Genomic DNA, 55248 nt, shown 5'->3' with positions numbered 1-55248 from the left:
CCGGTGGCCCGTCGCCGAGCGAAGGAGTCCACGCGATGCCACGCGTGTTCGTACAGGGAAGTCCAGCCGACCACTACCCGCGGTACGCCCCGGAGGCCGCGCGGGGTGCGGTGCGCCGCGTCACCGAGGTCGGTGAGGAGGTGCTGCACAAGCCGTGCCGGGAGGTCACGGAGTTCGGTCCCGACCTCGCCGCGCTCATCGACGACATGTTCCGCACCATGTATGTCGCCGACGGGGCGGGACTGGCGGCCAATCAGGTCGGGGTGGATCTGCGGCTGTTCGTGTACGACTGCCTCGATGACGACGGAGTCCGACATGTCGGGCACGTCGTCAATCCGGTGCTCGAAACGCCCACGACCGGGCGACGGCTGCTGGACGAGGGTGAGGGGTGCCTGTCGGTGCCGGGTGCCGTGATGGCCGTACCGCGGCCGGACCGGACCGTCGTGCGCGGGCAGGACAGGGACGGCAACGCCGTCGTCGTCGAGGGCACCGGGTACTTCGCGCGGTGCCTGGCCCACGAGACCGACCACACCGACGGGTACGTCTATCTGGACCGGCTCTCGAAACGGGACAAGAAGGACGCGCTGCGGCAGATGGCGGACCAGCGGGACGCGGTGTACGCCCGCCGGGCCGCCAACGCCGCGGCTTTCAGCGCCTAGTCACGCCTTCGGGGCCACCTTGCTCAGACCGTTGATGATGCGGTCCATCGCGTCGCCGCCCGTCGGGTCGGTGAGGTTCGCCAGCAGCTTCAGGGTGAACTTCATCAGCAGCGGGTGGGTCAGACCGCGCTGGGTGGCGATCTGCATGACCTTCGGGTTGCCGATGAGCTTCACGAAGGCGCGGCCGAGCGTGTAGTAGCCGCCGTAGGTGTCCTTGAGGACGCGCGGGTAGCGCTGGAGGGCGATCTCGCGCTGGGCGGGCGTCGCGCGCGCGTGGGCCTGCACGATGACGTCGGCGGCGATCTGGCCGGACTCCATGGCGTAGGCGATGCCCTCGCCGTTGAAGGGGTTCACCAGGCCGCCGGCGTCGCCGACGAGCAGCAGCCCGCGCGTGTAGTGCGGCTGGCGGTTGAAGGCCATGGGCAGGGCGGCGCCACGGATCGGGCCGGTCATGTTCTCCGGGGTGTAGCCCCAGTCCTCCGGCATGGAGGCGCACCACGCCTTGAGGATCTCGCGCCAGTCCAGCTCCTTGAAGGAGGCGGACGTGTTCAGCACGCCGAGGCCCACGTTCGACGTGCCGTCGCCCATGCCGAAGATCCAGCCGTAACCCGGCAGCAGGCGGTCCTGGGGGCCGCGGCGGTCCCACAGTTCCAGCCAGGACTCCAGGTAGTCGTCGTCGTGGCGGGGGCTGTGGAAGTACGTCCGGACCGCGACGCCCATCGGGCGGTCCTCGCGGCGGTGCAGGCCCATCGCCAGGGAGAGGCGGGTGGAGTTGCCGTCGGCGGCGACGACGAGCGGCGCGTGGAAGGTGACCTCGCGCTTCTCCTCGCCGAGCTTGGCGGTGACGCCGGTGATGCGGCCGGTGCGGTCGTCGACGACCGGGCCGCTGACGTTGCAGCGCTCGTACAGCCGGGCGCCGGCCTTCTGGGCGTTGCGGGCGAGCTGCTCGTCGAAGTCGTCGCGCTTACGGACCAGGCCGTAGTTCGGGTAGGCGGCGAGATCCGGCCAGTCGAGCTGGAGCCGGGAGCCGCCGCCGATGATGCGCAGGCCCTTGTTGCGCAGCCAGCCGGCCTCCTCCGAGATGTCGATGCCCATGGCGACGAGCTGCTTGACCGCGCGCGGGGTGAGGCCGTCACCGCACACCTTCTCGCGCGGGAACTCGGTCTTCTCCAGGAGCAGGACGTCGAGACCGGCCTTGGCGAGGTGGTACGCGGTCGTGGAGCCGGCTGGCCCCGCGCCCACGACGATCACATCGGCGGTGTGGTCGGAGAGGGGCTCGGTCACGGCGGGATCTCCCCAAGGTTCGAAATCTGCGTGCCGACCGGCACTGGACATGGGCAGTCTATTCAGCGGACTTCATCGCCTGGCTGAAGGGCTGCTCTGTGAACCGACCTCTCCCCGCGGTACGGCTGCGCGTTCCCACGCACGAGGACGCGGTCGCCTGGCACCGGATCTTCGCAGACCCGGAGGTGATGCGGTTCCACGGCGGCAGGCCGGCGGGGCTGTCGGTCTACGAGGAACTCACCGCGCGCCAGCGGCTGCACGACGCCGAGCACGGCTTCTGCCTGTGGACCGTGCTGGACGAGTCAGGGGAGGTCATCGGCTTCACCGGCGCGCAGCCGTGGCGGCGGGACTGGGGCCCGGTCGGCGAGATCGAGATCGGCTGGCGGCTCGGGCGGGCGCACTGGGGCAGGGGGTACGTGACGGCGGCGGCGCGGGAGACGCTCAGCCGCGTGCGGGAGGCCGGGGTGCCGGGGGTGGTGGCGCTGGTCCTCCGGGGCAACGAGCGGTCGATCGCGGTGACCCGGCGGCTCGGCATGGAGCCGGCGGAGACCTACGCGCACCCCACGCTGGACGAGCCGGTCCTGAGCTTCCGACTCCGCTTTCAGCACTCTCAGTAGTCATCTGTCACAGAAAGACATCGGCGCCTTCCGGGTGGGACGGGCGAGAGTTACCCTTCCAGTACCGCTGGGGGTGACATCTGTGCGTATAACACCCAAAACACCCGAAGTGCGCGTCCCGCGTCTGGTCGGTCTGATGGCCGTGGACGCGCGCGAAACGGCCAGGGCGCGGGGTCTGTTCCTCAACGCGCCGGACCGCCCGGAGTTCCACCGCACCGTCGTCGACTACGTCGTGCGCCAGTATCCGCAGCCCGGTGCCGAGGTGCCGCCGGACTCGATGGTGTACGTGTGGTTCGACTTCGGTGAGGGCGAGGGCGGCGGAGGCGTGCGTGAACCACGCGTTCCGCGACCCCCGACGGGCGGACTGCAACGGGAGCTGGAGCAGCCCGGCGACCCGTACGCGGTGGCCGGATTCAGCTCTTCCTGAAGCTTTCCTCGAAGCCCCGGCCCGCCCGGGGCCCGCCGCCCGCTACTCCTTGAAGCCCCGGTGCAGCGCGACCACCCCGCCGGTGAGGTTGCGCCACGCCACCTTGGCCCAGCCCGCCTTGCGCAGCCGTTCGGCGAGCGCGGGCTGGTCGGGCCAGGCCCGGATGGACTCGGCGAGGTAGACGTACGCGTCCGGGCTGGAGGACACCGCGCGCGCGACCGGCGGCAGGGCCCGCATCAGGTACTCGGTGTAGACGGTCCGGAACGGCGCCCACGTCGGGTGGGAGAACTCGCAGATCACCACGCGTCCGCCGGGCCGGGTGACCCGGTACATCTCGCGCAGCGCCGCGTCCGTGTCCTGCACATTGCGCAGCCCGAAGGAGATCGTCACCGCGTCGAAGGTGTCGTCCTTGAAGGGCAGCCGCGTCGCGTCACCCGCCGTGAACGGCAGCCAGGTGTGCTTCTTCTTGCCGACCTGGAGCATGCCGAGGGAGAAGTCGCAGGGAACGACGTACGCGCCCGTCCGCGCGAAGGGCAGCGAGGAGGTGGCCGTCCCGGCGGCGAGGTCCAGGACCTTCTGCGCGGGGCGCGCGTCGACCGCCTTCGCCACCTCCTTGCGCCAGCGCCGGTCCTGGCCGAGCGACAGCACGTCGTTCGTCAGGTCGTACCGTTCCGCCACGTCGTCGAACATCGAGGCGACTTCGTGCGGCTGCTTGTTCAGGGAAGCGCGGGTCACCCGCCCATTCTTGCAGCCCGCCCTCCCGGCAGGAGCGTCGGCTTCTTGCGTGCCGCGACGTCCTCCACCCACCCGCAGGCCGGCACGAAGAAGGCGATCAGCACCCAGCCCACGCCGAACAGGAACCACTGGCTGTCCAGCGGGAGGTACGCCTCGAAGGCCGGCACGTTCCAGAGCCGGTCGATCAGCGGGACGGCCAGCACCAGCGCGATCTGGTGCCACAGGTAGATCGTCACCGCGCGGGCGTTGAAGACGGTGACCGCGCGGTCCAGGCGCCGGAACCGGGTCAGCCGGGCGAAGTCGATCCGGAAGCGCGCCTTCGCCCACATCAGCGGCAGCACGAACCCGGCCGACCAGAAGGCCTGCGCGAGGGGGTTCTCGTCCAGGTCGTACGTCCCGGAGTCCGCCTGGTGCGTGAAGGCGTACCAGGCGCCGTAGCCGAGGGCCGCGAGGGACAGGACGGCCACCGAGGCCGGCTTCGCCCGCTGGAGCACGCCGTCGCGGTGGGCGAAGCCGAGCAGCCAGCAGCCCAGGTACGTCGACAGGTCCCACAGGGCGCTGCCCAGCCGGCCGTCCGGGTCCGCCCAGAGGAAGTTCAGCACCAGGACCGGCGCGAGGGACAGCAGCAGCACCGGGACCGGGGCGAGCCGGAAGACCCGCAGCAGCAGCGGGGAGAGCAGCACGAACCAGAGGTAGGTGCGCAGGTACCAGAGGATCTCCCAGGCCTGCTCGCCCCACGCGTCGCCCGGCGGGTCGCCGAGCGGGACGACCCAGTAGACGATCTGGCGGCCCGGCATCCAGCCGTGGAGCAGCATCGCGAGCACCACGAAGAGGCCCCAGAACCAGAACGGGGGCAGGAGCCGTCTGAGCCTGCTCCTCAGGACCATAGGGGCCGGGCGTTCCAGGGACTTCGCCATCAGGGTGCCGGCCAGGGCGAACATGACGCCCATGGAGGGGAACACCAGGCCGCACCAGGCCCACCCGAAGGTGTGGTACGTCACCACCCTGACCAGCGCCAGGGCCCTGAGCGTGTCGAAGTAGCGGTCGCGTCCGGCCGGCTCCGCGCGGGACGGTCCCGCGTCGGGAGCGGCCGCGGTCCTGCTGTGCGCTCCCATCTCAGCCCGCCCCCGCCGGTGTCCCGACCTCGCCCGTCCGCTTCAGCTTCTGCCAGCGCAGGCGGCCGCCCGTGAGCGCCGTGACGCAGGAGTGGATGAGGACGAGGTACATCATCTGGCGGTAGGCCAGTTGCTGCAGGGGCATCATCAGGAGGTAGCGGTACTTCTCCCGGTCCAGGCGGAAGGCGTAGGCCGCGCAGAGGAGTTGGACGCCCAGTACCGCCAGCCAGGCCAGCAGCGCCGCCCGGAGATCGACGAAGATCATGGAGTAGACGGTGAAGACGTCGATGAGCGGGGCGAAGAGCGGGGTCACCACCTGGAAGATCACCACCAGCGGCATGCCGACGCGGCCGAAGCGGCCCGACGGTCCCCGGTCCGTCAGGGACTTGCGGTGCTTCCACAGGGCCTGCATGGTGCCGTACGACCAGCGGTAGCGCTGGGACCAGAGCTGCCCCAGGGAGCCGGGCGCCTCCGTCCAGGCCCTGGCGTGCTCCTGGTAGACGACCCGCCAGCCCGCGCGGTGCATGGCGATGGTGATGTCGGTGTCCTCGGCGAGGGTGTCCTCGCTCATGCCGCCGACCGCCAGCACGGCGTCCCGGCGGAACGCGCCGATCGCGCCCGGGATGGTGGGCATGCAGCGCAGCAGGTCGTACATGCGCCGGTCGAGGTTGAAGCCCATCACGTACTCGATGTGCTGCCAGGCCCCGATCACCGTGGTGCGGTTGCCGACCTTGGCGTTGCCGGCGACCGCGCCGACGGACGGATCGGCGAACGGCTGCACGAGCTGCCGTACGGTGTCCGGTTCGAAGACCGTGTCGCCGTCCATCATCACGACGATGTCGTACGACGCGTTGCGCACGCCGTTGTTCAGGGCGGCCGGCTTGCCGGCGTTCTCCTGGCGGATCACCCGGACGTTCGCCATGCCGAGCGACTCGGCAGCGTCGCGCGCGATCCGCGAGGTGCCGTCGGTCGAGCCGTCGTCCACCACGATGATCTCGATCGGGTGGGTGCTGCGCGCCAGTGACTGAAGGGTGTGGGCGATGCACTCCTTCTCGTTGTACGCCGGGACGATCACGCTCACCGGCCCGGTGACCGGAGGGCCCCAGCCGAACCGGCGTCCGTTGCGCTGCCGGTGGTGGCGGCGGGCGAGGACCAGCATCATCCCGAACCGGCCCAGCACGGCCACACCGACGATCACCAGCCCCACCGACAGCGCGGGCACGGTCCACTCCGCGACGGCCACGGCCGCGACCAGGGCCTTGCCCTCGTACAGGGTCAGGCCGGTGGCCTTGTGGTGGGCGGCCTGGAGGCCGGGACCGGTCGGCGTGCCACCGCCCGCCGTCTGCCGTTGCGCCGCGCGCTGCCGCTCCATGACCCCGCTGATGGTGGTGAAGGTGTAGCCCTTCGCCTTCATCTTCTCGATGTACTCCGGCAGCGCCGCGATCGTCTGCGAGCGTTCGCCGCCCGCGTCGTGGAAGAGCACCGAGGCACCCTGCGTGCCCTTCGGGGTGGCCCACCGCACGATGTCGGAGACGCCCGGCCGCTTCCAGTCGTCGCTGTCGGTGTCGACGAAGACGCTGGTGTACCCGTCCTTGCCGAGCCTTTCGTAGACGGGCCAGCTGTAGTCGTCGATGGCGTCCGTCTCGGAGGAGTACGGCGCCCGGAACAGGGTCGTGGTGATGCCGGCCGCGCCGGCGAGGGCGAGCTGCGTCTGCTCCATCTCGCGGTCGACACGGGACGCGGACTGGTACGACAGGTCGACGTGCGTGAAGGTGTGGATGCCGACCTCGTTGCCCTGCTCCACCATCGTCCGCACGATGCCCGGGTAGCGGGACACCATCGAGCCGACCAGGAAGAACGTGCCGGGGACGTCGTACTTCCGCAGGATCTTGAGGACCTGGGGCGTCCAGGTCGGGTTCGGGCCGTCGTCGAAGGTGAGGGCGATGGTCTTGGCGGGGACGGAGACCGTGGTGGCCCGGCCGCCCCGGAAGGTGAGGATTGGGCCGCCGTCGAGGATCGCGTCCGGGACCTCGCTGGAGTCGGCCCCGCTGCGCACGCGCTGGTCGCCGCCGACCTCGGCGCGCAGATACCCGTCGAGCAGCATCACGCAGGTCAGCGCGAGCAGGAGCAGCAGGGCGAGGATGACGCGGGGCCGTTGCAGCGCCGCGGCCCTGCCTGCCGCGCGCTCGATGCGGGTGGGCGCGCGCCTGCGGCCCCGGGACGTCGGAGTGTTCATGACTGCCGCTGCGCTCCGGTCAGTTGGCGCCCGCGCCCGCGGAGGCGGAGACGGACGGGGTCGTGGACGCGGTGGGGGAAGCCGTCGGCTGGAGGGTGTTCGGCGGGTCCGCCTGGCGGCCGGTGCCGCCCTCCGGCCGTAGCAGGCCGGGCGCCCGGCCGCCGTCGGCGCCGGTGCCGAAGGGCAGCAGGGACGAGGGGTTCAGGGAGGTGCCCCAGCCCGTGAACGCGGCGGCGAGCACGCCCGCGTAGGCGAGGCAGACGGCGCCGAGGAACAGGCCGAGCCGGCGCAGCACCTTCGACCGGCGTCCGGTGGTGTCAACGAACACGGGCCCCTCGGTGGGCCCGTTGCCATGTTTGCGGCGACGACCGCGCCCGGCGGCGCGAGTTTCGATGGCGGGTTCGGATTGCATTCCTCGGATATTAGAGAGCCTTTGTGTGGCCTTTTCTCGGGAATTCTTGTGAGCCACCCGAGATTCTTGCGAGTTGCCCATGAAGGCGCCTTGAACCTGTTGCCGAGCTGAGAGAACGGACGGAGACCACACCCCGGTGTGAGAGATTTCCCCTCATGAGGAGTCCACTGAGGCCGATGGCCGGGGCCGGCTGCGCGGTCGCGCTCGCGGTGACGGGTTGTTCCGCGCAGGCCACGGGCGCGCCGCACGCCGCTGTCTCCAGCGCCGCCCCCGCGACCAGCACCGCCTACGCCCCCTACGTCAGCGCCACCGAGGCCGCGGCCACCGACTCCGCCGGGTCCCCGGCGGCGTACAACCTCGCCTTCGTGATCTCCGGTGGCAGTGGCTGTACGCCGAAGTGGAACGGCACCGAGGCGATTGCCGACTCCGCTGTGACAGCACGGATATCCGCGCTGAGGAAAAAGGGCACCGGCGTCCGCGTTTCGTTCGGCGGCGCCTCAGGAAAGGAGTTGGCCGCCGCCTGCGACAGTGTTTCGGAACTCGCCGCCGCCTATGCCGAGGCACTGGACGCGGCGGGCTCCAGTGAGGCCGACTTCGACATCGAGGGCGACGAGCTGACCGACTCCGCTTCCGTCGCACTGCGTTCGCGGGCGATCGCGCGGTTGCAGGAGGAACGCCCGGATCTGGAGGTCTCCTTCACGCTTCCGGTGATGCCGTCGGGGCTCGACGCGGACGGCCTCGCGCTGCTGGAGTCCGCGAACACGTACGACGTCCAGGTCTCCACGGTCAATCTCATGACCATGAACTACGGCGAGTCGTACGGCGGCGACATGGGCGACTACGCCCTGACCTCCGCGACGGCCGCGCACGCCCAGCTGAAGAAGGTGTTCGGGCTGTCGGACGCGCAGGCCTGGCGGGGCATGGCGCTGACCTCGATGATCGGCGTCAACGACGTCTCCGGCGAGACGTTCACGCTCTCCGACGCGGGCCAGGTGCGGACCTTCGCGGAGCGGAACGGCGTCGCCTGGGTGTCGATGTGGTCGACGTTCCGGGACCGCGAGTGCGAGGCCGGGCGGTCAGGACGGGACGACGCGGCCACGGACTGCAGCGGGGTCGCCCAGCGGTCAGGGGCGTTCGCGGAGGCGTTCACGGGGTGATCGCCCCTGTCCGACGCCCTGCCCGGCGCCGCTAGCGCCGTCTGTGGACGAGGCGCCCGGCGCACACCGTCGCGATGCACGCCCCCGCCCCGTCGAAGACGGCCAGGTCGGCCCGGCCGGTCTGCCGGATCGCCGGCGTTCCGGCCGTACCCGGAAACACCACGACGTCGTTGCGCTCGGCCGCCGCCCGGAGTTCCGGTGAGTCGACGTACCGCTCCGGGATCGCCACCGCTCCCAGCTTCAGTACGGCGTGGATGCGTTCGCGCGGGCTGGGGGCGGCCGGAACGGGGCCGTCGTGGATGCGGGCCGGGCCGAGGGAGCCCGGCCAGTGGCGTACCCGGGCCTGCGGAAACCGCTCGCGCAACTCGTCGTACGGACCCACAGCGCCGATCCGGTCCCCGCCGACCACCACAGCGCCGTTCTCGATCGGCTCGGAGTCCCAGGTGACGAAGACCCGGTCCGCCGCGTGAATCGTCTCCACAGCGGCGTCAGTTCGACGCGAGCAGCTTCAGCTCGGGGTGGGCCGTGCCGCCCTCGATGGCCGTGGAGGAGATGTGGGAGACCACGCGGTCGTCCACGGGGTCGTTCGCCGGGTCGTCGTGGACGACCAGGTGCTCGTACGTCGTCGCGCGCTGCGCCGGGACGCGGCCCGCCTTGCGGATCAGGTCGATGATCTCCAGGCGGTTGGAGCGGTGCTTGGCTCCGGCCGAGGAGACCACGTTCTCCTCCAGCATGATCGAGCCGAGGTCGTCCGCGCCGTAGTGCAGGGAGAGCTGGCCGACCTCCTTGCCGGTGGTGAGCCACGAGCCCTGGATGTGCTGGACGTTGTCCAGGAAGAGGCGGGCGATGGCGATCATCCGCAGGTACTCGAAGAGGGTCGCCTGGGTACGGCCCTTCAGGTGGTTGTTCTCGGGCTGGTAGGTGTACGGGATGAACGCGCGGAAGCCACCCGTACGGTCCTGTACGTCCCGGATCATCCGCAGGTGCTCGATCCGCTCGGCGTTGGTCTCGCCGGTGCCCATCAGCATGGTGGAGGTGGACTCGACGCCCAGCCGGTGCGCGGTCTCCATGATCTCCAGCCAGCGCTCACCGCTCTCCTTGAGGGGCGCGATGGCCTTGCGGGGGCGCTCGGGGAGCAGTTCCGCGCCGGCACCGGCGAAGGAGTCCAGGCCGGCCTCGTGGATCCGGGTGATGGCCTCTTCCACAGAGACTCCGCTGATCCGGGCCATGTGCTCGACCTCGGACGCGCCCAGGGAGTGGATGACCAGCTGCGGGAAGGCTTCCTTGATGGCCCGGAAGTGCTTCTCGTAGTACTCGACGCCGTAGTCCGGGTGGTGACCGCCCTGGAACATGATCTGGGTGCCGCCGAGCTCGACGGTCTCGGCGCAGCGGCGCAGGATGTCGTCCAGATCCCGCGTCCAGCCCTTCTCCTTGTCCTTGGGGGCCGCGTAGAAGGCGCAGAACTTGCACGCCGTGACACACACGTTCGTGTAGTTGATGTTCCGCTCGATGATGTACGTGGCGATGTGCTCGATGCCCGCGTACTTGCGGCGGCGCACGGCGTCGGCGGCGGCGCCCAGGGCGTGCAGGGGGGCGTCGCGGTAGAGGACGAGCGCCTCTTCCGGGGTGATCCGCCCACCGGCAGCGGCACGGTCGAGGACAGACGTGAGGTCGGCCTTCTCGGTCACCAGGGCGTCCCTTTCGTGAAGGGGTGTGGACGGACCGAACCAGCGTACGCCAGCCGTTTCGGGCGAAAGACCTCAGGCCGCGTACGCGCCGATCAGCAGTCCGGTGAGGGCACCGGCGAGGAGGAACGGACCGAACGGCACCGCCGTCTTCCGGCCCGCCTGCCGGGCCAGCACGAGCGCGCCGCCGTAGAGCGCGCCGAGCAGGAACCCGGCGAAGGTGCCGAGCAGCACGGTGGGCCAGCCGTACCAGCCGAGTACGGCGCCCGCGCCCACGGCCAGCTTCACGTCGCCGAAGCCCATGCCGCCCGGGTTGACGCGGTACAGCACGTAGTAGCCGGCGCCCAGCGCGAGGGCGCCGTACAGGGCGGTGCGCCAGTGGCCGGCGTGTTCGGGGAGCAGGGCGGCGAGACCGAGCAGGGCGAGGGCGGTGGCGGCCAGCGGGAGGGTCAGCGGATCGGGCAGCCGCCGCACCCGGAAGTCGACGGCGGCGAGCAGCACGCCGACGGGCGCGAGCAGCAGCCACACCCCCAACTCGGGCCGGGTGCCGGTGGCGGCGGCGAGCGCGGCGCAGACGAGGGCGGTGGCGGTGGCGAGGAGGGGCGCGGAGGGGGCGTACGGCTCGTACGACGTGACGGGCACCCGCCCCTCGGCTCCCCCGCGTTGGCCCAGGCGCGCGCACTCCCCGCACCGGACCCCGCCCAGCCACCCCCGGACCGGGTGGTGGCCGCCGGGGCAGCGGTCGCGCCAGGGCTCGCCGGACGGTACGGCGAAACGGTAGGCGGCGCGGGGCAGCAGCGCCCCCGCCAGCGCGCCCCACAGCAGGGCGCCGAGCGCCAGCGCTCCCGTCGTCACCCCGCCCACGCTTCCCCCCTCGGTCGGCCTGTCCCGGGTTCCTACCCCGTTCAGGGCTGGAGCAGTTCCACCTTCACGTCGGCCGGGAAGCCGGTCGTCGGGCCGACGCGGCGGGCGAACTCGGCGACGGCCTCCAGCTGGGGTGTGCCGAAGCTGAAGTCGAGGGTGGTGAAGTACTGCTCCAGGGTGGCCTCGTCGAACTCCTCCCAGCGGGCGGCCTGTTCGGCGACCTTGTGCACCTCTTCCAGGGAGAGGTTGCGGGAGGCGAGGAAGGCCTCGTGGACCTTGCGCGTGATGAACGGCTCGCGTTCCAGGTAGTCCCGGCGGGCCGCCCACACCGCGAAGACGAACGGCAGGCCGGTCCACTCCTTCCACAGCGCGCCGAGGTCGTGCACCTGGAGACCGAAGCGGGGCCCGTCGAGGAGGTTGGCGCGCAGGGCGGCGTCGCCGATGAGGACGGCGGCCTCCGCCTCCTGCATCATCAGGCTGAGGTCCGGCGGGCAGGTGTAGTAGTCGGGCTGGACGCCGTACCGCTCGGCGAGCAGCAGCTGGGCGAGCCGGACCGAGGTGCGCGAGGTCGAACCGAGGGCGACCCGGGCGCCGTCGAGCCGGTCCAGCGGGACCTGCGAGACGATCACGCAGGACATCACCGGACCGTCGCAGCCGACGGCGATGTCAGGGAAGGCGACGAGGTCGTCGGCGTTGCGCAGGAACTCGACCAGGGTGATGGGACCGATGTCGAGGTCGCCGCGCACGAGCCGCTCGCTGAGCTTCTCCGGGGTGTCCTTGGTGAGCTCGAAGTCGAGGAGCGTGCCGGTTCTCGCGAGCCCCCAGTAGAGGGGCAGGCAGTTCAGGAACTGGATGTGGCCGACGCGCGGCCGGGTGCGAGAATTGTCCACATCGCGAGACTAGACCCCGTGGGGTACGGTGCTGGGACCGACCCCACCCCCGAACGGCCTAGCGGACGTTCAAACATCTGGGTGACGTGATCTTGATCCCTATTGCTTTCGGCTGCCCGGATGCTAGGCTTGCCGCAAGTTGCAGTTTGGTTTCCCTTGCAGTACAGAGCCTGCGGAGCATGTAACCGCAGGCTCTCGTCGTTTTCAGACGAATGCAGTCGTGCAGCACCGTTTCGCACTTGCAGGTTCTGGAGGCAGGGCAACCCTTTTGAGCCCAAGGAGGGCTTATGGCTACCGGAACCGTCAAGTGGTTCAACGCCGAAAAGGGCTTTGGCTTCATCGCCCAGGAGGGCGGCGGCCCCGACGTCTTCGTTCACTACTCCGCGATCAACGCCTCCGGCTTCCGCTCCCTCGAGGAGAACCAGCAGGTGAGCTTCGACGTGACGCAGGGCCCGAAGGGTCCGCAGGCGGAGAACGTCACTCCCGTCTGATCACTGCCTGATCGCAGAACCTGAGTGCAGTACCCAAGGAGCCCCGCGCCACCGGCGACGGGGCTCCTGCCTTTCCCCGTTCATTTCGTATTCACGAACGCTCACATGTGCTGCATGATCAGCACAAACTTGGTCCCGGCCGCGAGCGCCTCGTACGCGTGGGGCACGTCTCCCCGGTACGACATGTAGTCCCCCGTGCCGAGTTCCACGGCCCCGCCGCGCGGACCGGCTTTCACGGCCCCGTCGCTGACCACGATGTGCTCGACGGTCCCCGGAATGTGGGGCTCTGAATCCCGTACGGTCCCGGGCTCCAGCCACACGTAATAAATGTCCCGGCGCGCCCCCGGCGGGCTCGCCGACAGCAGCGCGGCCACATAGCTGGACCGCTCCGAGCCGACCGTGGGCCCCTCGCCGGCCCGGATGACCTGGACGCCGGGTGCCGGTGACTCCACCAGCGCGCTGAACGGCACGCCGAGCGCGACCGCGAGCGCCCAGATGGTCTCCATACTCGGGTTCCCGCTCGCGGCCTCCAGCTGGGACAACGTGGACTTGGCGATTCCGGCACGTTTGGCCAGCTCGGACAGGGACAGACCGGCACGGCCGCGCTCCCGCTTCAGGGACGCGGCGATCCACTCCAGGGGGAGCCGGGCGGGCACCTCGGACATGTGCGTTCGCTCCATCGGTACGATCGTTCGCCTTGACGGACAGGGCGCTCACTGTCCATCGTAGAGAACATGCGTTCGCCACAACGAACACCACCCGATCGGGGCACCGACCGCTCCCTCCTCCGCGACAGCTCGCTCGTCTGGCTGGCCAGCGGCGTCGTCGGCGTCTCCTTCGGTGCCGTCTCCGTCGCCGGCGGGCTGCCGGTGTGGGTCCCGGCGCTCATGTCCCTGGTGGTGTACGCGGGATCGGCCCAGTTCAGCGCGGTGGGCGTGCTGCTCGCCGGGGGCGGTCCGGTGGCCGCCGTGGCCACCGGGCTGCTGCTCAACACCCGGACGGCGGCCTTCAGCCTGGCCGTGGCCGAGATCCTCGGCACCGGCCGCGCGACCCGCTTCCTGGGCGCCCACCTGGTCACCGACGAGACGGTCGCCTTCGCCCTCGCTCAGTCCGACCCGGTACGGCAGCGGCGGGCGTTCTGGATATCCGGGCTCGGTCTGTTCGCCGTGTGGAACACCGGCGTCCTGGCCGGCGCGCTCGCGGGCAGCGCCCTCGGCGACACCGCCCGCTACGGACTGGACGCCGCGTTCCCCGCCGTCCTGGTCGCCCTGGTCCTGCCCGCCCTCCGCGCCGACGCGGCGGTACGGCGGTGCGCCCTGCTCGGCGCCACCCTGGCCCTGGCGGCCACGCCCGCCGTCCCGGCCGGGGTCCCGGTCCTGCTGGCCCTGGCGGGACTGTTTCTGCACCGCCGCCCGACCGATCGGGGAGCCGCCGCATGAACACCACGCTCATCGTGATCCTCGCCCTGGCCGTCGGCACGTACGCCTTCCGGCTGGTCGGCCCGGTCCTGCACGGCCGGGTCACGGTCCCGCCCCGAGTCCAGGAGCTGGCCTCGGCGGGCGCGGTGGTCCTCCTGGTCGCCCTGCTGGCCACGGGCGCGCTGACCGAGTCCGGCGGCTTCGCGGGCTGGGCCCGCCCCGTCGGGGTGATGGTGGGCGCCGCACTGGCCTGGCGCCGGGCACCGTTCGCCGTGGTGGTGCTGGGGGCGGCCACGACTACGGCGGTGTTGCGGATGGTGGGGGTGGCTTAGGCGGCGTGCCGCCAGACCGTCAGGTCGCCGGTGAGGAAGGCGATGTCGGGCATCGCGGTGGACTTCGTCTGGATCACGTACAGCCCGATGTTGCCCTCGTCGTCCTTCATGCAGAACTCGGTGCCGGCCGCCGCGCTGCTCAGCGTCCAACTGTGCTTCGTCGCGTGCTTGAGGAGGAGCCGGCACTCGTCGAGGGTGGTGCCGGGTCGGCCGTAGATCTGAAGGAACACCACGCTGTCACTCTTCAGTTCGCAGCTGATCGTCTGACAGTCGAAGCGGATGTCTCCTTTGCGGTTCCTCCGCTGGGGTTCCCGGTCCTTGAGGCTCAGCGAGGTCTTCGCGTCCAGCCAGAGCTGGGCGAACCCTTCTGGCCGCGGGTCTCGCGGAGAGGCCGAGGACGCAACGTCACCGGCCCCCGGGGCGGACGCGCCTGAGGAGCGGGACGAGGAATCCGACGAGGAGCCCGGTGCGGACGCCGACGAGGAGGACTGTGGGGCAGAAGCCATGGCGGACGTCCGGGAACCGGCCGTGTTCCGCCCGCTCGTCCGGCCCTTCGCGTCCATCACCGACCACGCCAGCAGCGCCACCAACAGCGCGCCGCCCGCCACACCCGCGACCGAGATCAGCGCGGCGCGCCGGCGGCGGGCCTTGCGCTGTTCCGGCGTCGGCTGCGGCCAGCCGACCGGCGCGATGAGCGGCTGCTGCGGATAGGGCGAGGTGGGCGCGGGCACCGGCGGCTGCGCGTACGCCGGGGTCGGCTCGGGGACGGGTGCCGGAACCGCCACCTCCGGTCCGGTGACCTCCCGCCACACGGCCGGCCCCCCGCCCGCGTCGGCCTCCGCGCCCAGCCGCTGCCGGCACCACTCCACGACCTCCGCCGGAGTGGCCCGCTCCGCCGGGTCGGCGGCCAGGCACCGGGCGAGCAGCGGACGCAACGGCTCGGGCAGCAGGTCCAGGTCGGGTTCCGAATGCACGATCCGGTACAGCACGTTCACGGCCGGACCGTCCCCGTACAGCGGCCTGCCCAGCGCCGCGAACGCGGCCGTCTGCCCGAGCGCGAAGACATCGGTCGCCGCCGCCACCTCGCCCCCGGACGCCTGCTCCGGAGCCATGAACGAGGGCGTGCCGATCGTGCCGCCTGTCGCCGTGTACGAGGTCCCGTCGGCGGCCAGCGCGATACCGAAGTCGATCACCCGGGGCCCGTCGGCGGCCAGCAGCACGTTCGACGGCTTCAAATCCCGGTGCACGATGCCCTCGGCGTGAATGGCCTGGAGCGCCTCCGCCACCCCTGCCATCAGCCACAGCACGGCCGCCACCGGCAATGGCCCCCGCCGGGCCACGGCCTCCGCCAGGGACGGCCCCGGCACGTACAGCGTGGCCAGCCACGGCGGTACGCCGTCGGCGTCGGCGTCGATCAGTTCGGCGGTGTACGCCCCCCGCACCCGTCGAGCCGCCTTGATCTCCCTGCCGAACCGCCGCCGGAAATCCGGGTCGTCCGCCAGCTCCGGCCGTACGACCTTGAGCGCGACGGGCCGGCCGCCCTGCGTGTGGGACAGGTAGACCCGGCCCATTCCGCCCGCGCCCAGCCGCGCGGCGAGCCGGTACCCCGCCACCACCGGTGGGTCGTCCGCCTGGAGTGGCTGGAACACCTCCGTCGACTGGTTCATCGGCCTGTACCCCCCAGTTGATGCGTTGGCCAACGGCAGCAGCCTAAGCGGAGTGTCGGTGCGGGCCGCTACGGTCCCTCCCCATGACCGACACCCGCGCCTTCTACGACACCATCGCCGAGGACTACGCCGACCACTTCCGCGATCCCCTGGCCGAGAGGCCCCTGGAGCGAGCCCTCCTCAGCGCGTACGCCGAACAGGTCGGCCCCCACGGCACGGTGGCCGACCTCGGCTGCGGCCCCGGCGACGTCACCGCCCACCTGGCCGGCCTGGGCCTGTCCGCCTTCGGCCTTGACCTCTCGGACGCCATGATCGCCATCGCCCGCCGCCGGCACCCCGCGCTGCGGTTCGAACAGGGCTCCATGCGGAAGCTGTCTGTCGCCGACGGTTCGCTGGCCGGGGTGGTGTCCTGGTACTCCAGCATCCACACACCTGTGGACGAACTCCCGGATCTGTTCACCGAGTTCCACCGGGTACTGGCTCCTGGCGGCCGCCTCCTGCTCGCCTTCCAGGTGGGTGACGTACCGCTCCGCCTCGAACGTCCCTTCGGTCACGACGTGGCCCTGGACTACCACCGGCGCCACCCCGAGCAGATGGCGGAGCTGCTCTCCGACGCCGGCTTCACCCTCCGCTCCACCACCGTGCGCGGACCCGAGGTGACCCGGGGCGAATCACCCGTCCCGCAGGCGTTCCTTCTCGCCCAGAAGGAAGGCTGACCATGCGGAAGGGGTGACGGTGAGGTGGGCGGCGAGGGGTTGCTTCGAGTCGCGGATGTGGATGGCGGTGGGGTGGGCGGCCACTTCCAGGCACTGGCCGCCTTCGCCGTCGCTGTAACTGGACTTGCGCCAGGTGTAAGCGAGTTCGACGCACTCGCCGCCCTCACCGCCGCTGTAGCTGGACTTAAACCAGGCAAGTTCCTTGGCGTTCATCGCTCTCCCAGCAGTTTCTCGATCAGGGCCAGGGACTCCGTGGGGGTCAGTGCCATCGCGCGCATGATCCCATAGCGGTCGGCGATCTTACGTACCTCCTCCGGGTCGGCGATCAGTCGCGGGTATCCCTGCACCTCCACGTAAGCGACCTGGGCTCGCTTGCTGGGCGTCAGCAGGTTGAATGGGCCGTCCATGTTGGGGTGTTCGGTCTGTGTGGAGGGCATCACCTGGATCTCCACGTTGCGCATGCTGCCGATCCGCAGCAACCTGCGCAGTTGGTCCTTGTGCACCTTCGTACCGCCGATGGGCCGGTGCAGCACCACCTCTTCCAGGACGTAGCTGCACATCGGCAGTGGCCACTGCTCCAGGACCTGCTGACGTGCCAACCGGTCGGCGACACGCTTCTCGATGGTGGTCTCGTCAAGAAGGGGACGGCGTCGGGAGAACACGGCACGCGCATAGTCCTCGGTCTGCAACAGCCCCGGCACACCCTGGTTGGCGTAGAAGTGCAGCTCAACGGAGACCGCCTCCAAGTCGGCGTAGCTCCGGTACCACTCAGGATGCCGCGTCCGCGCCTTGGTCATCGCCTCCTCCACCTCGGGGATGACCGCGATGAACATGCCGTTGGACCCGAGGATCTCGTCGGCCCGCCGCAGGAACTCCGGCCGCGGCGTGCGTACCCCTCGCTCCATGGCGGAGATCTGGTCGGGGCCGTACCCCACCAACTGGCCGAACTCCCGCTGGTTCAGCCCCGCCCGCTCCCGCATCAACTTGAGCTGCTTGCCCAGTACGGCGAACACCGCAGCCGAGCCGTTCTCCTCCGCCGGCGTCTCCGGCCTCCGCTCGCTCTCCTCCGTCACGCCACCCTCCGACTGACCCGTACTCACACAAGCCGCACCCGTACGACTACGTACAGTCGCCGGGTCTCCCCTGGTCAGCGTAGGGAGAACTGACCACGCTCGGTGATGTGAACGTAGAAATCTCCACCCCCACAACCGAACTCGTCCAACGGCTCAGCGCAACGCCCCGAGGCGCCCGGCTGGCCCGTCGGCTCACCGGTACCGCACTCGCCACCTGGGGATACCCGCACGACGGCGACCTCAGCCACACCGCCCAGCTCATCGTGGCGGAACTCGCCGCCAACGCCGTCACGCACGGTCGCGTACCGGGCCGGGACTTCGAACTGCGGCTCGTATTGCTCCCCGCCGAGGACACCTTGCGTATCGAGGTGAGCGACGCCCGGGGCGACCGCAACCTGCGGTTCCTGGACGGGCGGTTGGAGGACGAGAACGGCCGGGGTCTCGTCGTCGTACAGGTGCTGGCCAAGCTGTGGGGCGTGTCCGAGCGGGACGTCGGCAAGACGGTCTGGGTGGAGTTGGCGCTCAGCGGAGGGCGGCGACCGTGTCCGCGAAGGCCCGGGCCGGCGGGCTGAGGGCGTCCCAGCGGCGGACGGCCCAGCCGACGGGGAGGGGACGGAGGCCGGGCAGCGGGATCAGGCGAAGTGGGCCGTCGCCGGGGACCGGCAGGCCCGGTACGGCGGGTACGACCGCCCGTCCGATGCCCAGTTCGGCGAGCAGCAGGGCCGTGTCCCAGTCGGCCACGTTCGGCTCGTAGGCGAACCGCACGCCCCGCTCGGCGCACGCCGCTTCCAGGTGGGCGGCGGACGTGGAGTTCGGCGGGAGCCGGATGACCCGGGCGTCGGACAGCTCCGCAGGGTCCAGGTGCGGGCGGTCGGCCAGCGGGTCGTCCGCCCGGACCGCGAGGAGCCAGGGCAGTTCCACGACCGTCCGCTGCTCGATGCCCCGGACCGGTGGGCCGATGGTGATCCAGGCGAGGTCCAGCGTGCCGTCGGCGAGCGCGTCGAAGCTGCCCCGGCCCGAACTGACGGTGCGGAACTCCAGGTTCACCTTGGGGTGCCGGCGGCGGAACGTGACGACCGCGTCGGACATGAAGTGCCGGACGGTCGTCGCGCCGGTGGCCACGCGGACGTACCCGCTGTGGCCGTCGACCAGGTCGCGGAGCCGGCGTACGGCGACGTCCAGGGCGTTGACGCCCTCGGCCGCGGCGGCTTCCAGTATCCGGCCGGCCTGGGTCGGGACGACTCCGCGCGGCTGGCGTTCCAGCAGGGCCACGCCGGTCTCCCGCTCGAGCCGCTTGACGTGCTGGCTGACGGCGGACTGGGTGCGGCCGAGGTCACGGGCTACCGAGCTGAGGCTGCCCGCACGGCACACGGCGATGAACACGCGGAGGTCTTCCAGGGTCACAACCCCCAAGCTAACACTGGGGTTTTATGAGGAAACCCAAGGATTGACTGGGCTCGGCACGGCGCGCGAGGATCGTGAGCGGGCCGCGACCGACCCAGGCGGCAACCCGCTCCCCGCCCCACCGAGTCCGGAGAAGGCGGGACCAGCGAGGAGCGGGTGCCGACCGTCACGGCGCTGTGCAGCTGCGTGCGGCTTCCCCGGGACGCGACGGACCCCTCACACCCTGATTGGCGGATTTGCACCAAGGGGCGCGGACAAAGGGGCAGGTCAAGCGGCTGTTCGGTCGGCGGGGGTGGCCCAAATCCGCCAATCACCGATCCCTTGTGACCTGAGGGGCTCATGGGACCTCCGGCGCCGGGCTTCCGGCCCCACGAACACCAATCGCCCCCCACCACTCAGCCCCCCACCCCACCGCAAGCCGCTTGACCCACCCGGCGTGCTGGCGAGGCGCGGGCCGCAGAAGCACGACACTGGCCGGGAAGCGAGCGGCCCAACGGTCACCTGCCAACCCCGGTCCCCTCCCCTCCCCCCTCCCTTCCCTCAGCGCTCGTACAACCCCTCCACCTCGCCCGCGAAGTCCCGCAGGATCTGCTCGCGTCGCAGTTTCATGGAAGGGGTCAGGTGGCCTGCCGACTCGGTGAAGTCGACCGGGAGGACGGCGAAGCGGCGGATGGACTCGGGGCGGGAGACCATGCGGTTCGCCTCGTCGATCGCCCGCTGGAGGACGGCCCTCAACTCCTCGTCGTCGACCAGGAGTTCCGGCGGCACCGGGTGCTTGCCGATCATCTGGCGCCAGTGGGTGATGCCGTCGCGGTCGAGGGTGATCAGGGCCGCGACGTAGGGGCGGGCGTCGCCCACCAGCATCACCTGGGAGATCAGCGGGTGCTGGCGCAGCCAGTTCTCCAGCGGGGCCGGGGCCACCGACTTGCCGCCCGCGGTGATCAGGAGTTCCTTCTTGCGGCCGGTGATGGTCAGGTAGCCCTCGTCGTCCAGTTCGCCGAGGTCGCCCGTCGGCAGCCAGCCGTCGCGGGTCGCGGGGACCACTCCGCCCGCCTGGGGGTCCCAGTAGCCGCGCAGCACGTGGTCGCCGCCGATGAGGATCTCGCCGTCCGCCGCGATCCTCACCCGCGCGCCGGGCAGCGGCCAGCCGACCGTGCCCAGGCGGGGTTTCAGGGGCGGGGTGACCGTGGAGGCGCCGGTGGTCTCCGTGAGGCCGTAGCCCTCGAAGATCTCGATGCCGGCACCGGCGTAGAACGCGGCGAGGCGCCGGCCGAGCGGGGAGCCGCCGCAGATGGCGTACCGGACGCGGCCGCCCATGGCGGCGCGGATGCGGCGGTAGACGAGGGGGTCGTAGAAGGCCCGCTGTGTCTTCAGGGCGCGCCCCGGACCGTTGCCCGCGCCGGTCTGGCGGGCCTCCAGCGCCTCGCCGTAGCGCTGGGCCACGGCCGCCGCCCGGTCGAAGACCGACGCCCGGCCGCCGGCCTCCGCCTTGGCGCGCGCGGAGTTGTACACCTTCTCCAGCATGTACGGAATGGTCAGCAGACAGGTCGGTTTGAAGGCGTCGAGGTCCGGGAGGAGGTCCTGCGGGGCCAGGCTGGGGGCGTGGCCGAGGCGGACACGGGCGCGGACGCAGGCGATGGCCACCATGCGGCCGAAGACGTGGGACATGGGGAGGAAGAGCAGGACCGACGGGTCCTCGCCCTTCGCCTTGAAGACGGGGTAGAGGAGTTCGATCGCGTTGTCGACCTCGGCGAAGAAGTTGCCGTGCGAGAGGGCGCAGCCCTTGGGCCGGCCGGTGGTGCCCGAGGTGTAGATGAGGGTGGCGAGCGTGTCGGGGCCGAGCATGCCCCGGCGTACGCCGGTCTCGCCGTCCGGCACCGGTGCGCCCGCGTCGGCGAGCCGGGCGACGTGGTCCTTCTCCATCACCCACAGGTGGCGCAGGTCGGGCAGGTGCGCGAGTTCGGGGCCGATGGCGGCGGCCTGGGCGGCGGTCTCGGTGACCAGGGCGACCGCGCCGGAGTCGTGGAGGATCCAGCGGGTCTGGAAGACGGAGGAGGTGGGGTAGATCGGGACCGTGACCAGGCCGGCCGCCCAGGCGGCGAAGTCGAGCAGGGTCCAGTCGTACGTCGTGCGGGACATGACGGCGATGCGGTCGCCGGGCACCAGCCCTTCGGCGATCAGCCCCTTGGCCACGGCCTGCACCTCGGCGGCGAAGCGGGCGGCCGTCACGTCCCGCCAACTGCCGTCGGAGAGCTTGCGGCTGAGGACGACCTGGTCGGGGGCGGCCTCCGCGTTCTCGTACGGGAGGTCGGCGAGGGAGCCGTGGGTGACCGGGGGCGCGAACGGGGGGACGGCCACTTCCCGTACGGCTCCGTCGAGCCGGCGTATCTCGGGTTCGACGAGGACCGGGCGGCCGTCGTAGTCGGTGGCGGAGACCGGGGTGCCGGAGGAGGCGGGCGGGGTCGGGTACGGCGTGGACACGGGCGGCTCCTCTGGCGTGCGTGCACCTGCGGTGAGCCTCTCACGGAAAGGGGTTACCGCTGGTTAGGCAGGTGATCGTACGACTCCGCTGTGAGGGGGTTGTGCGGGTTCGGGAATGGTCCGGGGCCGGGGATGTGCAGCCTCGGGGGTTATGTGACGGGTGTTCACCTTCGCCCGGCGCCGGCTCTCCCGCGCCCGGCGGCCCGGCCTCAGGGGCGTTCCAGGATCGCCGTCACCCCCTGGCCGCCCGCCGCGCAGACCGAGATCAGCCCCTTGCCCGGGCCCTCCCGCTCCGCCAGCTGCTTGGCCAGGGTCGCCACGATACGGGCGCCCGTCGCCGCGAAGGGGTGGCCCGTGGCCAGGGAGGAGCCGGTGGGGTTCAGGCGGGCGCGGTCCAGGGGCGGCAGGCCCCGCTTCTTCCAGGCCGCGAGCGTCGCCAGCACCTGGGAGGCGAAGGCCTCGTGGATCTCGACCAGGTCGAAGTCGGCCAGGTCCAGGCCGGTGCGCTCCAGCAGGCGGGGGACCGCGTACGCCGGTGCCATCAGCAGGCCGTCCTCGCCGTCCCTCACGTCACCGTGGACGAAGTCGACGGCCGCCGTCTCGTACGCGGTCAGGTACGCGAGCGGCTCCAGGCCGCGCGCCTCGGCCCATTCCTCGCTCGCCAGCAGGACGAGGGCCGCGCCGTCGGTGAGGGGAGTGGAATTGCCGGCCGTCATGGTGGGGTCGGGGTGGTCCGTGCCGAACACCGGTTTCAGGGCGGCGAGTTTCTCCGGGGTGGAGTCGGGGCGGAGGTTCTGGTCCCGTTCCAGCCCCCGGAAGGGGATGACCAGGTCCGTGAAGAAGCCCCGCTCGTAGGCGGCGGCGAGGCGCCGGTGACTGGTGGCCGCCAGTTCGTCCTGGGCCTGGCGGGAGATGCCCCAGGCGCGGGCGGTGACCGCCGCGTGCTCGCCCATCGACAGGCCGGTGCGCGGCTCGGCGTTGCGCGGGACGTCCGGGACCAGGTGCGCGGGGCGGATGCGGGCCAGCGCCTTCAGGCGGGCGGACGCGGACTTCGCCCGGCGGGCCTCCAGGAGGATGCGGCGGAGGTCGTCGTTGACGCCGAGGGGCGCGTCGCTCGCCGTGTCGGCGCCGCCCGCCACCGCCGACTCGGTCTGGCCGAGGGCGATCTTGTTGGCGGCGGCGATGACGGCCTGGAGTCCGGTGCCGCAGGCCTGCTGGATGTCGTAGGCGGGGGTGCGCGGGTCCAGCTCGGAGCCGAGCACGGTCTCGCGGGCCAGGTTGAAGTCCCGGCTGTGCTTGAGGACCGCGCCGGCGACGAACTCGCCGACCGCGCCGGGGCCGTGGAGGCCGTAGCGGTCGGTGAGGCCGTTCAGGGCGGCGGTCAGCATCTCCTGGTTGCTCGCGGTGGCGTAGGGGCCGTCGGAGCGGGCGAACGGGACGCGGGTGCCGCCGAGCACCGCGACCCGGCGTGCGCGGGGTGGCTCCAGGGGGCTCATGTCGATCTGCTCCTCACCCGTGGCGGTGGCTCACCCGGCAGTGGCCCACCACGGCTTACCTTCGGTAACCTTACTCCAGAGTAAGCAATTTCCAGCTCTTCGGAACCGAGTCGCGCGGGAGTCGCACATGGCCGACCGCTACCTCAGCTTCACCGGCACGGCCCCCGGCCGTTTCCTCACCCGGCGCCTGGGCCTGCCCCAGCCGGCCGAGCTGATCCGGTGGTCACCGGGGCGGCCCGCGCTGCCCGGCCCGCTGCTGCACCTGACCGCCGGGAAGTCCGCCCTCGACCTCGCGCCCGTCCTGGGCCGTACCGGCCTCGCCCCCGGGGACCGCGAGCCCGCCGCCGTCGTCCTGGACGCCACCGGAGTCGGGGACGTCGACACGCTGGCCGAGGTGCACGCGGCCCTCCACCCCGTCGTACGGTCCGTCGCCCCGAGCGGCCGGGTGCTGGTGCTGGGCACCCCGCTCGACCCCGCCGACCACCACCGGTCGGCCGCCCAGCAGGCCCTGGAGGGCCTCACCCGCTCGCTCGGCAAGGAGATCGGGCGGGGCAGGACCGTCAACCTGGTCCGGCTGACGGACGCCGAAGCCGCCGAGTCCACCCTGCGGTTCCTGCTCTCCCCCCGGTCCGCCTACGTCAGCGGCCAGGTGATCGAGGTCGGCGGCGGAGAGGTCACCGCCCCGGCCGACTGGGAGCGGCCGCTCGCCGGGCGGACCGCGCTGGTCACCGGGGGCGCGCGCGGCATCGGCGAGTCCGTCGCCGGGACGCTGGCGCGGGACGGCGCCCGGGTCGTCGTACTCGACGTGCCCGCCGCCGAGGCCGACGCCCGCCGGGTCGCCGAACGGCTCGGCGGCACCGCCCTCGCCCTCGACATCACCGCCGCCGACGCGGGCGAGCGCATCGTCGCCGCCCTCCCCGACGGGCTGGACGTCCTCGTTCACAACGCGGGCATCACCCGGGACCGGCGGCTGGCCAACATGCCGGCGGACCGGTGGCAGGCGGTGCTGGAGGTCAACCTGGGCAGCGTGCTGCGCACCACCGACGCGCTGCTCGCCCGGGGCGCCCTGCGCACCGGCGGCCGGATCGTGGCCACCGCCTCCATCGCCGGGCTCGCGGGCAACGCGGGCCAGACCAACTACGGTGCGAGCAAGGCGGGGATCGCCGGCCTCGTACGGTCCCTCGGGCCGCGCGCGCTCGCCGAGCACGGGGTGACCGTCAACGCGGTGGCGCCCGGGTTCATCGAGACGAGGATGACCGCCGCGATCCCGCTGTTCATCCGGGAGGCGGGCCGCCGCATGAACTCCCTGGCGCAGGGCGGGCTGCCCGTCGACGTCGCCGAGACCACCGCCTGGCTCGCCCACCCGGCCTCCGGCACGGTCAACGGCCAGGTCGTCCGCGTCTGCGGCCAGAGCCTGCTGGGGGCGTGATGACCGCCGTCACCCTGACCGCGCCCCCCGCGCTGGCCCCGCTGCTGGCCCGGGGCGCCCTGCGCTCGCCCTTCAAGCGCCCCGCCCCCGACGCGGCCTTCCCGCGCACCCGCCTCGTGCTGCCCGGCGTGCGCGTGGACCTGGCCAGGCTGACCGCGTACGAACGGGTCTGCGGCTTCCCGACCGGCGAGCCCCACCTGCCGGTCACCTACCCGCACGTCCTCGGCTTCCCGCTGGCCATGCGGCTGATGAGCGGACGGGACTTCCCGCTGCCGCTGCTGGGGCTGGTGCACACGTCGATCGAGATCGTGCAGAGCGCCGCGCCGACGGCCGACGGGGAGTACGAACTCGGTGTGTGGGTCGCCGGGTTGGCCGCGCACCGGCGGGGGACGGAGGCGACGGTGGTGACGGAGCTGCGGTCGGGCGGGAGCGTGGTGTGGGAGTCCCGCAGCACGTATCTGGCCCGGCACCGCACCGACGCGGTCACCTCACCCGCGCCACGAGCGCACGCGGACGCGGTGCTGCCCGTCGTCGCCGAGTGGAACCTCGCCGGGGACGTGGGGCGGCGGTACGGTGCCGCTTCCGGCGACCGCAACCCCATCCACCTGTACCCCCTCACCGCCCGCCTCTTCGGCTTCCCCCGCGCCATCGCCCACGGCATGTGGACCCTGGCCCGCTGCCTGGCCGCCCACGGCACGGGCGGCTCCGCCGTGGTGCGGGCGCGGTTCCGGGATCCGGTGTTGCTGCCGGGGACGGTGGTGTACGGGGCCGACGGGAGCGGGCGGTTCGAGCTGCGGGGTGCCGGGGGCGGGCGGGTGCATGTGGAGGGGGACGTGCGGGGGAAGTGAGGACCGTCGCCGGGTGCGGGCCCGCGGGGGTCGCTCGCGCCGTTCCCCGCGCCCCTAGGCCGGATCGGTCGGCGGCGTCCAGACCTGACCTCGCATCAGGTTGCCCAGGCCCGCCCACGCGAAGTTCATCAGCGTGGCCGCTGCCTGGCGGGCCGTCGTCCCCGGGGTGGCGTTGGCCCAGGCGGCCAGGGACTCGGCGGCGCCGACCAGTGCCTCGGCGAGGCCGGCCACCTCGTGTTCGGGGAGGTCGGGGTCGCGGTGAGCCTCGCGGGCCGCGTCCGCGACCAGGCGGGTCACGAACGCGACGATCTCCGCGCGCATCGCGGCGACCTCGGCCGCGAAGGGCTCCCCGTGCGTACGGGCCTGGAGGTGCAGCACCGACCAGCCGTCGGGGTGCTCGGCGGTGTGCGCGAAGAACGCCCGCAAGCCGCCCCAGAGTTGCCGGTCGGCGGGCAGCCCCGGCCGGACACCCGCGCGCACGGCCTCCGTGAGCGCGGCGGCCTCGCGGCGGATGCAGGCGGTGAAGAGGTCTTCCTTCGAGTTCAGGTACAGGTAGACCAACGGCTTGGACACGCCCGCGAGTTCGGCGATCTCGTCCATCGAGGCGGCCATGTACCCGCGCTGTCCGAAGATCCGTACGGCAGCGTCGAGCATCTGCTGCTCCCGCACCGCCCTCGGCATCCGTTTGGTCTTGACGGCACCCATGCGGGCAAGCCTAGTGGGGCCGACGGCGGGACTAGCTGGACGCGGCGGCCTCGCCCTGTGTCCGCGACGCGTCGTCGGCGACGTCCTCCTGGCTGCGGTTGGCGTCCAGGTTGGCCTTCATCCGGTCGACCTTCTGAACGATCTGCACCGAGGCCCGGTCCCGCTCCTTGCGCAGCACCACCCAGCTGATCGGCGCGGAGAGGACCAGGGCGAGCAGCAGGACCCACAGTCCGTTGGACTCGCCGAAGCCGCGCGGGAAGATGCCCGAGTAGACGGCTCCCCAGACGATCAAGAGGCAGCCCGCGAAGATACCGAGGCGCATCAGCGTGTAGCGGAGCATCTCAATCCACTCGTCCGATTCCAAAAGGGGTCATCGTCCAGTGAAGCACGAGCGGTGGGCGATCACGCAGGGGGGTCGGTGTCAGCGGAGCGGGAGCAGCATGATGATGTCGTCGCGGTCGTCGCCGGGCGCGACCCGGATGGCGTCCGGGACGCGGCCGACCTCCTTGTAGCCGCAGGAGCCGTAGAACCGCTCCAGGCCCAGCCCGCCCCGGCAGGTCAGCCGGATCGCCTCGATGCCCTCCATCGCGCGGGCCGCGTCCGCGGCGGCGGCCAGCAGGTCGCGGCCGTAGCCCCGGCCCTGGTGGCGGGGGTGGACCATCACCGTGTACAGCCACAGCCAGTGGGTCATCAGCCGGTGGGTGTTGCGGGTGAGGAAGGCGGCCGCGGCGACCTCGCCGGCCTCGTCGTGGCCGACGAGCAGCCGGGTGCGGCCCTCGGCCATCTGCACGAAGTGCCGTACCAGCTCCGGGCGTATCTCCTCGCGGGTCACCGGTGGTACGAAGCCGACGGCGCCGCCCGCGTCGGAGACGTCCGTCCACAGGTCGAGGATGCCGTCGCGGAGGGCGGGGGTGATGGCGGGGTCCAGGGTGAAGGTAAGAGGCACGCCGGAAGTTTACTTATTACCCAAGGGCGCGTGCAGCCACCTTCAGGTCGGCCACCAGGCCCTGGTACGCCTGCTCACGGTCGTCCGCGCGCAGCACGGCCGACGGGTGCACGGTCGGCACCAGCCGCTCCGGCCGGCCGTGGATCTCCTCCTCCAGTACGGTCCCGCGGACCTGGCTCACCCGGAACGAGGACCCCAGCAGCGCCTTCCCGGCCGTCGCGCCCAGGATCACGATCAGCTCCGGCTCCACCAGCGCCAGCTCCGCCGCGAGCCAGGGGCCGCAGGCCGTCATCTCGCGCAGGCTCGGCGCCTTGTGGATACGGCGCTTGCGGGGTTCGGCCTGCGTGAACTTGAAGTGCTTGACCGCGTTGGTGACGTAGGCCTCGGAAGGGTCGATACCGGCCTCCGCCAGGGCCCGGTCGAGCAGCTTGCCGGCCGGGCCGACGAACGGCCTCCCCTGCCGGTCCTCCTGATCGCCGGGCTGCTCCCCCACGAGCATCACGCGGGCGTCGGTGTTTCCGGCGCCGAAGACGGTCCGGGTGGCGGCGCGGTGCAGGGGGCAGCCGCGGCACCCTGCGGCGGCTTGGCGGAGGGCTTGCAGGTCGGCGCCGTCCGGCACGAACGGCTCCGCGGTGTACGCGTCCTCGGGGGCCTTCGTTGCTGGCATGCCCGGCGGGTACCCCTCGTTCCGGCGGGGAATCGAGGGGTCGTTCAGGCCGTCGCCCGGGTGCGGGTGCGTGGGGGTTCTCGCGCGGTTCCCCGCGCCCCTGGTTGGCTCAGCCGGCCCTCGCCGGAAAGTCAGACCCGCATCGGCTGGGGGGACTCCCGGCGCGCCGGGTCGGGACCGTCGTACTCGCGGATGATCTCGTACCGCGTGTTGCGTTCCACCGGGCGGAAGCCCGCGTCGCGGATCAGTTCCAGCAGGTCCTCGCGGGTCAGCTTGTTCGGCGTGCCGAAGTTGTCCGCGTCGTGGGTGATCTTGTACTCCACCACCGACCCGTCCATGTCGTCGGCGCCGTGCTGGAGGGCGAGCTGGGCGGTCTGCACGCCGTGCATGACCCAGAAGACCTTGACGTGCGGGACGTTGTCGAACAGCAGCCGCGACACCGCGAAGGTCTTCAGCGCCTCCGCGCCGGTCGCCATCTGGGTGCGCGCCTGGAGGGTGTTGCGCACCTTGCCGTCCTTCATGTCCACGAAGTCGTGCTGGTAGCGCAGCGGGATGAAGACCTGGAAGCCGCCGGTCTCGTCCTGGAGCTCGCGCAGGCGCAGGACGTGGTCGACGCGGTGCCGGGGCTCCTCGATGTGGCCGTACAGCATGGTGCACGGGGTCTTCAGACCCTTCTCGTGCGCCAGGCGGTGGATGCGGGACCAGTCCTCCCAGTGGGTGCGGTGGTCCACGATGTGCTGCCGGACCTCCCAGTCGAAGATCTCGGCGCCACCGCCGGTCAGCGACTCCAGGCCCGCGTCGATCAGCTCGTCGAGGATCTCGGACGCCGACAGACCGCTGATGGTCTCGAAGTGGTGGATCTCGGTCGCCGTGAAGGCCTTGAGGGAGACGTTGGGCAGGGCCTTCTTCAGCTCGCGCAGGGAGCGCGGGTAGTACCGCCACGGCAGGTTCGGGTGCAGGCCGTTGACGATGTGCAGCTCGGTGAGGTTCTCCGACTCCATCGCCTTGGCGAGCTTGACGGCCTCCTCGATGCGCATCGTGTACGCGTCCTTCTCGCCCGGCTTGCGCTGGAACGAGCAGTAGGCGCAGGAGGCCGTGCACACGTTCGTCATGTTCAGGTGCCGGTTGACGTTGAAGTGGACGACGTCACCGTTCTTGCGGGTGCGCACCTCGTGGGCGAGTCCGCCGAGCCAGGCCAGGTCGTCCGACTCGTAGAGCGCGATGCCGTCCTCGCGGGTCAGCCGCTCACCGGAGCGGACCTTCTCCTCCAGCTCGCGCTTGAGGCCGACGTCCATACCCACACCTTTCTACGACAACTCGACCAACGGTATCCCTAGACCTCTTCCGGAAGTTCTCCGACCCGGTTCTCCCACTTGGTGGACAGCACGATCGTGGTACGGGTGCGGGAGACGCCCTTCGTGCCGCTGAGCCGGCGGATGGTCTTCTCCAGGCCGTCCACGTCCGTCGAGCGGACCTTGAGCATGAAGGAGTCGTCACCGGCGATGAACCAGCAGTCCTCGATCTCCGGCAGGTCCCGCAGCCGCTGGGCGACGTCCTCGTGGTCGGCGGCGTCGGAGAGCGAGATGCCGATCAGGGCGGTGACGCCCAGGCCGAGGGAGGCCGCGTTCACGGTCGCGCGGTAGCCGGTGATGACACCGGCCGCCTCCAGCCGGTTGATGCGGTCGGTGACGCTGGGGCCCGACAGGCCGACAAGGCGCCCCAGCTCCGCGTAGGAGGCCCGGCCGTTCTCCCTCAGGGCCTGGATGAGCTGCCTGTCCACCGCGTCCATGCGATCGAAGCCTTCCGGTGAAAGTTCCTGGAGTGATGAGGGGTACTGCTGCTTGCCTTACGTGCCGGACGCGCCGCCGCCCAGCTCGCCCCGCCAGCGCCGGTACAGGCCGTGTGCGACACCCGCCGCGTCCAGCACGCGCCCGGCGACGAAGTCCACCAGGTCCTGGATGTGGGTGGCGCCCGCGTAGAAGGCGGGCGAGGCCGGGACGACCGTGGCGCCGGCGTCGTCCAGCGCGACGAGGTGGCGCAGCGTCTGCCCGTTCAAAGGGGTCTCCCGTACGGCCACGACCAGCGTCCGGCGCTCCTTCAGTGTGACGCTCGCCGCGCGCTGGAGCAGGTCCTTGGACAGCCCCAGCGCCACACCGGCCACCGAGGCGGTGGAGGCGGGCACGATGAGCATGCCCTTCGCCGGGTACGACCCCGAGGACGGGCCGGCGGCGAGATCGCCCGCGCTCCAGTACCGCACGCCGCTGACGTCCACGTCGAAGGTGCCGGGCTTGCCGTCGGCGCCACGCGCCAGCCATTCCCGCAGGTCGTCCTGCCAGTGGGCGTCCCGGAACGAGATGCCCGTCTCGTCCAGCAGCGTCAGCCGTGAGGCCCGGCTGACCACGAGGTCCACCGCTTCCCCGGCCTCCAGCAGCGCCCGCAGCACGGCAGCCGCGTACGGCGTCCCGGAAGCTCCGGACACCCCCACGATCCAAGGCACACGCTGCGTTTCTCCTGCGTTCACACCTTGAGCGTACCGGCGCGCCCGACCGCCCTCAGGCCGGGTGGTGCCGGGCTGCTCACACGGTCAGACCGCGTACGAGGAGATCGAGCAGCGCGCACACGAACAGGGCGATGCCGATGAAGCCGTTGACCGAGAAGAACGCCCTGTTCAGGCGGGACAGGTCGTGGGGCCGGACGATGGAGTGTTCGTAGAGGAAGGCACCCGCGACGATCAGCAGGCCCAGCCAGAAGAACGCGCCGGCGTGGGTGTCCAGGCCGTACCAGACGAAGAGCGCCGTGGTGATCGTGTGGCACACCCGCGCGCCCCGGATCGCGGCCGGGACGCCGAAGCGGGCCGGGACCGACAGCACGCCGATCTCGCGGTCGGTCTCGACGTCCTGGCAGGCGTAGATCAGGTCGAAGCCGCCGATCCAGACGCCGACGGCGAGGCCGAGGATCACCGCCGTCCAGGACCACTCGCCGCTGATCGCGAGCCAGCCGCCGATGGGGCCCATGGACTGGGCGAGGCCCAGGATGGCCTGGGGGAAGTTGGTGAACCGCTTGCCGTAGGGGTAGACCACCATCGGGATGACCGCCACCGGCGCGAGCGCCAGGCAGAGCGGGTTCAGCAGGGCCGCCGCGCCCAGGAAGACCACCAGGGCGATCAGGGCGCCCGTCCAGGCGTGCCGCACCGACATCGCGCCGGTGACGAGCTCGCGGTGGGCCGTGCGCGGGTTCCGGGCGTCGATCTCGCGGTCGATGATCCGGTTGACCGCCATGGCGAAGGTGCGCAGGCCGACCATGCAGACGGTGACCAGGAGCAGGCGGCCCCAGTGGATGTTCCGGTCCCACTCGTACATCGCCGTGAGGGAGGCGATGTAGGCGAAGGGGAGCGCGAAGACCGAGTGCTCGATCATCACCAGGCGCAGGAACGCCTTGGTGCGGCCGGGCTGGGGGATGGCGGCAGAGGCCGACGTCACAGTCCGTACTCCTTCCAGCGACGGTCCACCAGGGCCGCCGTATCCGGGTCCGACAGGACCATGTCGGGCCAGCCGCCGTCGCGGGTGTAGCCCTCCTCGGGCCACTTCCTCGTCGCGTCGATGCCCGCCTTGCCGCCCCAGAACTGCTGGTAGGAGGCGTGGTCCAGGTGGTCGACGGGGCCCTCCACGACCGTGAGGTCGCGGGCGTAGTCGGTGTTGCCGAGGGCCCGCCAGGCGACCTCGTGCAGGTCGTGCACGTCACAGTCGGCGTCCACGACCACGATCAGCTTGGTGAGGGACATCATGTGTGCCCCCCAGATCGCGTGCATCACCTTCTGCGCGTGCTTCGGGTACTTCTTGTCGATCGAGACGATCGCGCAGTTGTGGAAGCCGCCGGCCTCGGGCAGGTGGTAGTCCACGATGTCCGGGACGATGATCTTGAGCAGGGGCAGGAAGAAGCGTTCCGTGGCGCGGCCGAGCGGGCCGTCCTCCGTCGGGGGGCGGCCGACGACGATCGACTGGAGCAGGGGGCGCCTGCGCATCGTCACGCAGTCGATCCTCAGGGCCGGGAAGGGTTCCTGCGGGGTGTAGAAGCCGGTGTGGTCGCCGAAGGGGCCCTCGGGCAGCATCTCGCCGGGCTCCAGCCAGCCCTCCAGGACCACCTCGGCGTTCGCCGGGACCTGGAGCGGGACCGTCTTGCAGTCGACCATCTCGATCCGCTTGCCCGCGAGGAAGCCGGCGAAGAGGTACTCGTCGATGTCGCCGGGGAGGGGGGCGGTGGAGGCGTACGTCACGGCGGGCGGACATCCGAAGGCGATGGCCACCGGGAGCCGCTCGCCCCTCCGCGCGGCCACCTGGTAGTGGTTCCGGCTGTCCTTGTGGATCTGCCAGTGCATGCCGATGGTGCGCTTGTCGTGGCGCTGGAGGCGGTACAGGCCCAGGTTCCGGATGCCGGTCTCGGGGTCCTTGGTGTGGGTCAGGCCGAGGTTGAAGAACGAACCGCCGTCCTTCGGCCAGGTGAACAGCGCCGGGAGCCGCTCCAGGTCGACGTCGTCGCCCTGGAGGACGACCTCCTGCACGGGCGCGTTGTCGGGCTTCACCTTCTTCGGCGGGACGTGGGCCATCGCGCCCAGCTTCCCGAAGGCCTCGCGGACGCCGACGAAGCCGTGCGGCAGCTCGGGCCGCAGCAGGCCGCCGATCTTCTCGGAGATCTCGCCGTACGACTTCAGGCCCAGCGCCTTCAGCAGCCGGCGGTCGGTGCCGTACACGTTCATGGCGAGGGGCATGTCCGAGCCGCGCACGTTCTCGAAGAGCAACGCCGGACCGCCGGACTTCTGCACCCGGTCGACGATCTCCCCGACTTCCAGATACGGGTCGACCTCGGCCTTGATGCGTTTGAGGTCACCCTCGCGCTCCAGCGCCCGCAGGAGGGAGCGAAGATCGTCGTAAGCCATGTGCCCAAGTATCGCCGACATACCGCTTTGTCCCTGCGGCCACCCCCATGAAGGCGGGTCCGCGCAGCGCCGGGGAGTGCAAACATGGCTGGTGTGATTCCCACCATCGATCTGCGGATCTGGACCGAAGGGGACGCGATGCGGCGGGCCGTGCTCGCCCGCACCGTCGACCAGGCCCTGCAGTCCGCCGGCTTCCTGCTGGTCACCGGGCACGGCGTGGACCCCGCGCTGCGGGCCGGGATCCGGTCGGCCGCCCGGGAGTTCTTCCTGCTGCCCGCCGAGGTCAAGCAGCGCTACGCGGCGAAGGTCGGCGGACGCGGCTGGCTCGGGCCGGGTGCCGAGGCCAACGGGTACGCGGAGGGCACCGAGACCCCGCCGGACCTGAAGGAGTCGCTGACCTTCGCCACCGCCGAGCCGTTCGAGGACCCGGTCGTCAACGCCGAGTGGTACGCGCCCAACGTGTGGCCGGCGGAGGTGCCCGCGCTGCGCGGGCTGTGCGAGGAGTACCTGGGCCGGATGGTCGCGCTGGAGAAGGAGCTGCTGGCCCTGCTCGCGTGCGCGCTCGGGCTCGGCGCCGACTTCTTCACCCGGCACATGGACCACCCGACGTACGGCTTCAACATCAACTGGTACCCGGGGACGGAGGTCGTCGGCGCGCCGGCGCCCGGGCAGTTCCGGATCGGGCCGCACACCGACTTCGGGACCGTCACCGTCCTGGACCGGCAGGCCGGCAAGGGCGGGCTCCAGGTGTACACCGACGCGGACGGCTGGCAGGACGCGCCCTACGACCCGGCCGCGTTCACGGTCAACATCGGCGACCTGCTGGCCCGTTGGACCGGCGACCGGTGGCGGTCCGGGCGGCACCGGGTGCTCCCGCCGCCCGTCGACGCGCCCACCGAGGAGCTGATCTCACTCGTCTACTTCGGCGAGTGCACCCCGGGCACACGGGTGGAGTCCCTTCCGGCGCCGGTGGGCCGGGTGGCGTACCCGCCCGTCGACTCGCACGTGTACCTGCGGGAGAAGCTGGACTCGATCACCGTCGAGTGAACCTCGGACCGGTCACCGACGGTTATTCACTTCCGCGTTCGGCTCGCCACCCGTTCCGTTGAAATGAACCGGACGGGCATGTCCCGCCCGCGTCCCACGGCATTGGCTTCCAGGGGGCCCGCATCCAGGGGCCCCCTTCTGCGATGGGAGACGCGTGCGAATCACTGACATCCAGCGCTGCGAGGTCCGGCCGGGACGGCTCGTCGAGTGGACGTTGAGCCCGGCGACCGTCGCGGCGGCGACGGCGCTCCCGGAGGACTCCCGGCCGCCCGCCTACATCCAGGAGTCGCACATCAGGACGGCCAAGTGCGTCCGGGACGACGGGCTGTTCGTGCCGACCTGGCTCGGCACCGCCTTCGACCTGCCCGGCCCGGTCGACCTCGACGTGCTGGAACGGGCGCTGCGCGCCTGGACCGTACGGCACGAGACGCTGCGCAGCGGCTTCCGCTGGGCCGGTGACGAACTGCGCCGGTTCACGCTCGACGCGGCCGACGTGTCCCTGCGCCGCAGGGACGTGGGCGACTTCCCCGACGCCGACGCCCTCGTCCGGCACCTCCAGGACCGCTTCGACACGGTCGCGGACGCGTTGCGCTGGCCCAACCTGATCTACACGGCGGTCGTGCGGGACGACGGCGCGAGCGTCTACATGGCCTTCGACCACAGCAACGTCGACGCCTACTCCCTGCACCGGCTCGTCGCCGAGATCCACGAGCTGTACGCGGCGGAGCTGGCCGGGACCGAACCGGACTCCGCGACACCGGCCGCGAGTTACGTCGACTTCTGCGAGATCGAGCGCGCGGACGCGGACGGCATCGACGGCGGGCACGCGTTCGTGGACCGCTGGCGGGAGTTCATCCACCGCTGCGACGGCACGCTGCCGGGCTTCCCGGTGGACCTGGGCCTGACCCCGGGCGGCCCGCTGCCCACGCAGCGGATGCTGAGCGAGCCGCTGGCGGACGCGGACGCGGCGGCGGCGTTCGAGGCGTACTGCCGGCCGTACGGCGGCAGCCTGGTCGGGCTGCTGGCCGCGACCGGGCTGATCGTGCACGAACTCGGCGGGCAGCCGGTGTACCGGACGGTGGTGCCCTTCCACACCCGGGTGAAGTCGCGGTGGACGGATTCGGTGGGCTGGTACGTGGGCGGCGCCCCGATCGAGGTGCCCGTGGGCCGCACCCGCGGCTTCCCGGAGGCCCTGCGGGCGGTCCGCGCCGAGCTCCAGGCGAACCGGTCGCTGGCCCGGATGCCGCTGGCCCGGGTGCTGAGCCTGCTCGGCGCCGACTTCCGGCCGACCTCCCCGGACCTGTACTCGATCGTGTCGTACGTCGACGCCCGCGCCATCCCGGGCGCCGAGCGGTGGGCGGAGCTGAAGGCGTACGGGCTGATGCGGGTGTCGTACGGCGACCAGGTGTGCGTGTGGGTGAACCGGCTGCCCGACGGGTTGTGGCTGGCGAGCCGGTACCCGGACACGGACGTCGCGGCGAAGAACATGCGGCTGTACGTCGAGCGGCTGCGGGACCGGATCGCGTCGGTGGCCCACGACAGCCTGCCCGCGGTCTCCTAGGCGCTCAGCTCCCGCCCGCCCCCAGCGCCTCGATCAGACATTCGAACCGGTTCCGCCAGCGCTGTTCCGACTCCTCCTCGCCCTGGAACTCGTGGGTGAAGCGGAGCACGCTGCCGTCCTCCCCGTCCCGCTCCAGATGGAACCGGAGCCGGCCGCCGCCCTCGACCGTGTACTCCGCGACCCGGTCCACGTCCCACGCGGTGACCTGCCCGTCGCCCAGGTCGCGCAGGGTGACCGCGCCGCCGAGCCGGGGTTCGAGCACGTCGGCGGCGGTGAACCAGGACGCCAGCCCCTCGGGCGTGGCCAGCGCGCGCCAGACGTCCTCCATGCGCTGCGGGAGCCGCACCACGAAGTGCAGGATGTGCGTGTTCCCGTGCGTCTGGCTGGTGCCCTGTGCGATGGAACCGCTCATGACACCAGCCTGCCCCCGGGCCCGGGGATGCGCACGCGGTTACGGCCGCTGCCCCACGCGATCCACGACGGCCCGGCGCAGCACCGCCGTGTCGCTGGTGACCTGCCCCTGCACGATCGCGTCCCGGAGCAGATACATCCAGACCTAGAACTTGCGGCACCCACCAGCGCGGATGTGTGTCCACGTCCTGTTGCCCGTCCGGACGGCGAAGGCCGGTTCCCGCGACCCGTGTCACAGGAACCGGCCTCGCTCCGGCGGCGGTTACACGCCCGCGTAGGAGTGCTTGCCGGTGACGAAGATGTTGACGCCGTAGTAGTTGAACAGCCAGCAGCCGAAGGCGATCAGCGCCAGGTAGGCGGCCTTGCGGCCCTTCCAGCCGGCCGTGGCCCGGGCGTGCAGGTAACAGGCGTAGGCGATCCACGTGATGAAGGACCACGTCTCCTTCGGGTCCCAGTTCCAGTACCGGCCCCAGGCGTCGCCCGCCCAGATCGCGCCCGCGATGATCGTGAACGTCCACAGCGGGAAGACGGCCGCGTTGACGCGGTAGGCGAACTTGTCCAGGGACGCGGAGGCGGGCAGCCGCTCCAGCACCGAGGAGGCGAACTTGCCGGGCTTGCCACCGAGCTGGAGCTTGTTCTCGTACGAGTCCTTGAACAGGTACAGGATCGTGGCGACCGCGCCGACGTAGAACACGGCACCGCAGAAGATGGCGGTGGAGACGTGGATGTACAGCCAGTACGAGTGCAGGGCCGGCACGAGCTGGTCGCTGGCCGTGTACAGCACGGTGACCGCGAGACCCAGGTCCAGCAGGACCGTCGTGACGAGGAACAGGCCGAGCCAGCGCACGTTCTTCTTCAGGGCCAGCAGCGCGAGGTACACGCCGACGGCGACCGTGGAGAAGGTGATGTTGAACTCGTACATGTTGCCCCACGGCGCCCGCTCCACGGAGGCCGCGCGGGCGACGACGCCGCCCAGCTCCACCAGGAACGCGAGCACGGTGAGGGAGATGGCGATCCGGCCGTAGAGGTCGCCCTGTTCGTCGCCGCCGTGCGCGCCGGGCCCGTCCGGCACGTCCCGCGCGCCGGACGCCGAGCGGACGACGACCTTCGGCCGCTCCAGCACCGCGGTGCCGCCCGACCGCTTCACGGTGACGGGGGGCGCGCCCGCCCTCCGCTCGCTGTCGGCGGTGAGCGCGGCGGCCGTACGGGCGACCTTGCTGCGGCTGCCGAACAGCCACTCGGCGATGTAGGCGAAGAAGGCCAGGGTGTAGACCGCCATCGACGAGTAGATCAGCGTGTTGCTGATGCTCGCGAGGTTTTCGTTGGTCGCGGCGGCGAGATCGGTTGCGGCGGCGAGAGTCACTTCTCAGCCCCTTCGGCAGGTACGACTTGGGGGTCGGGGGTTTCTGCGGAGTCGTCGTCGGGGTCGGGTGCCCCCGGCGCCTGGTCGTAGAGGATTCCGGCGAGGTCGCCCAGCTCGTCGGGCACCTTCGCGGACTCGCTGCGGCCGAGCCCGGCCATCTCGACCACCGTGACGCCGTCGGCACCGCGCACCGCGCGCACCCAGACCCGGCGGCGCTGGATGAACAGGGACGCGGCCAGGCCGAAGATCGCGGCGAGGGCACCGGTGAGCGCCCAGCCACCGCCCGGCTCCTGGACGATCTCGAAGCCGGCCCACTCCTTGACGTCCTTCTCGAAGGTGATGGAGCCGGCGCCGTTGGGCAGCGTCATGGTCTCGCCGGGCTTGAGGTTGTCCCTGAGCTGCGCGCCCTTGGCGTCCTTGTAGTCCTTCATGTGGGTCTTGTCGAGCTGGTACACGCTCTGCGGCAGGCCCGAGTCGACGCCCAGGTCACCGTGGTACGGCTCCAGGTTCAGCACCGGGTTCAGCAGCGCGGGGAAGGCCGAGGCGATCTCCATGCCGGCCCCGCCGTAGGTCGGCAGGAAGAAGGCCTTGATGCCGAGCTGCTCCTTCTTGCCCTTGGCGTCGCGGTAGCCGTCCATGACCTTGACGACACCCTGGGAGGTGACGTTGCCGTCGAGCGGCAGCAGCGGCACGGCGTCGCGGTAGACCACCTTGCCCTTGCCGTCCCGGACGGTGATCACGGGCGCGTAACCGTGGCTGACCAGGTAGACCTTGGAGTCGCCGATTTTCAGCGGCTCGTTGACCTTGATGGTGGTCGTGGTCTCCTTGCCGTAGGCGCCCCTGCTGTAACGGATCTTCGCCTGGAAGGTGCGCGCGGTGCCCCTGTTGGGGCCGCTCAGCTCGTAGGTCCCCTTGAAGTCCTTCAGATCGAAGCTGAACGGGACCAGGTCGTCGGGCTCGAACAGGCTGCCCGACTTGAAGTCGTCGTACATCGGCAGCGCGTTGGAGAAGCCGTCCCCCTCCACCATCAGCTTGGTGCCGTCGGACTTGTAGAGCTGGCCCGAGGCGAAGGCGACCAGCAGCGCGATCAGGGCGATGTGGAAGACCAGGTTGCCCAGTTCGCGCACGTAGCCCTTCTCGGCGGCGACGGCGTCACCGGCGACGTGGGCGCGGAAGCGGCGCTTCTTCAGCAGCGCGAGCGCGGCCTCGCGGACCCGCTCCGGGTCCTCGGTGGTGCGCCAGGTGGTGTAGGCGGGCAGCCGGGTCAGCCGCTTGGGCGCGGCCGGCGGGCGGCCGCGGAGCTGGCCGACGAACTGCCAGGTGCGGGGGACGATGCAGCCGATGAGGGAGACGAACAGCAGGATGTAGATCGCGGAGAACCACACCGAGCTGTAGACGTGGAACAGGCCGAGCTTGTCGTAGACCGGCGCCAGCGTCTTGTGGGCGGCGCGGAAGTCCTCGACCTTGCTCGCGTCGGCGCCGGTCTGCGGGATCAGCGAGCCGGGGATCGCGCCGAGCGAGAGCAGCAGGAGCAGCAGCAGCGCGACCCGCATGGAGGTCAGCTGCCGCCAGAACCAGCGTGCCCAGCCGATGACACCGAGGCCGGGCAGGCTCGTCTGCTCCTCCTGCGGCGCGGTGGACAGCTGGGAGCCGGCCGCTCCCAGCTCCTCCCGGTCCCGGCTCGTGTCGGTGTCGGTCTTGCTCATCGGTCAGATCCCCACATTGAAGCCGCCGGACCAGGTCTGCATCTGCTGCACCAGACTGTTCCAGGCACCGGTCAGCAGCAGCACACCGGTCAGGATCATCATCGAGCCGCCGATGCGCGTCACCCACACATAGTGGCGCTTGACCCAGGCGAAGGCGCCGAGGGCCTTGCGGAAGCCGATCGCGGTGAGCACGAACGGCACGCCGAGGCCGAGACAGTAGACGACCATCAGCAGCGAGCCGCGCGCCGCGCTCGACTCCTGGAAGGAGAGGAAGTTCACCGAGGAGAGCGTCGGTCCCATGCAGGGCGTCCAGCCGACGCCGAAGAGGGCACCGAGTATGGGCGCCCCCAGCAGGCCGCCCGTCGGCCGCTTGTGGAAGCGGAACTCGCGCATGGTGAACCAGGGCAGGAGCCCCATGAAGAAGACGCCCATGGCGATCATGAGCACGCCGAGCACCTTGGACAGGGTGCCCTGGTAGTCGATCAGGTTGGAGCCGAAGTAGCCGAAGAGCGCACCGCCGGAGACGAACACGGCGCTGAAGCCCAGCACGAACAGGGAGGCGCCGGCCACCATCCGCCCCCGTCTGGCCTCGGCCAGGTCGGTGCCCGCGACGCCCGTCACATACGAGAGGTAACCGGGGACCAGCGGCAGCACACAGGGCGAGAAGAAGGAGACGAGCCCGGCGAGCAGGGCGACCGGCAGGGCGACCAGCAGGGCGCCGTGCAGGACCGTCTCGTTCCGGCCCGTCTCCGCGGCCAGCGTCAGCAGTGCGCTCACGTCACTTCTCCGCGAGGACCGGCTTGAGCATCTTCAGCAGGCCCGTGTCGTCGAGCGCCTCCAGGGCTCGCGCGGCGACCTTGCCGTGCCGGTCGATGACGAGCGTGGAGGGGATGAGCTGTGGGTTGAGGGTGCCCTTCTTGAAGCGCAGCATCAGCTTGCCCGTGGGGTCGTACAGGCTCGGGTACTCGACGCCGTGCTCCTTCTCGAAGTTCACGGCCGGGGTGGTGCTGGTGTCCCGGGTGTTGATGCCGACGAACTGGACGCCCTTGTCCTGGTACTCCTTGGAGACCTTGGCGAAGTACTGCGCCTCCTCGCGGCACGGTCCGCACCACGAGCCCCAGACGTTGATGACGACGACCTTGCCCTTGTAGTCGGCGACGTCCAGGGTCTTGCCGTCGATGGTCCTGCCCGACAGGTCCGGGGCCGTGACGCGCTTGCCGGCGGGGACGGTGTCGATGCCGTTGTTGCCGGTGACGAAGTGGGTGTCGCCACCGCCTCCGGAGGTGCCGCCCTTACCGCACGCGGACAGGGTCAGGGCCGCGACGGCGGCCACGGCGCTGAGCAGGACGGCGCGGCTACGGGTACTCATGTGAAAAGTTTCGCATGCCTGTTCCGGGGATCTCGCGCGCCCCCCTGCCGGGCGGAAAACCGCATTTCAGGGCGTATTTACACAGGACATTTCGGGCACCTGACCCCGATCGGGCACCGACTCAGGCCGCGCCGGACGAGGCAGACTTGCCGCCCCGCAGGAACTCCTTCCAGCCGCCCGCCGGCCGCTGCCCGACCTCGAGCGTCCGCAGCTTGGCGAGCACCTCGGGCTTCTGTACGTCCATCCAGTCCACGAACTGCCGGAAGGAGACCAGCCGTACGTCGGCCCCCTTCTCCTTCTCGCGCGCGATGTGCTTGAAGGCCTCCTCGACGGAGTCCATGTAGATGCCGCCGTTCCACTGCTCGAAGTGGTTGCCGACGAAGAACGGTGCCCGGTTTGTCTCGTATGCCCGCTGGAATCCCTGGATGTACGCCTGCGCGGACTGCTTGCGCCAGGCGGGGTAGTTGTAGGCGGGCGCCTTGGTGGAGTTCAGGGACTGGTTGGCGAGCATGTTGTAGTCCATGGACAGGACCTCGAAGGAACGTCCGGGGAAAGGTATCTGCTGCAACGGCAGGTCCCAGATCCCCAGCTTCTTCTCCGGCCACACCTGACGGCCGCCCGGCGAGGAGGCGTCGTAGCGCCAGCCCAGCTTCCGGGCGGTGGGCAGCAGGTTGTTCTGACCGAGCAGACAGGGCGTACGACCGCCGACCAGCTCCTTGTCGTAGTCGAACGGCAGCGCGGGCAGGTCGGTCCAGCCGGTGTTGGTCCGCCACTCCTTCACGAACGCCTTCGCCTGCCGGATCTCGCTCTCCCACTGCTGCGGGGTCCAGTTGCCGACCGTGCCGGTGCCGGCGCAGAAGTGGCCGTTGAAGTGGGTGCCGATCTCGTGCCCCTCCAGCCAGGCCCGGCGCACGTTCGTCAGCGTTGCCTTGACGTGGTCGTCGGCGAGGTAGCCGATGTCGGAGGCGCCGCGCGGGTTGTTCGGCGGCTCGTACAGCCGCTTCTTCGACTCGGGCAGCAGGTACAGCCCCGAGAGGAAGAAGGTCATGGACGCGCCGTGCTCCTTGGCCAGGTCCAGGAAGCGCGGGAAGAGGCCGTTGCCGACCTCGCCCGCGCCGTCCCAGGAGAAGATCACGAACTGCGGCGGGGTCTGTCCCGGCTCCAGCGGCTCGGGCTTGGCCGGCTGGTGCGGCTGCTTGCCGGTGAAGGAGGTGGAGCCGTCACCGATGGGCCGCGCCGGGTGCGCGGTGCTCCCGCCGCCCGCCCGCCCGGGCCTGCCCCGGCCGGAACCGCTCGGGTGGCCGCCGCCGTCCGAGGACGTGAGGGTCCCGCAGCCGGCCAGCGAGGCGGCGGCCGCCGCGCCCGCGCCGAGGCCGAGCATTCCCCGCCGGGAGAAGGTCCGGGAGAAGGTGGGCATGGAAAACCCCGATTCGTCGCTGCCTGCTGGTCACCCAGTCAGAGCGCAGGACGATCGGGGCGGTTCCGAAGATTCTTATGTTTTTCGTAACAGAGATCGTAAAAGTGCGCTAAGCGATATCAAACGGACCGTCAGTGACGACTGATACCGGTCAGGCGCCGAAGGCCTTCCCCTGGGCGGTGCCCTTCCCCTTCTGGGGCTTGGCACCGGCGCGCAGATGGACCGGGACCAGATCGATGGCGGGCTCGCTGTAGCCCACGGACACGATCTTGTCACCCAGGTATGTGAAAGTCGTCAGGGAGGCGAGGGTGCACTGCCGCTTGCGCGGGTCGTGCCACAGCCGCCGCCGCTCGACGTACGAGCGCACGATCCAGATCGGCAGCTGATGGCTGACCAGCACCGCCTCGTGCCCGCGCGCCCGGTCCTTGGCCGCGTTCAGCGCGCCCATCATCCGGACGACCTGGTCCACGTACGGCTCGCCCCAGGACGGCCGGAACGGGTTGACGAGGTGCTTCCAGTTGTCCGGATTGCGCAGCGCGCCGTCGCCGACGCCGAACGTCTTGCCCTGGAAGATGTTCTCGGCCTCGATCAGCCGCTCGTCGGTGTCGAGATCCAGCCCCTGCGCCTTGGCGATCGGCGTGGCGGTCTCCTGCGCCCGCTCCAGCGGGGAGGCGCAGACATAGGTGACGTCGCGCGGGGCCAGGTGCTCGGCGACCCGCTCGGCCATCCGCCGGCCCAGCTCGGACAGGTGGTAGCCGGGCAGCCGCCCGTACAGGATCCCGTCCGGGTTCTCGACCTCGCCGTGCCGCATGAGGTGGACGACGGTGACGTCCTTGCTGCTGTCGCTCATTCTGCCGTGGCCTCCGCAGCCGCCCGGGCCGCCGCCGGAAGGGCGTCGGCGATCTTCTGAATGGCCCGCTCGTCATGGGCCGTGGACACGAACCAGGACTCGAAGGACGACGGCGGCAGGTAGACGCCGTTCGCCAGCATCGAGTGGAAGAACGCGGTGAAACGGTACGACTGCTGCCGCTTGGCGTCCTCGTAGTCGCGCACCTGCCGGTCCGTGAAGAACACGGAGAACATGTTGGAGGCGTTCTGCACGCGGTGCGCGACGCCCTCCTTCGACAGCGCCTCGCTGACGAGCGTCCGGATCTGCTCGGAGACGGCGTCGACCTTGTCGTAGGCGGCGTCGTCGAGCAGCCGGAGCTGGGCGAGACCGGCGGCGGTGGCGACGGGGTTGCCGGAGAGGGTGCCGGCCTGGTACACGGGCCCGGCGGGGGCGAGGTGGGCCATCACGTCGGCGCGCCCGCCGAACGCGGCGGCCGGGAACCCGCCGCCCATGACCTTGCCGAAGGTCATCAGGTCGGGTGCGACGCCCTCGACGCCGTACCACCCGGCGCGGCTGGTGCGGAAGCCGGTCATCACCTCGTCGGAGATGAACAGGGCGCCATTGCGCCGGCAGGAGTCCTTCAGGGCCTGGTTGAAGCCCGGGTCCGGCGGCACGACGCCCATGTTGCCCGGCGACGCCTCGGTGATCACACAGGCGATCTCCCCGGGGTGCCGGTGGAAGGCCTCCTGCACGGCCTCCAGGTCGTTGTACGGCAGCACGATCGTGTCGCCTGCCTGGGCACCGGTGACTCCGGGGGTGTCGGGCAGCGCGAAGGTGGCGACGCCACTGCCGGCCGCGGCGAGCAGCGAGTCGACGTGCCCGTGGTAGCAGCCGGCGAACTTGATCACCTTGGACCGCTGGGTGAACCCGCGGGCGAGCCGGATGGCGGACATGGTCGCCTCGGTCCCGCTGCTGACGAGCCGCACCTGCTCGACGGGCTCGACCCGGGCGACGATCTCCTCGGCGAGCGCGACCTCGCCCTCGCCGGGCGTGCCGAAGGACGTACCCCGGGCCACGGCCTCCTGGACGGCGGCGATGACCTCGGGGTGCGCGTGCCCGAGGATCATCGGCCCCCAGGAGCACACGAGGTCGACGTACTCGCGTCCGTCGGCGTCGGTCAGGTAGGCCCCCGTGCCCGACACCATGAACCGGGGCGTGCCGCCGACGGCGCGGAAGGCCCGCACCGGGGAGTTGACCCCGCCCGGGGTGACGACGGAGGCGCGGTCGAAGAGCGCCTGTGAGACGGGCGCGTCGTAGGGATAGGGCGTTTCGCTCATGGCACTCATGACGTGCGACTACTCCGGCTTCTCGGACTCCGGTTGCGGGGTGACCTCCTCAGGGTAGGCCGAAGGGCGCGCCGAGCCCCGGCCGGACCGCGCTCGACGCCGCGATCGGACGCGGCGGGCGCAGGATCGGACGCGGCGGGTTCCAAGATCGGACGCGGCGGGCGCCAAGATCACAGCGGTGCCATCGCTCATCTGCGAGACTGAGACCTGATACACAAAGCCCATACGCACGTACTCATCAGGGGCCGGATGATCAGGGCCGGGAATCCCCCCGCGTGGACTGTTGTTCCACCGCACGTTTCGGCGGGCGGCCGTGGGGGAGGTCACTGACACGATGATCGGGTTGCGCGGCGGGGGCCACGCGTCCTAGAAAAGCAGTCGGGTGGAGATATGCATCGCGGTGGCGGACTGGGCGAGGGGACTGATGACCTGGGTCCTCGACGTGCCCGGCGGGGAAGGCACCGGCGCGACGCGGAGGAAACGACCGAGACACGTCAGACCGACGCACGGCAGACACAGGGTGTACCGAGTGAGCCCGAGCGGTACGACCGGCAGATCGACCGGGATCTCGACCGCCGGCTCGACCAGCGGGCCGACCGCCTCCGGGCGGGGAGCAGGAATGGTGGTCGGGTGGGGGTGACGTACAAATACTTCGGCGCGCCGGACGGCGCGACCGCGGCCCGCGTCCCCATCTCGATGCGTCCCGAGGAACTCGGCGGCGACGAGCTGGGCATGAACGGCATGTTCACCAAGATCAAGCCGGAGACGATGGCCGCGATGGTGCTCACCGGCATCGAGGGCGTCCCCCTGCACAAGGTGCCACCCCTGGAACTGGTCGTCCTGCACCCCGACTACGCGGTCGTCAAACTCCCCATGACGGTCGTCGACCCCCTCCGCGGCATCGGCGAGGAAGCGGTCGGCGCGGCAGCCTTCATCTGGTCGACGGTCCCCGACCGGGGTGGCCCGCGGGACGCGTTCAACGTGTACCAGTTGCTCCACGAATGGCAGGACTTCAGCCACCGGTTGCATGAGGCGGGGCATCAGCCTTATTGCCTCGTCTGGCCCTGAGCCGGGATTTCTCTGACAGTGGGCGGGGTTTTCGGACCCCGCCCTCGTCATGGGCCGTGGGGAGCCATGTATGGATGTGGCGGGGAAGCGTTCCTGGGTGTTGACGGAGGTGTCGCTCGTCATCAAGGGAAGGGATCTGCGCCCCGAAGAGATCACTTCCTTCCTTGCCGTCGAGCCCACTGGGGTGCGACATCCGGGCCTTGCTGAATGGGACCGCCCGGGCGAGATCGACGGACAGTGGAGGATCAGCTGCGACGAGCGCACCAGCCGGGACTTCCACGCACAGTTGGACCGTGTCCTTTCTGTCGCGGAACGGAAGCGGACCGAGCTCAGGGGACTGGCCGAGCGGGGGTACGAGGTGACCGTCAGCCTGTTCGGGTTCTCCGGACACGGCTCCACTCTTGCTCTCCGATCGGAAGAGATCCAGCGAATCGCCCTCCTGGGATTCCCGCTCAGGGTTGTGGCCAGCATGAACGAACGCTGAGGTGGCAATCATGGAAATGCAACCTGCGGCGGAATCGAAGCCCTGGGGTGACTTGAGCACATCCCTGGTCGTATCAGGTCGAAAAGTGGATTCCAGTGAAGGCCGAAGCGCCGACGAACAGGCCGCGGAACTCATCGGATTCCTGGGCTCCCGCACGTCGGCGCTCGACGCGCTGAAGGAGGCGGGAAAATCGGTGAGGGTCGAGGTGGCAGGCGTTGCCGAGTCAGGGACGGAACTCTCCTTCTCGCCAGACGTGCTCGCAGGTCTCGCAGAGCTGGGACTCCCTGTCGCTTTTACGACGTTCCGGGCATCCGGGGAGGACGAGGAAGACCCACTCGCCTGGCTCGGCTGAACCCCGGAAGGCCGACGGCCACTTTCTGGCCGTCCGCGGTGTCACGGTGAACCCGGTGCACGCGAGCGGTGCGGGCTGATCAGGAGCAGGGCGACGTCGTCGGTGCGGGCCGTGGTGCGCTGGGCGCGGGTGATGAGGGTGTCGGCGAGGGTGTCCATGGACTGATTGCGCGCGTGGGCGAGTTGGTCGGCGAGAGCCGTGATCGCGTCCTCGATGTCGGTGCCGGGGGCCTCGACGAGCCCGTCGGTGTACAGGGCGAGCACGGCACCGGGAGGCAGCGGGACGTTCGTCGTCGGGTAGTCGGCCGCGGGGTCGATGCCGAGCAGGAGTCCGGGAGGCAGCCGGAGGATCTCGGCGTGGCCGTCCGGATGGCGCAGGATCGGCGGGGGATGTCCGGCGGTGGCCAGGCAGGCGCCGTGGTGGGCGAGGTCGAGGTCGGCGTAGAGACAGCTCGTGAACAGGCCGGCGTCTAGGTCGGTGAGCAGGCGGTTGGTGCGGGCGAGGACCTCGCCGGGGGGTGCGCCGGCGGTGGCGTGCACGGCGGTGCGGACCTGTCCCATGAGGGTGGCGGCCTGGACGTTGTGCCCTTGGACGTCTCCGATGGCCGCGGCGGCGGATGCCTCGCCGAGGCGGATGAGGTCGTAGAAGTCCCCACCGACGTCCATGCCGTAACTGGCGAGAAGGTAGCGGGCGGCCACGTCGAGGCCGGGGATGCGGGGCAGGGTGCGGGGCAGCAGGCCGGCCTGGAGGTCGTGGGCGAGCTGCTGTGTGGCGTCGTAGAGGCGGGCGCGGTCCAGTGCCTGGGCGATCAGCCCGGCGGTCGAGGTGAGAACAGAGCGCTCCTCGGCGGGAAAGGCGCGCGGGCGGTCGTAAGCGAGCACCAGCGAGCCGACGGGGCGTCCGGAGGTGATCAGCGGCAGGAACGCCCAGGCGGCCATGTCGTCCTGGAGGACGGCGGGGGGATAGGCCCGTTTGAGGTCGTCGAAGGTGCCGAAGAAGCTCGGGATCCCTGTCGTCAGGACGTGCACCGCCGGGGTGTCGGAGGTGAGGGGAGCCGCGTCGAAGCGGTCCATGAGCTGGGCGGAGTAGCCGTGGTAGCCGATGATCCGCAGTCTGCCCTCCTCCGCGGCCATCAGAGCGAGGGCCTGGGCGCCGAAGGCGGGCAGGATCTGGTCGGCGACCCTTTCGACGACGTCCTGGACGCCGACCGCTTCGGTGAGCGTGGCGGCCAGGTGCATCAGGTGGTAGAGGGCCGTGGCCCGGCCGGGTTCCGCCGCGGGTGCGGGGTGCAGCAGATGCGGAGGGTGCACGGCGTCGGCCGAGGACGTCGGGACGACGCGCACGCTGATGCCGGACGCGTCCGGGTACAGGTGGAACGACAGCCACTGGTCGGGGGGCCGCCGGGCGGTGAAGGACGTCGGCCGGCGGCTCAGCACGGCGGCCCGGTAGCGGTCCTCGGCCACCGGGTTGTCCAGCCACGCCAGCGCCTCCCAGGGCCGGGCGCCCAGCAGGTCGGGGATGCCGGCGCCGAGCAGCTCCGCCGCGGCGGTGGTGAGGAAGGTGATCCGGCCGTCCGGGTCGAGCGCGCAACAGCCGCTGGGCAGGCGCTCGGCGAAGTCGGCCGCGGCCTGCGCTTCGGCCGGTCCGGCGGCGCGGTTCCGGGGCGGGGACAGGATCCGCGGCTCGGGCCCGGCCACCGCGCGGCCGCTGTCGGCGGCCTGCCGCAGGATCCGGCCCAGGCGACGGCAGGCGTCGCCGATCACCTCACGCTCCTGTGCGCTCAGCGTGGGAGGGTGCGCGCTGGACCAGTGCAGCACCAGACCGCCCCACGTCCGTGCGCCGGTGACGATCGGCGCGGCGACCAGGGCGAACGGATGCGGCAGGACGAGCGCGAGCTGCGGATAGCGGCGCGCCAGCTCCTCCTGGCTGCCGATCCACACCAGGTCCCCCCGCCGCACGGCGTCGCTCACCGGGCTCGCGGCCGGCAACGGGACGCGTGCCCAGGGCGAGGCGATCCGCCGGGAGATCCCGCTCAGCACCGCGAGCTGGAGTACCTGCCCGTCGGCGGACAGGACGTAGACCGCGCCGGCGTAGGCACCCGTCTCCCGTGCGCACTGATCCAGGACGGAGTCCACGGCTTCCGGTCCGGAGCCGGATGAGCGAGGGTCAGTGGCGGTGTCGGACACGCTTCACCCTCCTGTGCGGGGGCACCGGTGGCGACGAGAGGGCGGTTCCGGCGGCGCGTCACCGCACCGGCCGGACCAGACGGCACTCATATACGGACCATACGTCCAGCGGGCGGTGACGGCAGCGCGCTGCGCATCTAGGCCGGGCGGCCCTACCCGGCCCGACGAGCCTCGGACCTGCCCGGTTCCTGCCCGTCCCGGCCTCGGCTCCGCCGCGTACCGGTGGACCTCAGCCCCACCCGGCCGCCCTCACTGGACCTCCACCCGCTGCGGCGACCGCGCCCGCGCGGCCCGCGTCTGCGCCCGGCGGACGTCAGCAGTACGGCGGCTGGTTGGTGAGCGACGCCGCCACCCGCATCCACACCCCGAACTGCCGGTACAGCGCGGGCAGTTCACCGGTCGCCCGGACCGTCCTGGCATCCTCGGCCGTCACACCGGGGATGCCGAGCAGGGTGGCGGCGACCGAGGCGGACTGCCAGCGGACGGTCAGGGTGGCCTCGGCGGCCGGGGGTGCGGGGCGGCCCGGGCCCGGGGTCAGCGCCCGGGCGACCGCCTCCTCGATGGCCCCCCGCGCCTCCGCCTCCGGCCGCAGCTCGGCCGCGAACCGGTCGCGCGCATACTTCACCGGGACGGTGACGACCGACGCGTCCCACTCCGTCATCTCCGCGCACGCCGCGTCGTCACCCGTGAGGGCCACCACGGGCACCCCGAGGGCCGCGGCCGTGGCGTGGGCCAGGCCGATCTCGCCGACCGGGCGGCCGTCCAGCCACATGTCCTCGATCTCGTGGCCCATGAAGCTGTGGCTGAGCACGCCCAGCGCACCGGCGCGGGAGTGATAGCCGACGCACAGCGCGGCGTCGTACTCCCCGGTCAGCCCCTCCAGCATGCCGAGCTGCTTGGGCCTGCCGCGCACCAGGCGGACCGCCGGGTGCAGCGCCTCGGGGAGCAAATTGCGCATCGGCCCGTGCGCGTCGTTGACCAGGATGTCGGCCGCGCCGGCCGCGAGCGCGCCCCGTACGGCGGCGTTCACGTCCTCGGCCATCATGGCGCGGCCGCGCTCGTAGTCCCGGCCGCCGGGCTGGACGTCGTCGGCGTCGACGAGCCCGGTGATGCCTTCCATGTCCACGCTGATGTAGATCCGCACGGCGTCGACCCTAATCGACCCTACGTATTGTAGGTTCCCAAACGCCAACGGCCACCGGGCTGTTCACACGTCTGTTCAACGGGGGACCCATGCAGGACACCACGGAAGCGGAGCCCGGCACGGATGTCTGCGTGCGCAGCCTCGCGCCGACGCTGACCGTGCTGATCGTCAGCCTGGTGATCGCCGCCGTCGGCGTGTACGAGCTGTGCGGCTTCGGGCTGCACAGCCTGGACCGGCGCCCGCACCTGTTCAGCGACGGTCTGGCGACCGGCGGGGTGATCGTCGCCGCGGTGGCCGCCGGGGCGGCGGTGGGCAACCTGGCCTGGCTGCTGACGGCGGCCCGGCGCGGAGGCGGCGACTGAGGGCCGCCGGAGGATGAGAGGCTGTGCGCCGACTGTGCGGCTTCCCGTCCGCCGTCACCCTACAAGCTGTAGGGTCTGCGGTGCCCCGTCCCCGTCCCCAAGGGTGACCAGTCGCATGCCCGCACCACAGACGACGTCCGAACAGCGGACGACCACCGCACCACAGCCGACCCCGGTCCCGCCGCGGATCCCCGCTCCCCGCCGCGCCGTCCGCGTCCTCTCCCCCCGCCTCCCCCGCATCGGCGGCGACGACCGGCTGCGCACCCGCGCCGCCACCGCCACCGTCTGGTACCTGCGCCTGCTGGCCGTGCTGAACCTGGCGGCGGTCGTGTCCCTCCCCTTCCGCGAAGAGGTGCACGAGCACAACGCGGGCGAGTACTTCACCCCGTACCTGGCCACCGCCGGCCTGATCTCGGCGGCCCTCGCCCTGTTCCTCGCGGTGGTGATGCGCCGCCGCAAACGAGCCGCCTGGCTGTTCAACCTCCTCCTCGCCGGCCCCCTCTTCGGCCTCTACGCCGTCGCCCTCACCCGCGCCCCCTACCGCGAGCACGCCTTCAACTGGGTCTCCACCGCCCTCACCGGCCTGTTCGTCGCCGCCCTGCTGATCGGGCGCCGCGAGTTCGACGCCATCGGCGACCGCTCCAACCCGCGCCTGGCCCTCGTCACCGGCGTCGGCGGCACCCTCGTCGGCGGCGGCCTCGGCACGCTCCTGGTCCACGCGACGAACAAGGTCACCGGCGTCGGTCTCGGGGACGAGATCGCCTACACCCTGCTGCGCGGCATCAGCGTCGGCCCGCTCGCCGACCGCGTCACCGCCGTCCAGGCCCCCCGCTGGGTGGACGTGATCGTCAACGTCCTGACGGCCGTGGCGTTCCTCGCGGTCCTCTACGCCTGCTTCCGCGCCCCGCGCGGCGCCTGCCTGCTCGCGCGGGAGGACGAAGACAGGCTGCGCGAGCTGCTGGACCGCCACGGTGAGCGCGACTCGCTCGGCTACTTCGCCCTGCGCCGCGACAAGGCCGTCGTCTTCTCCCCCAGCGGCAAGGCGGCCATCGCCTACCGCGTCGTCGGCGGGGTCAGCCTCGCCTCCGGCGACCCGCTCGGCGACCCCGAGGCCTGGCCCGGCGCCATCGACGCCTGGCTCGCCGAGGCCCGCCGGCACGCCTGGACCCCGGCCGTGATGGGGGCGAGCGAGGAAGCGGGCACCGTCTACGCCCGGCACGGCCTGGACGCGCTGGAACTCGGCGACGAGGCGATCGTGGACCTCGCCGACTTCTCCCTCGAAGGCCGGGCCATGCGCGTGGTCCGCCAGGCCCACAACCGGGTCCGCCGGGCCGGCTGCACCGTCCGCGTCCGCCGCCACGAGGACATCCCGGCCGAGGAGATGGCCGTCCTCGTGGACCGCGCCGACCGCTGGCGGGACGGCGCCACCGAACGCGGCTTCTCCATGGCCCTCGGCCGCCTCGGCGACCCGGCCGACGGCCGCTGCGTGATGCTGGAGTGCCGGGACGCGAACGGCGAACCGCGCGCCCTGCTCAGCTTCGTGCCCTGGGGAGAGCGCGGCCTCTCCCTGGACCTGATGCGCCGCGACCGCGCCTGCGAGAACGGCCTGATGGAGTACATGGTCGTCGAACTCCTCCTCCGGGCGGAGGAGTTGGGGATCGACCGGGTCTCGCTCAACTTCGCGATGTTCCGCTCGGTCTTCGAACGCGGCGCCCGCCTCGGCGCGGGCCCGGTGCTGCGCCTGTGGCGCTCGACCCTCACCTTCTTCTCCCGCTGGTGGCAGATCGAGTCCCTCTACCGGGCGAACGCCAAGTACCGCCCCGTGTGGGAACCCCGCTTCCTCCTCTTCGCCAAGAGCAGCGACATCCCGAGGATCGGCCTGGCGAGCGCCCGCGCGGAGGGCTTCCTCACCCTGCCGGGCCGCTCATGGCCGCCCGGGCCCGAGGACGGGCGGTCGCACGGAGCCGGCGGCGTCGCCGGGTGAGTAGGCCTCGCTGCCGTCGTCCGACCACCCGGGGTCGTAGGCGCACGGCGCGGTGGCGCCGCCGATGAAGTACTGCCGGTCCGGGAACCAGGTGAAGGACATCCGCTCCTCCCCGCCGTCCCGCTGCACGTACAGCGACCAGTCCTTGTCCTTCCCGCCCTCGCGGTACGACGAGACCTCCCAGCCGTCGTCCTCCAGCCGCTGGTGCAGCCGGCGCAGACCGGGCACGGCCTGGCTCCCGGGCACGTGGTCCAGCGCCCACTCGTGGGACATCCGATAGGCGCCGTCGACGGTCTTGTCCTCCAGCCCCAGCAGCCCTCCGTCGTAGCAGTAGCCGGCGTCCAGCGTGTTCTGCGTGCTGACGCCGACGCGCTCGACACCCGGCGGCACCGGCCGCGTGAACCCGAGGACGTCGTACGCCTCCCGGGAGTGCCCGAAGACCCGGTCCGCCGTCTTCTCGGGCGCGACGCGGGGGAAGTCCGTCGCGTCCTCCGCGTTCCAGGCGAGCCGGACGAACAGGGCGACCACGGCGACGAGCAGCACCCCGACGCAGCCGAGACAGCCGAGGCCGAGCGAACGGGCCCCGGACCCGGCGGGGGCGGGGCCCCCGGACACGGTCCCGGCGTCGGGCGTGGCGGTGGGTGCGGTGGGTGCGGTCTCCTCGGCCATACGGCGACGCTACGGCGGCCAGCCCGGCGGACGGATGGGCGTACCTACCCGCCCCCGGGTAGGTACGCGTACTCAACCGACCGCAGCGGCCCGGAACGCACCCCACGCATCCCCACCCGCTCGTACGCGGCGACGGCCGCCACGTCGGCCGCGTCCACCATCAACGCGGCCCGTCCGAAGTCCCTTACCAAGGCGTCCCCCACGAACCGGGACACCGCCGCGCCCAGGCCCAGTCCCCGCGCACCCGGAGCCGTCAGCACCCCCGCCACGAAGCCGCACCCCACGGCGGACCACGCATCGGCGGCCACCGCGAGCAGGGCCAGCCCGTCCCCGCCGTACACCCCGGCCCACCGCCGCACCCCGGGCCGCCCCGGCTGGGCGTACGACTCCGGGAAGTGCCGCTCGAACAGCGGTACGGCGTCCCTCTCCACCCCCACGGCCGGCCCGGGCCGCTCCGCCGTCTCCATCCGGAGGAACGGCGGCCCCCCGGCCCGCGTCCCCGGCACCCCGCGCACCACCGCGTCGATCAGCTCGGCCCGCCCGAACGGCCGGTACGCCGGGCCGGCCTCCGCGAGCACGTCCCGGACGAGCGGTACCGCGTCCCGCGCCGCCCGGACACCGCGATCCGGTCCCGTCCGGAGAGCCCCGGCGAGGCCACGGCCGTCGCCGAACCGCGCCGGAAGACCCGGCCCCGGGCCCGCACGCCCGTCCGCCCCCGCCCGTCAGGTACCGCTGCAGCCGCCCGGCACGATCCCGCCGCCCACCGTGAAGCCGATGACCGCGCCTCCGCCCTCCCGGCGGAAGGCGAACGGTGCTCCGCCGTGGGACATGGCGACCTCGCGGACGATGGACAGGCCGAGGCCCGAGCCGGGCAGGGAGCGGGCGTCGGCGGCACGGTAGAAGCGGTCGAAGATGCGGACGAGGTCGCCCTCGGCGATCCCCGGCCCCCGGTCCCGCACCTCCACCCGGACCGTGCCCGGCCGCGCCGGCCCCATGATGCCGACCTCGATCGGCGCCTTGCCGCCCCGGTCGAACTTGGCCGCGTTCTCGACCAGGTTGGAGATGGCCCGCTGGAGCAACCCGGGCCGCCCGTCGGTCGTCGTGTCGCCGCTCGCGTGCAGCACGATCTCCCGCCCGGTACGGCGCCGGGCCAGCCCCACGACGTCCTCGGCGAGGTCGGCGAGGTCCACCCGCTGGGGCGGCTCGCTGTCCGACTGCCCGGCCGCGAGGTCGACCAGCTCGTTGACCAGGTCGGTCAGTTCCCGGGCCTCCTGGGAGAGGTCGGCGACCAGATCCTCCCGAGTGGCGGGCGGGAGTTCGTCGATCCGCCGCAGCAGCGAGATGTTCGTACGGAGGGAGGTCAACGGGGTGCGGAGTTCGTGGCCGGCGTCCTGCACCAGCCTGCGCTGGTCCTCCTCCGACTGCGCGAGCCGCCCCAGCATCCGGTCGAAGGCACGGCCGAGACGCCCCACCTCGTCGAGCCCGGCCACCGGCACCTGGATGCCCAGCTGCCGGGTGCGGGCGACGTCCTCGGCGGCCGACGTCAGGATCACCAGGCGCCGGGTGATCCGCCGGGCCAGCCACCAGCCGAACAGCCCGGCCGCCACCACGACCGCCGCCATCAGGATCAGCGTCCGCTGCTGGAGCGCCCGCAGCAGATCCTCGGTGTCGCTGAACTCCTGCGCGACCTGGACGGCCCCCCGCCCGTTCCCGAGCGAGACGGTGGCGATGCGGAACAGGTCCGCGTCCACCCGCACGTCCTTGTGCTCGACCACCCTCCCGGCCGACCACGCGACCGCCATGGCCCGGTCCCGGGAGGTGACCGGCAGCACCGGGCTGCCGTGGTCCATGATCTGCCCCCGCGCACCGAGCACCTGGACGTCGGTGCGGGCCGGGCGGACCAGATCGTGCCCCGGACGGGAGGAGGAGAAGTCCTCCGGGCCCATCGTGTGCTGCCGCACCTCGTCCTGGACGTCCTGCACGACCTCCGTGAACACCGACTGCTGGTCCACACGGACGAGCCGCGCGGCGGAGTTGTACGACATGATGCCGACGAGGACCGTGACCGCGGCGGTGACGGCCGCGAAGGAGACCGCGAAGGTGGTGCGCAGGGAGACCAGCTTCGGCCGGGGCCGGTCCGGCAGCCACCGGCGGCCCACCTAGTCCTCCCGGAGCACGTAACCCACACCCCGCACGGTGTGGATCAGCTGCGGGGCACCGGGCTCGTCCAGCTTGCGGCGCAGATAGCCGACGTAGACGGCGAGGTTCTTGGAGCCGGGGCCGAAGTCGTAGCCCCAGATGCGGTCGTAGATCGTGGAGTGGTCGAGCACGATGCCGGCGTTGCGCACCAGCAGCTCCAGCAGCTCGAACTCGGTGCGGGTCAGTTCCAGCTCGCGCCGGCCGCGCCAGGCCCGGCGGGCCTGGAGGTCCATGCGGAGCCCGGCGGCCTCCACCTGCCGGTCGGAGGGGACCTGCGCCTCACGGACCGCGCCCTCCGGGCCGCCTCCGGGGACGGGCACCGGGCTCGTACGGCGCAGCAGCGCACGCAGCCGGGCGAAGACCTCCTCGACGTCGAACGGCTTGACCACGTAGTCGTCGGCGCCGGCGTCCAGACCCGCGATGCGGTCGGCGGTCTCCACGAGGGCCGTGAGCATGAGGATGGGCGTGCGGTCCCCCTCGGCGCGCAGCACCCGGCACACCTGGAGCCCGTCGATGCCCGGCATCATCACGTCGAGGACGAGCACGTCCGGCGGGTTGCGGTGCGCCTGCGCCAGCGCTTCCACGCCGTCGGCGACCGCCGTGACCTCGTACCCCTCCAGCGTCAGGGCACGCTCCAGGGCATGACGGATGGCACGGTCGTCTTCGGCGAGCAGCACAGTCTGGGGCACATCCCCAGTCTGCCAAGGCCTCCGGCGGTTCGACCGGGCCCGCCGGACCTACGATCACCCTTTTTACCGGCCTCTCACCGTCACAGAGGCAACCGACAAACCCCCCGAACCGCTCGGCCGACCGAGTCGCCACCCACCCGAAACGGCGACCTCTCGGCCGGCCGGGCCGGGTGGGTGGGCGAAGTCAGCGCCGCAGCGCCGCGAGCTGTTCGGCGAAGGGCACAACGGCCTCCTCCTCCCGCCGCGGAGCCAACGGCATCAGCGCGGCCAGCTCCGCCGCGGCCCGTTCGATCCGTTCGGCGAGTCCTTCGGCGCCCCAGTCCTCGGACGCGGCGTACACCCCGGTGGGGACGACGACGGCGCGGAGGTAGGCGA

57 protein-coding genes and 1 pseudogene are annotated in these 55248 nt (G+C 71.5%); 18 read left to right on the top strand and 40 right to left on the bottom strand.

Annotated features, from left to right (window positions below; all coding sequences use genetic code 11):
- The first annotated feature begins 35 nt into the window (after positions 1-35).
- Positions 36-659, top strand: a complete 624-nt coding sequence (gene def / locus OO52_RS03970) for a peptide deformylase (protein WP_030641001.1) — start codon at positions 36-38, stop codon at positions 657-659.
- Here the strand turns inward: def and OO52_RS03965 are convergent, their stop codons facing one another.
- A complete protein-coding gene (locus OO52_RS03965) occupies positions 660-1994 on the bottom strand; it encodes a geranylgeranyl reductase family protein (RefSeq protein WP_048910198.1) in 1335 nt (444 codons plus the stop codon).
- A gap of 47 nt (positions 1995-2041) precedes the next feature.
- On the opposite strand from OO52_RS03965, the gene OO52_RS03960 reads away from it, so the two are divergent.
- Both OO52_RS03960 and OO52_RS03955 read left to right on the top strand, forming a co-directional pair.
- Entirely contained in the window at positions 2042-2560 is a 519-nt protein-coding gene (locus tag OO52_RS03960; protein ID WP_030640997.1) for a GNAT family N-acetyltransferase, read from the top strand.
- Between the two features lie 109 nt (positions 2561-2669).
- A complete protein-coding gene (locus OO52_RS03955) occupies positions 2670-2987 on the top strand; it encodes a PASTA domain-containing protein (RefSeq protein WP_078629916.1) in 318 nt (105 codons plus the stop codon).
- Between the two features lie 42 nt (positions 2988-3029).
- Here OO52_RS03955 and OO52_RS03950 read toward each other — a convergent pair whose 3' ends face one another.
- From OO52_RS03950 to OO52_RS03935, 4 genes are read right to left on the bottom strand one after another with little or no spacing between them, the layout of a single operon-like run.
- A complete protein-coding gene (locus OO52_RS03950; protein ID WP_030640993.1) occupies positions 3030-3722 on the bottom strand; it encodes a demethylmenaquinone methyltransferase in 693 nt (230 codons plus the stop codon).
- Positions 3719-4837, bottom strand: a complete 1119-nt coding sequence (locus OO52_RS03945) for an acyltransferase family protein (RefSeq protein WP_030640991.1) — start codon at positions 4835-4837, stop codon at positions 3719-3721. Before OO52_RS03945 ends, OO52_RS03950 begins: the two co-directional genes overlap by 4 nt.
- Position 4838: 1 nt before the next feature.
- On the bottom strand, positions 4839-7073 hold the full coding sequence (locus OO52_RS03940) for a bifunctional polysaccharide deacetylase/glycosyltransferase family 2 protein (RefSeq protein WP_030640989.1): 2235 nt from the start codon (positions 7071-7073) through the stop codon (positions 4839-4841).
- 19 nt (positions 7074-7092) lie between these two features.
- Complete coding sequence (locus tag OO52_RS03935) at positions 7093-7401, bottom strand: hypothetical protein (protein ID WP_030640987.1); 309 nt, start codon at positions 7399-7401, stop codon at positions 7093-7095.
- 239 nt (positions 7402-7640) lie between these two features.
- On the opposite strand from OO52_RS03935, the gene OO52_RS03930 reads away from it, so the two are divergent.
- A complete protein-coding gene (locus OO52_RS03930; RefSeq protein WP_030640985.1) occupies positions 7641-8642 on the top strand; it encodes a chitinase in 1002 nt (333 codons plus the stop codon).
- Positions 8643-8673: 31 nt separating this feature from the next.
- Here the strand turns inward: OO52_RS03930 and OO52_RS03925 are convergent, their stop codons facing one another.
- The 4 genes from OO52_RS03925 to OO52_RS03910 form a co-directional block, all read right to left on the bottom strand.
- Positions 8674-9123 carry an imidazolonepropionase-like domain-containing protein gene (locus tag OO52_RS03925; protein ID WP_030640984.1) on the bottom strand — a complete coding sequence of 150 codons (450 nt, stop codon included), beginning with the start codon at positions 9121-9123 and terminating at the stop codon, positions 8674-8676.
- 7 nt (positions 9124-9130) lie between these two features.
- Positions 9131-10330, bottom strand: coding sequence for a cyclic dehypoxanthinyl futalosine synthase (mqnC, locus tag OO52_RS03920; RefSeq protein WP_014674270.1), 1200 nt, complete (start codon positions 10328-10330; stop codon positions 9131-9133).
- 72 nt (positions 10331-10402) lie between these two features.
- A complete protein-coding gene (locus tag OO52_RS03915; protein ID WP_030640981.1) occupies positions 10403-11182 on the bottom strand; it encodes a prepilin peptidase in 780 nt (259 codons plus the stop codon).
- A 50-nt stretch (positions 11183-11232) separates the two neighbouring features.
- On the bottom strand, positions 11233-12081 hold the full coding sequence (locus OO52_RS03910) for a menaquinone biosynthetic enzyme MqnA/MqnD family protein (protein ID WP_030640979.1): 849 nt from the start codon (positions 12079-12081) through the stop codon (positions 11233-11235).
- A gap of 287 nt (positions 12082-12368) precedes the next feature.
- Here OO52_RS03910 and OO52_RS03905 point away from each other — a divergent pair, with 287 nt between their 5' ends.
- On the top strand, positions 12369-12572 hold the full coding sequence (locus tag OO52_RS03905; protein ID WP_003992177.1) for a cold-shock protein: 204 nt from the start codon (positions 12369-12371) through the stop codon (positions 12570-12572).
- 101 nt (positions 12573-12673) lie between these two features.
- Here the strand turns inward: OO52_RS03905 and OO52_RS03900 are convergent, their stop codons facing one another.
- Positions 12674-13237: a helix-turn-helix domain-containing protein gene (locus OO52_RS03900; RefSeq protein ID WP_030640976.1), complete on the bottom strand. Its 564-nt coding sequence runs from the start codon at positions 13235-13237 to the stop codon at positions 12674-12676.
- Between the two features lie 69 nt (positions 13238-13306).
- Between OO52_RS03900 and OO52_RS03895 the strand changes: the two genes are divergently transcribed.
- Together OO52_RS03895 and OO52_RS03890 are read left to right on the top strand one after the other, a co-directional pair.
- Complete coding sequence (locus OO52_RS03895) at positions 13307-14011, top strand: AzlC family ABC transporter permease (protein WP_030640974.1); 705 nt, start codon at positions 13307-13309, stop codon at positions 14009-14011.
- A complete protein-coding gene (locus tag OO52_RS03890; protein ID WP_030640972.1) occupies positions 14008-14322 on the top strand; it encodes an AzlD domain-containing protein in 315 nt (104 codons plus the stop codon). Before OO52_RS03895 ends, OO52_RS03890 begins: the two co-directional genes overlap by 4 nt.
- Here OO52_RS03890 and OO52_RS03885 read toward each other — a convergent pair.
- Complete coding sequence (locus OO52_RS03885) at positions 14319-15989, bottom strand: serine/threonine-protein kinase (RefSeq protein ID WP_030640970.1); 1671 nt, start codon at positions 15987-15989, stop codon at positions 14319-14321. The genes OO52_RS03890 and OO52_RS03885 overlap by 4 nt on opposite strands.
- An 83-nt stretch (positions 15990-16072) precedes the next feature.
- Here OO52_RS03885 and OO52_RS03880 point away from each other — a divergent pair, with 83 nt between their 5' ends.
- Entirely contained in the window at positions 16073-16705 is a 633-nt protein-coding gene (locus tag OO52_RS03880) for a class I SAM-dependent methyltransferase (RefSeq protein WP_030640968.1), read from the top strand.
- On the opposite strand, the gene OO52_RS03875 is transcribed toward OO52_RS03880, so the two are convergent.
- On the bottom strand, positions 16661-16918 hold the full coding sequence (locus tag OO52_RS03875) for a DUF397 domain-containing protein (protein ID WP_030640967.1): 258 nt from the start codon (positions 16916-16918) through the stop codon (positions 16661-16663). The genes OO52_RS03880 and OO52_RS03875 overlap by 45 nt on opposite strands.
- The gene (locus OO52_RS03870; RefSeq protein ID WP_030640965.1) at positions 16915-17778 is read right to left on the bottom strand and encodes a helix-turn-helix domain-containing protein; all 864 of its coding nucleotides are present in this window, start codon (positions 17776-17778) and stop codon (positions 16915-16917) included. Before OO52_RS03870 ends, OO52_RS03875 begins: the two co-directional genes overlap by 4 nt.
- A 107-nt stretch (positions 17779-17885) precedes the next feature.
- On the opposite strand from OO52_RS03870, the gene OO52_RS03865 reads away from it, so the two are divergent.
- Positions 17886-18350, top strand: a complete 465-nt coding sequence (locus tag OO52_RS03865; RefSeq protein WP_199819993.1) for an ATP-binding protein — start codon at positions 17886-17888, stop codon at positions 18348-18350.
- Here OO52_RS03865 and OO52_RS03860 read toward each other — a convergent pair.
- The 3 genes from OO52_RS03860 to OO52_RS03850 form a co-directional block, all read right to left on the bottom strand.
- Positions 18301-19182 carry a LysR family transcriptional regulator gene (locus tag OO52_RS03860; RefSeq protein ID WP_030640961.1) on the bottom strand — a complete coding sequence of 294 codons (882 nt, stop codon included), beginning with the start codon at positions 19180-19182 and terminating at the stop codon, positions 18301-18303. The two genes, OO52_RS03865 and OO52_RS03860, sit on opposite strands and share 50 nt — an antisense overlap.
- Positions 19183-19722: 540 nt before the next feature.
- Positions 19723-21663, bottom strand: coding sequence for an AMP-dependent synthetase/ligase (locus OO52_RS03855; RefSeq protein WP_030640959.1), 1941 nt, complete (start codon positions 21661-21663; stop codon positions 19723-19725).
- Positions 21664-21872: 209 nt separating this feature from the next.
- Positions 21873-23159, bottom strand: a complete 1287-nt coding sequence (locus OO52_RS03850) for an acetyl-CoA C-acetyltransferase (protein WP_030640957.1) — start codon at positions 23157-23159, stop codon at positions 21873-21875.
- 127 nt (positions 23160-23286) lie between these two features.
- Here OO52_RS03850 and OO52_RS03845 point away from each other — a divergent pair, with 127 nt between their 5' ends.
- Complete coding sequence (locus tag OO52_RS03845) at positions 23287-24588, top strand: 3-oxoacyl-ACP reductase (RefSeq protein ID WP_030640955.1); 1302 nt, start codon at positions 23287-23289, stop codon at positions 24586-24588.
- Positions 24588-25436, top strand: coding sequence for a MaoC family dehydratase (locus OO52_RS03840; RefSeq protein WP_030640953.1), 849 nt, complete (start codon positions 24588-24590; stop codon positions 25434-25436). The genes OO52_RS03845 and OO52_RS03840 overlap by 1 nt, the downstream gene beginning before the upstream one ends.
- 54 nt (positions 25437-25490) lie before the next feature.
- On the opposite strand, the gene OO52_RS03835 is transcribed toward OO52_RS03840, so the two are convergent.
- The 9 genes from OO52_RS03835 to OO52_RS03795 form a co-directional block, all read right to left on the bottom strand.
- Complete coding sequence (locus tag OO52_RS03835; protein WP_030640951.1) at positions 25491-26141, bottom strand: TetR/AcrR family transcriptional regulator; 651 nt, start codon at positions 26139-26141, stop codon at positions 25491-25493.
- 31 nt (positions 26142-26172) lie between these two features.
- Positions 26173-26481: a DUF4229 domain-containing protein gene (locus tag OO52_RS03830; RefSeq protein WP_030640949.1), complete on the bottom strand. Its 309-nt coding sequence runs from the start codon at positions 26479-26481 to the stop codon at positions 26173-26175.
- A gap of 81 nt (positions 26482-26562) precedes the next feature.
- A complete protein-coding gene (locus OO52_RS03825; RefSeq protein ID WP_030640947.1) occupies positions 26563-27087 on the bottom strand; it encodes a GNAT family N-acetyltransferase in 525 nt (174 codons plus the stop codon).
- A 16-nt stretch (positions 27088-27103) separates the two neighbouring features.
- A complete protein-coding gene (locus tag OO52_RS03820) occupies positions 27104-27754 on the bottom strand; it encodes a UdgX family uracil-DNA binding protein (RefSeq protein WP_030640945.1) in 651 nt (216 codons plus the stop codon).
- Positions 27755-27885: 131 nt separating this feature from the next.
- Positions 27886-29049 (bottom strand): aminofutalosine synthase MqnE, encoded by a 1164-nt coding sequence (mqnE, locus tag OO52_RS03815; RefSeq protein ID WP_030640943.1) that lies wholly within the window; start codon positions 29047-29049, stop codon positions 27886-27888.
- Positions 29050-29087: 38 nt separating this feature from the next.
- On the bottom strand, positions 29088-29543 hold the full coding sequence (locus OO52_RS03810; RefSeq protein ID WP_030640941.1) for an Lrp/AsnC family transcriptional regulator: 456 nt from the start codon (positions 29541-29543) through the stop codon (positions 29088-29090).
- Between the two features lie 57 nt (positions 29544-29600).
- Entirely contained in the window at positions 29601-30251 is a 651-nt protein-coding gene (locus OO52_RS03805; protein WP_030640939.1) for a UbiX family flavin prenyltransferase, read from the bottom strand.
- A 79-nt stretch (positions 30252-30330) separates the two neighbouring features.
- Positions 30331-31233: a menaquinone biosynthesis prenyltransferase MqnP gene (gene mqnP / locus OO52_RS03800; protein ID WP_030640937.1), complete on the bottom strand. Its 903-nt coding sequence runs from the start codon at positions 31231-31233 to the stop codon at positions 30331-30333.
- The gene (locus tag OO52_RS03795; RefSeq protein WP_030640935.1) at positions 31230-32687 is read right to left on the bottom strand and encodes a menaquinone biosynthesis decarboxylase; all 1458 of its coding nucleotides are present in this window, start codon (positions 32685-32687) and stop codon (positions 31230-31232) included. The genes mqnP and OO52_RS03795 overlap by 4 nt, the downstream gene beginning before the upstream one ends.
- A gap of 84 nt (positions 32688-32771) precedes the next feature.
- Between OO52_RS03795 and OO52_RS03790 the strand changes: the two genes are divergently transcribed.
- Both OO52_RS03790 and OO52_RS03785 read left to right on the top strand, forming a co-directional pair.
- Positions 32772-33734: an isopenicillin N synthase family dioxygenase gene (locus OO52_RS03790; RefSeq protein ID WP_030640932.1), complete on the top strand. Its 963-nt coding sequence runs from the start codon at positions 32772-32774 to the stop codon at positions 33732-33734.
- A gap of 154 nt (positions 33735-33888) precedes the next feature.
- Positions 33889-35295 (top strand): condensation domain-containing protein, encoded by a 1407-nt coding sequence (locus OO52_RS03785; protein ID WP_030640930.1) that lies wholly within the window; start codon positions 33889-33891, stop codon positions 35293-35295.
- 4 nt (positions 35296-35299) lie between these two features.
- Here OO52_RS03785 and OO52_RS03780 read toward each other — a convergent pair whose 3' ends face one another.
- From OO52_RS03780 to hemL, 8 genes are all read right to left on the bottom strand, one after another.
- The gene (locus tag OO52_RS03780; RefSeq protein WP_030640928.1) at positions 35300-35707 is read right to left on the bottom strand and encodes an SRPBCC domain-containing protein; all 408 of its coding nucleotides are present in this window, start codon (positions 35705-35707) and stop codon (positions 35300-35302) included.
- 261 nt (positions 35708-35968) lie between these two features.
- Entirely contained in the window at positions 35969-37069 is a 1101-nt protein-coding gene (gene ccsB, locus OO52_RS03775) for a c-type cytochrome biogenesis protein CcsB (RefSeq protein ID WP_030640927.1), read from the bottom strand.
- A complete protein-coding gene (gene resB, locus OO52_RS03770) occupies positions 37066-38775 on the bottom strand; it encodes a cytochrome c biogenesis protein ResB (RefSeq protein ID WP_030640925.1) in 1710 nt (569 codons plus the stop codon). The genes ccsB and resB overlap by 4 nt, the downstream gene beginning before the upstream one ends.
- A 3-nt stretch (positions 38776-38778) precedes the next feature.
- Complete coding sequence (locus OO52_RS03765; RefSeq protein WP_030640923.1) at positions 38779-39552, bottom strand: cytochrome c biogenesis CcdA family protein; 774 nt, start codon at positions 39550-39552, stop codon at positions 38779-38781.
- A gap of 1 nt (position 39553) precedes the next feature.
- Positions 39554-40144 carry a TlpA family protein disulfide reductase gene (locus tag OO52_RS03760; RefSeq protein ID WP_196944838.1) on the bottom strand — a complete coding sequence of 197 codons (591 nt, stop codon included), beginning with the start codon at positions 40142-40144 and terminating at the stop codon, positions 39554-39556.
- A gap of 121 nt (positions 40145-40265) precedes the next feature.
- Positions 40266-41561 (bottom strand): hypothetical protein, encoded by a 1296-nt coding sequence (locus OO52_RS03755; protein WP_030640919.1) that lies wholly within the window; start codon positions 41559-41561, stop codon positions 40266-40268.
- Positions 41562-41712: 151 nt separating this feature from the next.
- Complete coding sequence (locus OO52_RS03750; RefSeq protein WP_030640917.1) at positions 41713-42411, bottom strand: histidine phosphatase family protein; 699 nt, start codon at positions 42409-42411, stop codon at positions 41713-41715.
- On the bottom strand, positions 42408-43727 hold the full coding sequence (hemL, locus tag OO52_RS03745) for a glutamate-1-semialdehyde 2,1-aminomutase (protein ID WP_030640915.1): 1320 nt from the start codon (positions 43725-43727) through the stop codon (positions 42408-42410). The genes OO52_RS03750 and hemL overlap by 4 nt, the downstream gene beginning before the upstream one ends.
- Before the next feature lie 639 nt (positions 43728-44366).
- Here hemL and OO52_RS03740 point away from each other — a divergent pair.
- The 3 genes from OO52_RS03740 to OO52_RS03730 all read left to right on the top strand — a co-directional run bounded on the left by OO52_RS03740 (position 44367) and on the right by OO52_RS03730 (position 45640).
- On the top strand, positions 44367-44804 hold the full coding sequence (locus OO52_RS03740) for a hypothetical protein (RefSeq protein WP_003974483.1): 438 nt from the start codon (positions 44367-44369) through the stop codon (positions 44802-44804).
- Positions 44805-44874: 70 nt separating this feature from the next.
- The gene (locus tag OO52_RS03735; protein WP_030640913.1) at positions 44875-45288 is read left to right on the top strand and encodes a DUF4279 domain-containing protein; all 414 of its coding nucleotides are present in this window, start codon (positions 44875-44877) and stop codon (positions 45286-45288) included.
- Positions 45289-45298: 10 nt separating this feature from the next.
- Complete coding sequence (locus OO52_RS03730) at positions 45299-45640, top strand: hypothetical protein (protein WP_158712470.1); 342 nt, start codon at positions 45299-45301, stop codon at positions 45638-45640.
- 41 nt (positions 45641-45681) lie between these two features.
- Here OO52_RS03730 and OO52_RS03725 read toward each other — a convergent pair whose 3' ends face one another.
- On the bottom strand, positions 45682-47826 hold the full coding sequence (locus tag OO52_RS03725) for a SpoIIE family protein phosphatase (RefSeq protein WP_030640909.1): 2145 nt from the start codon (positions 47824-47826) through the stop codon (positions 45682-45684).
- A gap of 313 nt (positions 47827-48139) precedes the next feature.
- On the bottom strand, positions 48140-48970 hold the full coding sequence (locus OO52_RS03720) for a M55 family metallopeptidase (protein ID WP_030640907.1): 831 nt from the start codon (positions 48968-48970) through the stop codon (positions 48140-48142).
- 89 nt (positions 48971-49059) lie between these two features.
- Between OO52_RS03720 and OO52_RS03715 the strand changes: the two genes are divergently transcribed.
- Positions 49060-49332: a hypothetical protein gene (locus tag OO52_RS03715; RefSeq protein WP_030640905.1), complete on the top strand. Its 273-nt coding sequence runs from the start codon at positions 49060-49062 to the stop codon at positions 49330-49332.
- Positions 49333-49447: 115 nt separating this feature from the next.
- A complete protein-coding gene (locus OO52_RS03710) occupies positions 49448-51316 on the top strand; it encodes a phosphatidylglycerol lysyltransferase domain-containing protein (RefSeq protein ID WP_051818197.1) in 1869 nt (622 codons plus the stop codon).
- Here the strand turns inward: OO52_RS03710 and OO52_RS03705 are convergent.
- The 5 genes and pseudogenes from OO52_RS03705 to OO52_RS03685 all read right to left on the bottom strand — a co-directional run.
- Entirely contained in the window at positions 51257-51985 is a 729-nt protein-coding gene (locus tag OO52_RS03705) for a hypothetical protein (protein WP_030640900.1), read from the bottom strand. The genes OO52_RS03710 and OO52_RS03705 overlap by 60 nt on opposite strands.
- A gap of 44 nt (positions 51986-52029) precedes the next feature.
- Positions 52030-52563, bottom strand: a complete 534-nt coding sequence (locus tag OO52_RS03700; protein ID WP_051818195.1) for a GNAT family N-acetyltransferase — start codon at positions 52561-52563, stop codon at positions 52030-52032.
- A 144-nt stretch (positions 52564-52707) separates the two neighbouring features.
- Complete coding sequence (locus OO52_RS03695) at positions 52708-54144, bottom strand: sensor histidine kinase (protein ID WP_030640898.1); 1437 nt, start codon at positions 54142-54144, stop codon at positions 52708-52710.
- Complete coding sequence (locus OO52_RS03690; RefSeq protein ID WP_030640896.1) at positions 54145-54861, bottom strand: response regulator transcription factor; 717 nt, start codon at positions 54859-54861, stop codon at positions 54145-54147.
- A 196-nt stretch (positions 54862-55057) separates the two neighbouring features.
- A pseudogene (locus tag OO52_RS03685) lies at positions 55058-55248 on the bottom strand (oxidoreductase); the annotation flags it as partial.

It is taken from the genome of Streptomyces flaveolus, from assembly GCF_000716535.1.
Taxonomy (GTDB): domain Bacteria; phylum Actinomycetota; class Actinomycetes; order Streptomycetales; family Streptomycetaceae; genus Streptomyces; species Streptomyces flaveolus_A.
The sequence above is the reverse complement of the archived record's forward strand: the minus strand, read 5'-3'. Positions and strand labels throughout refer to the sequence as shown.

Bases quoted from the DNA above. Each gene is read 5' to 3' on its own strand.
- def (WP_030641001.1), top strand. From the start codon at position 36: ATGCCACGCGTGTTCGTACAGGGAAGTCCAGCCGACCACTACCCGCGG.
- OO52_RS03965 (WP_048910198.1), bottom strand. From the start codon at position 1,994: ATGTCCAGTGCCGGTCGGCACGCAGATTTCGAACCTTGGGGAGATCCC.
- OO52_RS03945 (WP_030640991.1), bottom strand. From the start codon at position 4,837: ATGGGAGCGCACAGCAGGACCGCGGCCGCTCCCGACGCGGGACCGTCC.
- OO52_RS03940 (WP_030640989.1), bottom strand. From the start codon at position 7,073: ATGAACACTCCGACGTCCCGGGGCCGCAGGCGCGCGCCCACCCGCATC.
- OO52_RS03930 (WP_030640985.1), top strand. From the start codon at position 7,641: ATGAGGAGTCCACTGAGGCCGATGGCCGGGGCCGGCTGCGCGGTCGCG.
- OO52_RS03905 (WP_003992177.1), top strand. From the start codon at position 12,369: ATGGCTACCGGAACCGTCAAGTGGTTCAACGCCGAAAAGGGCTTTGGC.
- OO52_RS03900 (WP_030640976.1), bottom strand. From the start codon at position 13,237: ATGTCCGAGGTGCCCGCCCGGCTCCCCCTGGAGTGGATCGCCGCGTCC.
- OO52_RS03895 (WP_030640974.1), top strand. From the start codon at position 13,307: ATGCGTTCGCCACAACGAACACCACCCGATCGGGGCACCGACCGCTCC.
- OO52_RS03890 (WP_030640972.1), top strand. From the start codon at position 14,008: ATGAACACCACGCTCATCGTGATCCTCGCCCTGGCCGTCGGCACGTAC.
- OO52_RS03885 (WP_030640970.1), bottom strand. From the start codon at position 15,989: ATGAACCAGTCGACGGAGGTGTTCCAGCCACTCCAGGCGGACGACCCA.
- OO52_RS03880 (WP_030640968.1), top strand. From the start codon at position 16,073: ATGACCGACACCCGCGCCTTCTACGACACCATCGCCGAGGACTACGCC.
- OO52_RS03875 (WP_030640967.1), bottom strand. From the start codon at position 16,918: ATGAACGCCAAGGAACTTGCCTGGTTTAAGTCCAGCTACAGCGGCGGT.
- OO52_RS03850 (WP_030640957.1), bottom strand. From the start codon at position 23,159: ATGAGCCCCCTGGAGCCACCCCGCGCACGCCGGGTCGCGGTGCTCGGC.
- OO52_RS03845 (WP_030640955.1), top strand. From the start codon at position 23,287: ATGGCCGACCGCTACCTCAGCTTCACCGGCACGGCCCCCGGCCGTTTC.
- OO52_RS03840 (WP_030640953.1), top strand. From the start codon at position 24,588: ATGACCGCCGTCACCCTGACCGCGCCCCCCGCGCTGGCCCCGCTGCTG.
- OO52_RS03835 (WP_030640951.1), bottom strand. From the start codon at position 26,141: ATGGGTGCCGTCAAGACCAAACGGATGCCGAGGGCGGTGCGGGAGCAG.
- OO52_RS03830 (WP_030640949.1), bottom strand. From the start codon at position 26,481: ATGCTCCGCTACACGCTGATGCGCCTCGGTATCTTCGCGGGCTGCCTC.
- OO52_RS03820 (WP_030640945.1), bottom strand. From the start codon at position 27,754: ATGCCAGCAACGAAGGCCCCCGAGGACGCGTACACCGCGGAGCCGTTC.
- mqnE (WP_030640943.1), bottom strand. From the start codon at position 29,049: ATGGACGTCGGCCTCAAGCGCGAGCTGGAGGAGAAGGTCCGCTCCGGT.
- OO52_RS03810 (WP_030640941.1), bottom strand. From the start codon at position 29,543: ATGGACGCGGTGGACAGGCAGCTCATCCAGGCCCTGAGGGAGAACGGC.
- OO52_RS03795 (WP_030640935.1), bottom strand. From the start codon at position 32,687: ATGGCTTACGACGATCTTCGCTCCCTCCTGCGGGCGCTGGAGCGCGAG.
- OO52_RS03790 (WP_030640932.1), top strand. From the start codon at position 32,772: ATGGCTGGTGTGATTCCCACCATCGATCTGCGGATCTGGACCGAAGGG.
- OO52_RS03780 (WP_030640928.1), bottom strand. From the start codon at position 35,707: ATGAGCGGTTCCATCGCACAGGGCACCAGCCAGACGCACGGGAACACG.
- resB (WP_030640925.1), bottom strand. From the start codon at position 38,775: ATGAGCAAGACCGACACCGACACGAGCCGGGACCGGGAGGAGCTGGGA.
- OO52_RS03760 (WP_196944838.1), bottom strand. From the start codon at position 40,144: ATGAGTACCCGTAGCCGCGCCGTCCTGCTCAGCGCCGTGGCCGCCGTC.
- OO52_RS03755 (WP_030640919.1), bottom strand. From the start codon at position 41,561: ATGCCCACCTTCTCCCGGACCTTCTCCCGGCGGGGAATGCTCGGCCTC.
- OO52_RS03750 (WP_030640917.1), bottom strand. From the start codon at position 42,411: ATGAGCGACAGCAGCAAGGACGTCACCGTCGTCCACCTCATGCGGCAC.
- hemL (WP_030640915.1), bottom strand. From the start codon at position 43,727: ATGAGCGAAACGCCCTATCCCTACGACGCGCCCGTCTCACAGGCGCTC.
- OO52_RS03735 (WP_030640913.1), top strand. From the start codon at position 44,875: ATGGATGTGGCGGGGAAGCGTTCCTGGGTGTTGACGGAGGTGTCGCTC.
- OO52_RS03730 (WP_158712470.1), top strand. From the start codon at position 45,299: ATGGAAATGCAACCTGCGGCGGAATCGAAGCCCTGGGGTGACTTGAGC.
- OO52_RS03715 (WP_030640905.1), top strand. From the start codon at position 49,060: ATGCAGGACACCACGGAAGCGGAGCCCGGCACGGATGTCTGCGTGCGC.
- OO52_RS03710 (WP_051818197.1), top strand. From the start codon at position 49,448: ATGCCCGCACCACAGACGACGTCCGAACAGCGGACGACCACCGCACCA.
- OO52_RS03705 (WP_030640900.1), bottom strand. From the start codon at position 51,985: ATGGCCGAGGAGACCGCACCCACCGCACCCACCGCCACGCCCGACGCC.